44 protein-coding genes and 2 tRNA genes (2 of these 46 running past the window's edge) are annotated in these 57,671 nt (G+C 72.0%); 16 read left to right on the top strand and 30 right to left on the bottom strand.

Features of this window, described 5'->3' with window-relative positions; all coding sequences use genetic code 11:
• The 4 genes in view from WFH25_RS08740 to WFH25_RS08755 are tightly spaced (at most 7 nt apart) and all read left to right on the top strand, a layout consistent with a single transcriptional unit that may run on beyond the window.
• On the top strand, window positions 1-503 hold the final stretch of the coding sequence (locus WFH25_RS08740) for a carbohydrate ABC transporter permease (protein WP_217637349.1). Its footprint begins 544 nt before the window's first position; the window shows 503 of its 1,047 coding nt (coding positions 545-1,047); its start codon lies off the left edge, out of view; its stop codon occupies window positions 501-503.
• The gene (locus tag WFH25_RS08745) at window positions 503-1,396 is read left to right on the top strand and encodes a carbohydrate ABC transporter permease (RefSeq protein WP_071295012.1); all 894 of its coding nucleotides are present in this window, start codon (window positions 503-505) and stop codon (window positions 1,394-1,396) included. The genes WFH25_RS08740 and WFH25_RS08745 overlap by 1 nt, the downstream gene beginning before the upstream one ends.
• Window positions 1,397-1,403: 7 nt before the next feature.
• On the top strand, window positions 1,404-2,708 hold the full coding sequence (locus WFH25_RS08750) for a 6-phospho-beta-glucosidase (RefSeq protein ID WP_336697430.1): 1,305 nt from the start codon (window positions 1,404-1,406) through the stop codon (window positions 2,706-2,708).
• Window positions 2,696-3,796: an N-acetylglucosamine kinase gene (locus WFH25_RS08755; RefSeq protein ID WP_336697431.1), complete on the top strand. Its 1,101-nt coding sequence runs from the start codon at window positions 2,696-2,698 to the stop codon at window positions 3,794-3,796. The genes WFH25_RS08750 and WFH25_RS08755 overlap by 13 nt, the downstream gene beginning before the upstream one ends.
• 341 nt (window positions 3,797-4,137) lie before the next feature.
• Here the strand turns inward: WFH25_RS08755 and gap are convergent, their stop codons facing one another.
• From gap to mnmA, 11 genes are all read right to left on the bottom strand, one after another.
• The gene (gene gap / locus WFH25_RS08760) at window positions 4,138-5,142 is read right to left on the bottom strand and encodes a type I glyceraldehyde-3-phosphate dehydrogenase (RefSeq protein WP_092384144.1); all 1,005 of its coding nucleotides are present in this window, start codon (window positions 5,140-5,142) and stop codon (window positions 4,138-4,140) included.
• A gap of 108 nt (window positions 5,143-5,250) precedes the next feature.
• Window positions 5,251-6,201, bottom strand: a complete 951-nt coding sequence (locus WFH25_RS08765) for a GlxA family transcriptional regulator (RefSeq protein ID WP_336697432.1) — start codon at window positions 6,199-6,201, stop codon at window positions 5,251-5,253.
• A 28-nt stretch (window positions 6,202-6,229) separates the two neighbouring features.
• Window positions 6,230-6,952: a methyltransferase domain-containing protein gene (locus tag WFH25_RS08770; protein ID WP_336697433.1), complete on the bottom strand. Its 723-nt coding sequence runs from the start codon at window positions 6,950-6,952 to the stop codon at window positions 6,230-6,232.
• Window positions 6,949-8,139, bottom strand: a complete 1,191-nt coding sequence (locus WFH25_RS08775; RefSeq protein ID WP_336697434.1) for a type III polyketide synthase — start codon at window positions 8,137-8,139, stop codon at window positions 6,949-6,951. The genes WFH25_RS08770 and WFH25_RS08775 overlap by 4 nt, the downstream gene beginning before the upstream one ends.
• Before the next feature lie 97 nt (window positions 8,140-8,236).
• Complete coding sequence (gatB, locus tag WFH25_RS08780; protein ID WP_071295008.1) at window positions 8,237-9,742, bottom strand: Asp-tRNA(Asn)/Glu-tRNA(Gln) amidotransferase subunit GatB; 1,506 nt, start codon at window positions 9,740-9,742, stop codon at window positions 8,237-8,239.
• A complete protein-coding gene (gene gatA, locus WFH25_RS08785; protein ID WP_070416659.1) occupies window positions 9,742-11,286 on the bottom strand; it encodes an Asp-tRNA(Asn)/Glu-tRNA(Gln) amidotransferase subunit GatA in 1,545 nt (514 codons plus the stop codon). Before gatA ends, gatB begins: the two co-directional genes overlap by 1 nt.
• Entirely contained in the window at window positions 11,283-11,582 is a 300-nt protein-coding gene (gene gatC / locus WFH25_RS08790; RefSeq protein WP_070416660.1) for an Asp-tRNA(Asn)/Glu-tRNA(Gln) amidotransferase subunit GatC, read from the bottom strand. Before gatC ends, gatA begins: the two co-directional genes overlap by 4 nt.
• A 48-nt stretch (window positions 11,583-11,630) precedes the next feature.
• Window positions 11,631-13,922: a transglycosylase domain-containing protein gene (locus tag WFH25_RS08795; RefSeq protein WP_336697435.1), complete on the bottom strand. Its 2,292-nt coding sequence runs from the start codon at window positions 13,920-13,922 to the stop codon at window positions 11,631-11,633.
• Window positions 13,923-14,007: 85 nt separating this feature from the next.
• Entirely contained in the window at window positions 14,008-15,255 is a 1,248-nt protein-coding gene (locus WFH25_RS08800; protein ID WP_181015137.1) for an alpha/beta hydrolase, read from the bottom strand.
• Window positions 15,256-15,584: 329 nt separating this feature from the next.
• The gene (gene ligA, locus WFH25_RS08805; RefSeq protein ID WP_336697436.1) at window positions 15,585-17,924 is read right to left on the bottom strand and encodes an NAD-dependent DNA ligase LigA; all 2,340 of its coding nucleotides are present in this window, start codon (window positions 17,922-17,924) and stop codon (window positions 15,585-15,587) included.
• A 68-nt stretch (window positions 17,925-17,992) separates the two neighbouring features.
• Window positions 17,993-19,099, bottom strand: coding sequence for a tRNA 2-thiouridine(34) synthase MnmA (gene mnmA / locus WFH25_RS08810; RefSeq protein ID WP_336697437.1), 1,107 nt, complete (start codon window positions 19,097-19,099; stop codon window positions 17,993-17,995).
• A gap of 56 nt (window positions 19,100-19,155) precedes the next feature.
• Between mnmA and WFH25_RS08815 the strand changes: the two genes are divergently transcribed.
• From WFH25_RS08815 to WFH25_RS08825, 3 genes are all read left to right on the top strand, one after another.
• Window positions 19,156-20,463: an MFS transporter gene (locus tag WFH25_RS08815; protein WP_336697438.1), complete on the top strand. Its 1,308-nt coding sequence runs from the start codon at window positions 19,156-19,158 to the stop codon at window positions 20,461-20,463.
• 87 nt (window positions 20,464-20,550) lie between these two features.
• Window positions 20,551-20,634: transfer RNA gene (locus WFH25_RS08820), tRNA-Leu, on the top strand.
• 115 nt (window positions 20,635-20,749) lie between these two features.
• Window positions 20,750-21,448 (top strand): DedA family protein, encoded by a 699-nt coding sequence (locus tag WFH25_RS08825; RefSeq protein WP_070416665.1) that lies wholly within the window; start codon window positions 20,750-20,752, stop codon window positions 21,446-21,448.
• Between the two features lie 426 nt (window positions 21,449-21,874).
• Here the strand turns inward: WFH25_RS08825 and rdgB are convergent, their stop codons facing one another.
• From rdgB to murI, 3 genes are read right to left on the bottom strand one after another with little or no spacing between them, the layout of a single operon-like run.
• Window positions 21,875-22,468, bottom strand: a complete 594-nt coding sequence (gene rdgB / locus WFH25_RS08830; RefSeq protein WP_070416666.1) for an RdgB/HAM1 family non-canonical purine NTP pyrophosphatase — start codon at window positions 22,466-22,468, stop codon at window positions 21,875-21,877.
• Window positions 22,465-23,202: a ribonuclease PH gene (gene rph / locus WFH25_RS08835; RefSeq protein ID WP_070416667.1), complete on the bottom strand. Its 738-nt coding sequence runs from the start codon at window positions 23,200-23,202 to the stop codon at window positions 22,465-22,467. The genes rdgB and rph overlap by 4 nt, the downstream gene beginning before the upstream one ends.
• Complete coding sequence (murI, locus tag WFH25_RS08840) at window positions 23,199-24,044, bottom strand: glutamate racemase (protein ID WP_070419170.1); 846 nt, start codon at window positions 24,042-24,044, stop codon at window positions 23,199-23,201. Before murI ends, rph begins: the two co-directional genes overlap by 4 nt.
• Window positions 24,045-24,461: 417 nt before the next feature.
• Here murI and WFH25_RS08845 point away from each other — a divergent pair, with 417 nt between their 5' ends.
• The gene (locus WFH25_RS08845) at window positions 24,462-25,796 is read left to right on the top strand and encodes a nicotinate phosphoribosyltransferase (RefSeq protein WP_336697439.1); all 1,335 of its coding nucleotides are present in this window, start codon (window positions 24,462-24,464) and stop codon (window positions 25,794-25,796) included.
• Window positions 25,797-25,805: 9 nt separating this feature from the next.
• On the opposite strand, the gene WFH25_RS08850 is transcribed toward WFH25_RS08845, so the two are convergent.
• The 3 genes from WFH25_RS08850 to WFH25_RS08860 all read right to left on the bottom strand — a co-directional run bounded on the left by WFH25_RS08850 (window position 25,806) and on the right by WFH25_RS08860 (window position 29,159).
• On the bottom strand, window positions 25,806-26,066 hold the full coding sequence (locus WFH25_RS08850; protein ID WP_092384164.1) for a DUF3039 domain-containing protein: 261 nt from the start codon (window positions 26,064-26,066) through the stop codon (window positions 25,806-25,808).
• Window positions 26,067-26,211: 145 nt separating this feature from the next.
• Window positions 26,212-27,783 carry an ABC transporter permease gene (locus WFH25_RS08855; RefSeq protein ID WP_336697440.1) on the bottom strand — a complete coding sequence of 524 codons (1,572 nt, stop codon included), beginning with the start codon at window positions 27,781-27,783 and terminating at the stop codon, window positions 26,212-26,214.
• On the bottom strand, window positions 27,759-29,159 hold the full coding sequence (locus WFH25_RS08860; RefSeq protein WP_336697441.1) for an ABC transporter ATP-binding protein: 1,401 nt from the start codon (window positions 29,157-29,159) through the stop codon (window positions 27,759-27,761). The genes WFH25_RS08855 and WFH25_RS08860 overlap by 25 nt, the downstream gene beginning before the upstream one ends.
• A 321-nt stretch (window positions 29,160-29,480) precedes the next feature.
• On the opposite strand from WFH25_RS08860, the gene WFH25_RS08865 reads away from it, so the two are divergent.
• The 4 genes from WFH25_RS08865 (at window position 29,481) to WFH25_RS08880 (ending at window position 32,227) form a co-directional block, all read left to right on the top strand.
• On the top strand, window positions 29,481-30,176 hold the full coding sequence (locus tag WFH25_RS08865; protein ID WP_070416669.1) for a phosphocholine cytidylyltransferase family protein: 696 nt from the start codon (window positions 29,481-29,483) through the stop codon (window positions 30,174-30,176).
• A gap of 44 nt (window positions 30,177-30,220) precedes the next feature.
• Window positions 30,221-31,045: an ABC transporter permease gene (locus WFH25_RS08870; protein WP_070416670.1), complete on the top strand. Its 825-nt coding sequence runs from the start codon at window positions 30,221-30,223 to the stop codon at window positions 31,043-31,045.
• Window positions 31,045-31,815, top strand: a complete 771-nt coding sequence (locus WFH25_RS08875; protein WP_070416671.1) for an ABC transporter ATP-binding protein — start codon at window positions 31,045-31,047, stop codon at window positions 31,813-31,815. The genes WFH25_RS08870 and WFH25_RS08875 overlap by 1 nt, the downstream gene beginning before the upstream one ends.
• 109 nt (window positions 31,816-31,924) lie before the next feature.
• The gene (locus WFH25_RS08880) at window positions 31,925-32,227 is read left to right on the top strand and encodes a hypothetical protein (protein WP_071302029.1); all 303 of its coding nucleotides are present in this window, start codon (window positions 31,925-31,927) and stop codon (window positions 32,225-32,227) included.
• 46 nt (window positions 32,228-32,273) lie between these two features.
• Here the strand turns inward: WFH25_RS08880 and WFH25_RS08885 are convergent, their stop codons facing one another.
• The 5 genes from WFH25_RS08885 to WFH25_RS08905 form a co-directional block, all read right to left on the bottom strand.
• A complete protein-coding gene (locus WFH25_RS08885; protein WP_336697442.1) occupies window positions 32,274-33,506 on the bottom strand; it encodes a CDP-glycerol glycerophosphotransferase family protein in 1,233 nt (410 codons plus the stop codon).
• Between the two features lie 42 nt (window positions 33,507-33,548).
• Window positions 33,549-34,457 (bottom strand): glycosyltransferase family 2 protein, encoded by a 909-nt coding sequence (locus tag WFH25_RS08890; protein ID WP_336697443.1) that lies wholly within the window; start codon window positions 34,455-34,457, stop codon window positions 33,549-33,551.
• Window positions 34,454-35,272 (bottom strand): CDP-alcohol phosphatidyltransferase family protein, encoded by an 819-nt coding sequence (locus WFH25_RS08895; protein ID WP_071294999.1) that lies wholly within the window; start codon window positions 35,270-35,272, stop codon window positions 34,454-34,456. The genes WFH25_RS08890 and WFH25_RS08895 overlap by 4 nt, the downstream gene beginning before the upstream one ends.
• A gap of 9 nt (window positions 35,273-35,281) precedes the next feature.
• Window positions 35,282-36,325 (bottom strand): glycosyltransferase family 2 protein, encoded by a 1,044-nt coding sequence (locus tag WFH25_RS08900; RefSeq protein WP_092384174.1) that lies wholly within the window; start codon window positions 36,323-36,325, stop codon window positions 35,282-35,284.
• A 169-nt stretch (window positions 36,326-36,494) separates the two neighbouring features.
• Entirely contained in the window at window positions 36,495-38,579 is a 2,085-nt protein-coding gene (locus tag WFH25_RS08905; RefSeq protein WP_336697444.1) for a S1C family serine protease, read from the bottom strand.
• A 192-nt stretch (window positions 38,580-38,771) separates the two neighbouring features.
• Here WFH25_RS08905 and WFH25_RS08910 point away from each other — a divergent pair, with 192 nt between their 5' ends.
• Window positions 38,772-39,974 (top strand): aminotransferase class I/II-fold pyridoxal phosphate-dependent enzyme, encoded by a 1,203-nt coding sequence (locus WFH25_RS08910; protein ID WP_336697445.1) that lies wholly within the window; start codon window positions 38,772-38,774, stop codon window positions 39,972-39,974.
• Window positions 39,975-40,534: 560 nt separating this feature from the next.
• On the opposite strand, the gene WFH25_RS08915 is transcribed toward WFH25_RS08910, so the two are convergent.
• The 4 genes from WFH25_RS08915 to WFH25_RS08930 form a co-directional block, all read right to left on the bottom strand.
• Window positions 40,535-41,350 carry a carbon-nitrogen hydrolase family protein gene (locus tag WFH25_RS08915; protein WP_336697446.1) on the bottom strand — a complete coding sequence of 272 codons (816 nt, stop codon included), beginning with the start codon at window positions 41,348-41,350 and terminating at the stop codon, window positions 40,535-40,537.
• Window positions 41,351-41,536: 186 nt separating this feature from the next.
• A tRNA-Met gene (locus WFH25_RS08920) sits at window positions 41,537-41,613 on the bottom strand.
• Between the two features lie 64 nt (window positions 41,614-41,677).
• Window positions 41,678-44,665: a UPF0182 family membrane protein gene (locus WFH25_RS08925; RefSeq protein ID WP_175473631.1), complete on the bottom strand. Its 2,988-nt coding sequence runs from the start codon at window positions 44,663-44,665 to the stop codon at window positions 41,678-41,680.
• A 240-nt stretch (window positions 44,666-44,905) separates the two neighbouring features.
• The gene (locus WFH25_RS08930; RefSeq protein WP_336697447.1) at window positions 44,906-46,015 is read right to left on the bottom strand and encodes a YlbL family protein; all 1,110 of its coding nucleotides are present in this window, start codon (window positions 46,013-46,015) and stop codon (window positions 44,906-44,908) included.
• 106 nt (window positions 46,016-46,121) lie between these two features.
• On the opposite strand from WFH25_RS08930, the gene WFH25_RS08935 reads away from it, so the two are divergent.
• Both WFH25_RS08935 and WFH25_RS08940 read left to right on the top strand, forming a co-directional pair.
• The gene (locus WFH25_RS08935; protein ID WP_070416680.1) at window positions 46,122-47,498 is read left to right on the top strand and encodes a zinc-dependent metalloprotease; all 1,377 of its coding nucleotides are present in this window, start codon (window positions 46,122-46,124) and stop codon (window positions 47,496-47,498) included.
• 59 nt (window positions 47,499-47,557) lie between these two features.
• Complete coding sequence (locus WFH25_RS08940) at window positions 47,558-48,415, top strand: hypothetical protein (RefSeq protein WP_336697448.1); 858 nt, start codon at window positions 47,558-47,560, stop codon at window positions 48,413-48,415.
• Here the strand turns inward: WFH25_RS08940 and WFH25_RS08945 are convergent.
• Together WFH25_RS08945 and nudC are read right to left on the bottom strand one after the other, a co-directional pair.
• Window positions 48,306-50,069 carry an ATP-dependent helicase gene (locus WFH25_RS08945; RefSeq protein WP_336697449.1) on the bottom strand — a complete coding sequence of 588 codons (1,764 nt, stop codon included), beginning with the start codon at window positions 50,067-50,069 and terminating at the stop codon, window positions 48,306-48,308. The two genes, WFH25_RS08940 and WFH25_RS08945, sit on opposite strands and share 110 nt — an antisense overlap.
• Complete coding sequence (nudC, locus tag WFH25_RS08950) at window positions 50,066-51,001, bottom strand: NAD(+) diphosphatase (protein WP_336697450.1); 936 nt, start codon at window positions 50,999-51,001, stop codon at window positions 50,066-50,068. The genes WFH25_RS08945 and nudC overlap by 4 nt, the downstream gene beginning before the upstream one ends.
• Window positions 51,002-51,109: 108 nt before the next feature.
• Between nudC and WFH25_RS08955 the strand changes: the two genes are divergently transcribed.
• On the top strand, window positions 51,110-52,108 hold the full coding sequence (locus WFH25_RS08955) for a phosphotransferase (RefSeq protein WP_070416684.1): 999 nt from the start codon (window positions 51,110-51,112) through the stop codon (window positions 52,106-52,108).
• 284 nt (window positions 52,109-52,392) lie between these two features.
• Here the strand turns inward: WFH25_RS08955 and WFH25_RS08960 are convergent, their stop codons facing one another.
• On the bottom strand, window positions 52,393-55,665 hold the full coding sequence (locus WFH25_RS08960) for an ATP-dependent DNA helicase (RefSeq protein ID WP_336697451.1): 3,273 nt from the start codon (window positions 55,663-55,665) through the stop codon (window positions 52,393-52,395).
• Window positions 55,662-57,671, bottom strand: partial view of a PD-(D/E)XK nuclease family protein gene (locus tag WFH25_RS08965; protein WP_336697452.1) — the 3' portion only. Its footprint extends 1,146 nt past the window's final position; the window shows 2,010 of its 3,156 coding nt (coding positions 1,147-3,156); the start codon falls outside the window, past its right edge; it ends in the stop codon at window positions 55,662-55,664. The genes WFH25_RS08960 and WFH25_RS08965 overlap by 4 nt, the downstream gene beginning before the upstream one ends.

Genomic DNA, 57,671 nt, shown 5'->3' on the forward strand with positions numbered 1-57,671 from the left:
GCATCGACGGCCCGCTGTGGTTCAACGACCCCGCGTGGTCGAAGCCCTCGCTCGTGATCATGGGCGTCTGGGTGATGGGCGACATCATGATCATCTTCCTGGCGTCGCTCCTCGACGTACCGCGCGACCTGTACGAGGCCGCGTCGCTCGACGGGGCGAACGGCGTCCAGCAGGTACGGCACATCACGCTGCCGACGATCGCGCCGGTCATCGGGTTCGCCGCCGTCACGGGGGTGATCGCGGCCCTGCAGTACTTCACCGAGGCCGCCGTCGCGTCGGGCGTCGCCAGCGGCAAGGCCACGATCGGCGGAGGCACCGCGGCGCAGCTCGGCTACCCGGGCACCTCGCTGCTCACCTACACCGAGCTGCTCTACCAGCACGGGTTCGCGAACTTCCAGTTCGGCTACGCGTCCGCGATGGCCGTGGTGCTGTTCGTGGTCACCGCCGTGGTGCTCGTCCTCACGATGCGCCGCATCTCCGTCTTCAGACCAGAGGAGTCCTGATGACCGCCGTGTCCCAGTCCCCGCTCGCCCGGGCTCCCCGCGGTGCGGCGTCCGGCTCCGCCCGCGGTCCGCGCCGCAGCCTGCTGGTCTGGATCGCCGAGCACGCCGCACTCGTCGCGCTCGGCGTCCTGACCATCGCGCCGATCGTGTTCGTCATCCTGACGTCGCTGATGTCGAGCAACCAGGCACTCACCGCGTCGATCGTGCCGCGCCCGTTCGACTTCTCGAACTACGGCCGGGTGTTCACCGAACTGCCGCTCGTGCAGTGGTTCGGCAACTCGTCGATGTACGCCGTGCTCGCCACCGCGTTCATGCTCGTCAGCTCGGTCCCGGCGGCGTACGCGCTCGCCCAGATCAAGTTCCGTGGCGCGAACCTGATCTTCACCGTGATCATCGTCGCGATGCTCCTGCCCCCGCAGGTCACCGCGGTGCCGGTCTACGTGATGTGGTCCGAGCTGCACCTCACCGGCACGCTCTGGCCGCTCATCCTGCCGAACCTGCTCGGCGACGCGTTCAGCATCTTCCTGCTCCGCCAGTTCTTCATGACGATCCCGAAGGAGTACGGGGACGCCGCTCGCATGGACGGATGCAGCGAGTGGGGCGTGCTCTGGCGCGTGGTCGTCCCGATGGCCCGCCCGGGCATCGCGTCGGCGGCGATCTTCATGTTCTTCCACTCGTGGAACGACTACTACGGCCCGCTCCTGTACGCCTCCGAGAACCAGGCCGCCTGGCCGGTGGCGTACGGGCTGGCCACGTTCCGCGGCCAACACGGCACCGACTGGTCGATGACGATGGCGATGACCGTCGTCGTCATGGTGCCCGTCGTCATCATCTTCTTCTTCGCACAGAAGGCATTCGTCGAGGGCATCGCGCTCACCGGCGTGAAGGGATAGCACCACAGTGAAACTCGCAGTCATCGGTGGCGGATCCACCTACACCCCCGAACTCGTGGACGGCTTCGCCCGGCTCCGCGACCAGCTGCCCATCGACGAGCTGTGGCTCGTCGACCTCGACCCCGTCCGGCGCGAACTCGTCGGCGGTGTCGCGAAGCGGATGTTCGCCCACGCCGGGCACCCGGGCACGATCCACGTCACGGACGACGTCGTCGCCGGGGTCTCGGACGCCGACGCCGTCATGTTCCAGCTCCGCATCGGCGGGCAGGCCGCCCGGCACCAGGACGAGACCTGGCCGCACGAGGCCTGCTGCATCGGGCAGGAGACCACCGGGCCCGGCGGGTTCGCGAAGGCGCTCCGCACCGTGCCGGTCGTGCTCGAGTACGCGTCGCTCGTCAAGCGGTACGCCAAGCCGGACGCGTGGATCGTCGACTTCACGAACCCGGTGGGCATCGTCACCCGTGCGTTGCTCGAAGCGGGGCACCGGGCCGTCGGGCTCTGCAACGTGGCGATCGGGTTCCAGCGGCGCTTCGCGAAGGAGTTCGACGTCGCTCCGTCGGCCGTCCGGCTCGACCACGTCGGTCTGAACCACCTGACGTGGGAGCGCGGCGTCCACGTGACGGACGGCTCCGGTGAGCGCGACGTCCTGTCCGACCTGCTCCGTGCCGACACCGGTGCCCTCGACCGGATGGCGGAGAGCGTGCACATGCCGGCCGACCTCATCCGGCTGCAGCACGCCGTGCCCTCGTACTACCTGCGCTACTTCTACAGCCACGACGTCGTGCTCGAGGAACAGCTGCACGCGCCCACCCGTGCCGAGGCCGTCATGGAGACCGAGCGGGCCCTGCTCGCGAAGTACGCGGACGAGTCCGTCGTGACGAAGCCCGCCGAGCTCGAGCAGCGGGGCGGCGCCTACTACTCCGAGGCGGCGATCGACGTGCTCTCCTCGATCCTCGGCGACCGCGGTGACGTGCAGGTCCTCAACGTGCGCAACGACGGCACGTTCCCGTTCCTCCCCGACGACCACGTGATCGAGGTCCCGGCCCGGGTCACCCGCGCGGCGATAACGCCGTTGCCCGTCGCGCCGCTCGACGCCGACATGGTCGGACTCGTGTCGCACGTCGCCGGGTACGAACGCCTCGCCCTCGACGCCGCCGTGCACGGAGGCCGCGACCGCGTGCTCCGCGCGATGTGGGCGCACCCGCTCGTCGGGCAGGTCGACAAGGCCGAACGGCTCACCGACCTGCTCCTGGCCGCGAACGCGGAGCACCTGCCGTGGACGCGATCGGAGCAGCTGACGTGGGCGGGCTGAACGGAGCCGGAGCGTCCGGGGGCGGCGTCGGCACCGCCCGAGCGACCCGTCCGCCCGCTCCCGTCCCGCCGGCGCCGAGCGACGTCGTCCTGGCCGTCGACGGTGGCGGCAGCAAGACGGACGTCGTCGCGATCGCACTCGACGGTTCGATCGTCGGGCACGCACGGGGCCCCGGCTCGAACCCGCAGACCCGCGGGTGGGACGTCGCCGGGCCGATCCTCGACGACGTCCGGGCGCGGGTCGTCGGCGACCTCGGCGACCGTCGGATCCGGACGACGCACGTGTACCTGGCCGGGCTCGACCTGCACGACGAACTCGTCGCGGCGACCGAGGCGCTCGCGCACTGGGAGGCCGACGGCGGCGCGCCGCACGTCCTCGACAACGACCTGTTCGCACTGCTGCGCGCGGGGACCCTGTCGCCGGACGCCGCCGCGGTCGTCTGCGGCACGGGCATCAACGCGCTCGCGGTCCGGGCCGACGGCACCACCGCACGGTTCCCCGCCATCGGGGACGTCTCCGGCGACTGGGGCGGCGGCGCGTACCTCGGCAACCGTGCGCTGTGGCACGCAGCCCGCGCCGACGACGGTCGCGGACCGGCGACGGCCCTGGTCACGGCCGTCCCGGCGGCACTGGGTCTCCGCAGCGTCCGCGAGGTGACCGAGGCCATCCACTTCGGCCGCCTCGACCAGCGGGTGTTCAACCGGCTGTGCCCGGTGCTGTTCGAGGTCGCCGGCGCGGGCGACGCCGTGGCCACTGGTGTCGTCGCGCGGCAGGCCGAGGAGATCGTCCTGCTCGCCGCGGTCGCGCTCGAGCGTCTCGGTCTCGGTGGCTCGGCCGCGAGCCCGGTGCCCGTGGTCCTCGGCGGCGGGGTGCTCGCGGCACGGGATCCCCTGCTCGTCGAGGGCGTCGTCGACGGCCTCGCTGCCCGGGTGCCCGGAGCGGTGCCGACCTGGGTGACCGATCCTCCCGTGCTCGGGGCGGGGTTGGCGGCGCTGGAGTCCGTCGGGGCCGACGACGCCGCGCTCGGCCGCTACCGGCAGGCCGTGCGCTCCCGCGCCTTCGCGAGCACCACGGCGCTGATCCGCTGACGCGCCGCGCGCGCACGCGCCCGCGAAAGCGACAGTGTGTCGCACGACGATCGCGGCACACTGTCGCTTCAGCGGCAGCATCATCGCGCGCACCCTGTGCGCTGTCGCTTCCGCGGCACGACCCACACCGCGCCCGGAACGCACCCACGTAGGGACGGGAGGCGCGGTGCCAGCCCGCACCGCGCCTCCCGTCCGACCGTGCTCGCGCCCATCCCGTGGTCGCGCGCGCCGAGACTCGGCCGGGCGGACGAGATGCGGGCCGCCGCGCCGCGAAACTGTCCGAAGAGCCGAGACTCGGCGAGACCGCCACGCCGTGCCGCGCGCGCGCCGCGCGCGCCGCGCTACGCGCGCGCCAGCAGCCCCAGCATGTCGACCACCCGGTTCGAGAACCCCCACTCGTTGTCGTACCAGGCGACCACCTTCACGTGCCGCCCCTCGTCGACACGGGTGAGCAGCGAGTCGAACACGCTCGACTCCGGCCGCCCCGTGATGTCCGTCGACACGAGCGGGTCCGCCGTGAACGCCAGCACCCCCGCGAGCGGCCCCGCGGCGGCAGCACGGTAGGCCTCGTTGACCTCCTCGACGGTGACGTCCCTCGACACCACGGTGTTCAGCTCGACGATCGACCCCACCGGCACCGGCACCCGGATCGCGTCACCCGACAGCTTGCCGTCGAGCCGCGGCAGCACGAGCCCGATGGCCTTGGCCGCTCCGGTCGAGGTCGGCACGATGTTCACCCCCGCGGCACGCGCCCGACGCAGGTCGCGGTGCGGACCGTCCTGTAGGTTCTGCTCCTGCGTGTAGGCGTGCACGGTCGTCATGAACCCGTGCTCGATACCCGCGAGGTCGTCGAGCACCGACGCCAGCGGCGCGAGCGCGTTCGTCGTGCACGAGGCGTTCGAGACGACGGTGTGCACCGCCGGGTCGTACACGTCGGAGTTCACGCCGTACGCGATGGTGGCGTCCGCGCCGGTGGCGGGCGCGCTGATGAGGACGCGGCGGGCTCCCGCGGTGAGGTGTCCCGCCGCTGCGTCGCGCGCGGTGAACCGGCCGGTCGACTCGAGCACGACCTCGACGCCGAGGTCGCCCCACGGGAGCTCCGACGGCTCGCGCGACGCGAGGACGCGGATGCGCCGTCCGTCGATGACGAGGGTGTCCCCGTCGACCTCGACGGTCCCGGCGAACGGGCCGAGCGCGGAGTCGTACCGGAACAGGTGGGCGAGCGTCTCGGGTGCGGTGAGGTCGTTGACGGCGACGACCTCGAGGTCGTCGCCTCCCCGGGCGAGGAGCGCGCGGAGGGTGTTGCGGCCGATGCGGCCGAAGCCGTTGATCGCGATGCGGGTCATGTGGACTTCCTTTCGTTCCGCGGTCCATGCTCACGGCCCGGGAGGCGCGGCTCCAGTGGCTGGGAAGCCAGCGTTCGAAAGGATGTCGCCACCACTGAGGCGACGCGGTCAGTCCTGGAAGGTCCGCCGGTACTCGGTCGGCGAGGTCCCGAGGATCCGACGGAAGTGCGTCCGCAGGTTGGCGTCCGACCCGAGCCCCGCCCGCTCGGCGACCTGGTCGACGGCGAGGTCCGAGCGCTCGAGCAGCTCCCGTGCGAGGTCGACCCGAGCCCGGAGCACCCACTGCATCGGCGTGTACCCGGTGTCCTCGACGAAGCGCCGCGAGAACGTCCGAGGCGAGACCGTCGCGTTCCGGGCGAGGACCTCGAGCGTCAGCGGGTCGGCGAGGTGCCGGAGCGCCCACTCCCGCGTCTCGGCGAAGACGTCCCCGAGGGGCTCGGGCATGCTCCGCGGGACGTACTGCGCCTGCCCGCCGCTCCGGTACGGGGCACTCACGAGCCGCCGTGCGACGTGGTTCGACAGCGCGACCCCGTGGTCCTGCCGGACGATGTGCAGGCACAGGTCGATCCCGCTCGCCGCTCCCGCACTCGTCAGGACCGACCCGGCGTCGACGAACAGCACGTCCTCGTCCACGTCGACCTCGGGGTACCGGTCGCGGAGCACCCGCGTGTAGTGCCAGTGTGTGGTCGCACGGCGGCCGTCGAGCAGTCCCGCGGCGGCCAGTGCGAACGCCCCGGTGGAGATCGCCGCGATCCGGACGCCCCGCTCGTGCGCCTGCCCGAGCGCCGCCACCACGTCGGCCGGGGGTGGCGTGTCCGCGGGGAACCGGTACCCGGGCACGAAGACCGTCTCGGCCCACTCGAGGGCGTCCAGCCCGTGGTCGACCGCGTACGCGAGGCCGTCTCCCCCGGTGATGCGTCCCACGCGGGGGCCGCACACCCGGACCTCGTACGGCATGCTCGGGCGGTTCGAGAACACCTGCGCCGGGATCCCGACGTCGAGCGGCTTCGCCCCGTCGAGCACGAGGACCGCGACGCGGTGCAGGTGGGGCGTGGCCATGCAGCGACGCTAGCGCCCTCCGGGGACGTCAGGCGTCGCGGATCGCGAGGACCCGGTGCGGTGCCGCCCGCTCCGCCCGCCACCCGGTGGGCAGGACGTCCTGGAGTTCCGGCAGCGTGAAGCTCCGCCGGATCGAGCGCAACCCGTCGACCCGCACGAAGGTGCCGGCCGCGACCAGCGTCGAACCGACCGCGTACGCCCGGTAGGCCGAGCGCGACCGCCGGATGTCCGAGTGCAGGCTGCGGCTCGTCGCCAGCTGTTCGGAGTCCGCGAGGAACCCGCGCCGCTCCTCGTCGCCGAGGTGGTGCAGCACGTGGTTCGACACGACGACGTCGAACCGCTCCCCCGCGGCGATGAGCTCGGCGCTCGACTGCTGCCGGAAGGTGACGCCGCGCGGGGTGGAGCGGGTCGCCGCGTCGATCGCCCGCGCGTCCGGGTCGGCCCCGACGACCTCGACGTCGAACCCGTCGGCGGCAGCCCACCGGACGAGCGCCCGCGCGAGGTCGCCGCCGCCGCACCCGAGGTCGAGCACGCGTCCCCGCCCGTTCGCGGGGAGCGCCGGCGCGACGTGCGTCCGCCACGCCGAGCGCCAGCCGCTCACGAGTGCGTTCACCACGGCGAAGCGCCGGAACGTCCGCGCGAGCGCGCGCGGGTCGCAGTCCGGGTCGTCCATGAGTTCGTGGAGGTCCAGTGCGCGCGTGGTCAGGTCGACGGCCGGGAGGCGCGGGTCGATCCCCTCGGTGCGGCTCACGAGACGCTCGTGGTCGCAGTCTCGACCGCGTGGTGGCGGGCTGCTGCCGTCGCCGCCGTGGCCGGTTCGTCCTGCTCGCGGGTCGGGATCGACGGTCGCGTGCTGCCGACGGCGGTCAGTCGGGCGGCCTCGACCGTCAGGCCCGGCCCGAACGCGAGCGCGATGACGGGGGCACCGTCGTCGATGCCGTCGTCGAGCACCTGGCGGAGCACGAAGAGCACGGTGGCACTCGAGACGTTCCCGTGGTCGCGGAGGACGGCACGGCTCGCCGCGAGTGCCGTGTCGGGCAGCCCGAGGGCGACCTGCGTCCGGTCGAGGATCGCGCGACCGCCCGGGTGCACGGCCCAGGTCGGGACGTCGACGGCAGCGGAGCCCACGGCGGACAGCAGCGGTGCGACGGCCTCGGCGACCGTGGCACCGACGAGCTTCGGGACGGCCGTGCTGAGCACCATCTCGAAGCCCTCGTCGCCGATGTTCCACGCCATCTCGGACGCACCCTCGGGCACGACCGTCGTCGCGAAGTCGTCGAGGCGGAGTCCGTCGCCGTCGGCGGTGACCACTGCGGCCGCCGCACCGTCACCGAAGACGCTGTTGGCGACGATCTGGTCCGGGTCGTCGCTCGCCCGGACGTGCAGCGTGCAGAGCTCGGCGCAGACGACGAGCACCACGGCGGACGGCACCGACTCGGCGAACGCCGCAGCGATGCGGAGCGCCGGGAACGCCGCGCAGCACCCCATGAACCCGATGTGCTGGCGGAAGACCGTGCGCGGGATGCCGAGTTCGGTGACGACGTCGAGGTCGGGGCCGGGCTGGGTGAACCCGGTGCACGAGACGGTCACCACGTGGGTGATCGACTCGGGTGTCACACCCGCGCGGTCCACGGCGTCGCGGGCGGCCGCCACGAACAGGGCCGGGGCGAGCTCGCGGTACCGGTCGTTCCGGGTGCCGGTCGACGGGGACCGCAGCACGCCGTGGTCGTCGCGGAAGGCGCCGGACGGCCGCGTGCTGTCGAGTTCCGCGAGCACCGTGTGCCGGTGCTCGACGGCGGAGGCGTCGAACGCGGCGGGGACGAGCCGCCTGCCGAGCCGGCCCAGGTCGGGCTGCGACGCGAAGAGGTCGCGCACCGCAGCCTGCTCGAGTGTCGTCTCGGGGACGGCGGTACCGATGGCGCGGATCGTTGCGGACACGACTCATCCTGTCACCGGGTCGCTGACGCGTCCCCAGGATCGACGGGAGGCGCGGTGCCAGCTGGCCCCGCGCCTCCCGTCGATCGTTCGGTCCGGACTACGACTGCTGCGCGCGCTCCAGCACCAGCTCGCGGACGCGGGCGGCGTCCGCCTGGCCCTGCATGGCCTTCATGACGGCGCCGATGATGGCGCCGGCGGCCTGGACCTTGCCGTCCTTGATCTTGGCGAGGACGTCGGGCTGTGCGGCGAGCGCCTGGTCGACCGCGGCGGTGAGCGCCGAGTCGTCCGACACGACCTTGAGCCCACGAGACTCGACGACCTGCGACGGCGACCCTTCGCCGGCGATGACGCCTTCGAGGACCTGGCGCGCCAGGCGGTCGGTCAGGTCACCGGACTCGACGAGGGCGATGAGCTCTGCGACGTGCTGCGGCGAGACGAGGTCACCGGGGGCGGCGTCCCGCGTGTTCGCGACACGGCTGATCTCACCCGTCCACCACTTGCGGGCGGCCTGCGGTGCGGCACCGGCGGCGACGGTCCCCTCGAGCTCGTCGAGCAGCCCGCCGTTCACGACGTCCTGGAACTCGAGGTCGGTGAAGCCCCAGTCGCCCTTGAGCCGACGGCGGCGTGCCACCGGAGCCTCGGGCAGGGAGGCGCGGAGTTCCTCGATCACGGCCGGGTCCGGCACGACCGGGAGCAGGTCGGGCTCCGGGAAGTAGCGGTAGTCGTCGGCGTCGGACTTCGGACGGCCGGCCGAGGTGCGACCGGTGTCCTCGTGCCAGTGCCGGGTCTCCTGCGTGATCGAGCCACCGGCGGCGAGGATCGCGGCCTGACGCTGGATCTCGTAGCGGATGGCCCGCTCGACGGCCCGGAACGAGTTGACGTTCTTCGTCTCCGTGCGCGTGCCGAGCTTCTCCTGCCCGCGGGGACGCAGCGAGATGTTCGCGTCGCAACGGAGGTTGCCGCGTTCCATGCGCGCCTCGGAGACGCCGAGCGCCCGGACGAGGTCACGGATGACCTGCACGTACGCCGCACCGAGCTCGGGTGCGCGCTCTTCGGCACCGAAGATCGGCTTCGTGACGATCTCGACGAGCGGGACCCCGGCGCGGTTGTAGTCGACGAGCGAGTACTCGGCACCCTGGATGCGGCCCGTGGCACCGCCGACGTGCGTCAGCTTGCCGGCGTCCTCTTCCATGTGGGCGCGCTCGATCGGCACGGTGAAGATGGTGCCGTCGGCGAGCTCGACCTCGACCTCGCCCTCGTACGCGATCGGCTCGTCGTACTGCGAGATCTGGTAGTTCTTCGGGTTGTCCGGGTAGTAGTAGTTCTTCCGGGCGAACCGCGAGGACTCGGCGATCGAGCAGCCGAGCGCGAGCCCGAGCTGGATCGAGTACCGCACGGCCTGCGCGTTGACGACCGGCAGCGACCCGGGGAGCCCGAGGTCGACCGGCGTCACGTTCGTGTTCGGCTCGCCGCCGAAGAAGTTCGGCGCGTCCGAGAACATCTTGGTCTTCGTCGCGAGCTCGACGTGGACCTCGAACCCGAGGACCGGCTCGTACAGCCGGAGTGCCTCGTCGAAGTCCATCAGCGCGTCCTTCTGCGCCATCAGATCACACCTTCCTGCGCAGCGGACTGCTGACTCTGGTCGAGGTCCGGGATGCTGTCGATGAGCGGGCGGCCCCACTGCTGCTCGAGCAGGCGTTCGAGGGCGGCGCCGTACCGGTAGAGCCGGGCGTCCTCGCGCTGCGGTGCCATGAGCTGCACGCCCGTGGGGAGCGAGTCCTCGGGAGCGAGGCCGTTCGGGATGCTCATGCCCGGGACGCCGGCGAGGTTCGCCGGGATCGTCGTCAGGTCGTTGAGGTACATCGCCAGCGGGTCGTCGATGCGCTCACCGATCGGGAACGCGGTCGTCGGGGCCGACGGGCTGACCAGCAGGTCGACCTGCTCGAACGCGGCCTGGAAGTCGCGCTGCACGAGGGTGCGGACCTTCTGCGCCGACCCGTAGTAGGCGTCGTAGTAGCCGGCGCTCAGCGCGTACGTGCCGAGGATGATGCGGCGCTTCACCTCGGGACCGAAACCGGCCTCGCGCGTGGCGGCCATGACGTCCTCGACGGTGGCACCGTTCTCGGGCGTCACGCGGAGCCCGAAGCGCACGGAGTCGAACTTCGCGAGGTTCGACGACGCCTCGGCCGGGAGGATCAGGTAGTACGCGCTGATCGCGTAGGCGAACGACGGGGCGTCGATCTCGACGACGACGGCACCGGCCGACTCGAGCAGGGCGACCGTCTCGTGGAAGCGCTGGGTGACGCCCGCCTGGAAGCCCTCGCCACCGGCGAGCTCCTTCACCACGCCGACGCGCAGGCCGCGCAGCGTGTCCGCCTGCAGGCCCTCGCGCGCAGCGGCCGCCATCGACGGCCAGGCGTCGGGGATGCTCGTGGAGTCACGCGGGTCGTGCCCGCCGATGACGTCGTGCAGCAGCGCGGCGTCGAGGACGGTGCGCGACACCGGGCCGACCTGGTCGAGGCTGGAGGCCAGGGCGATCGCGCCGTAGCGGCTCACCCCGCCGTAGGTCGGCTTCACGCCGACGGTTCCGGTGACGGCGCCCGGCTGACGGATCGAGCCGCCGGTGTCCGAGCCGAGGGCGAGCGGTGCCTCGTGCGCGGCGACCGCGGCGGCCGAACCGCCACCGGAGCCACCGGGGATGCGGTCGAGGTCCCACGGGTTGTGCGTCGGGCCGTACGCCGAGAACTCGGTCGTCGACCCCATGGCGAACTCGTCCATGTTCGTCTTGCCGAGCGGCACGAGGCCGGCGGCACGGAGCTTCGCGACCGGGGTGGCGTCGTACGGCGGCACCCAACCTTCGAGGATCTTCGAGCCGGACGTCGTGGGCATGTCCTGCGTGCACAGGACGTCCTTGATCGCGATCGGCACGCCGGCGAGCGGACCGAGGTCGTCACCGGCGGCACGGCGGGAGTCGATCGACTTCGCCGCGGCGATCGCGTTCTGGTTGACGTGCAGGAAGGCGTGGACGTCGCCGTCCACCGCCTGGATGCGGTCGAGGTGCGCCTGGGTGGCCTCGACGCTCGAGACGTCGCGCGCCACGAGGGCGTCGGCGAGCGCCGCGGCGCTCAGCTTCGTGATGTCGGTCACTGCTCTTCTCCCAGGATGGCCGTCACGCGGAACCGTTCGCCGTCGGAGTCGGGTGCGCCCGAGAGCGCCTGCTCCTGCGTGAGGGTCGGACCGACCACGTCGGGTCGGGTGACGTTGCCGAGCGGCACGGGGTGGCTGGTCGCCGGGACGTCCGGGGTGGCGACCTCGGTGACCTTGGCGACGCTGTCGACGATGTGCGACAGCTCCCCCGTGAGCTTCTCGATCTCTTCGGGCGTGAGTGCGATACGTGCGAGGTTCGCCAGGTGGGCGACCTGCTCGCTCGTGATGTCAGGCATGGTGCTCCGTCGATCGGTTCGTGGATTGCGCACCAGTCTATTGGTGCCTCAGTGGCCCTTCTGCTTCCCCTGCGGGTCCTGTGGAGACTGCTGCGCGGGCTGGTCCCCCTGTGGAGACTGCTGTGCCGGCTGCTGCTGACCCTGCTGCTGCGTCGCCGCCGCGTCGCCCTGCGACGCGCCCGACGATCCGTTCGACGACGTGTGGCTGGCCTGACCGATCATCGCCGGGTCCGCAGCCGGCAGCGTGCCACCGCCGACGGTCTGGTCGAGGTACGACATCATCGACTTGCCGACGCCGAACTTCGCGCTGTACCCGGTGGTCCCCTGCAGGAACGGCCAGTTCGCCAGGCTCACGTTGCCCTGGACGTTGCCGATCCAGGTCGCGTTCGTGTACTTCGTGCTCGACGCGACGAGCCAGTTCTGCACGTCACCGTCGGTGGTGCCGGTCTTCGCGAACTTCGGGGTGCTGTCGCCGGGGTTGGCGCTCGCGGCCGTGCCGGACCCGGTGAGGACGCCCTGCAACGCGTAGTCGACCGTCCCCGCCACGTCGGCCGCCACGCCCTGCGTGCAGGACGACGGCGTCGGGGTGATCTTCGTGCCGTCCGACTCGGTGACGGAGTCGATGGCGGTCGGCGTGCAGACGACGCCGCCGTTCGCGAAGCCCGCGTAGGCCTCGGCGAGGTCGATCGGGGACAGGTTGTTCACGCCGAGGATCGACGACGGGGTCTGTCCGAGCGCGCCGCCGGCCGCCGGGTGGATGCCCATCGACTGGGCGAGCTGCGCGATCTTGCACAGGTCGAGCTGCTTGCCCATCGCGGCGTAGGCGGTGTTGATCGACTCCGACGTCGCGGCCTGCACGGTCATCGACGACGGCACGTTCTCGGCGTTCGACACCGGCCAGGTCCCGCCGCTGACGTTCTGGCAGGTGTTCGTGAACTCCGAGTTCTGGAACGTGTGCTCGGTCGTCGACACGGACTGCGAGAGCGTGTGCCCGGTGGCGAGCCACTCTGCGAGCGTGAACACCTTGTACGTCGAGCCGGTCTGGAACCCGCCCGAGTTGCCGTACCCGCTGTCGGCGCTGTAGTTCACCGCGGTCGACCCGGCCGTCGAGGTGTCGCCCTGCGTGTACTGCGTGTTCTGCACCATCGAGAGGATCCGGCCGGTTCCCGGCTCCACGGTGACGTTCGAGCCGCCGACGTCGACGCCGGCCATCGTCGACGGGACGTAGGTCGACAGCGCGGTCTGCGCCTGGGACTGCAGGTCGAGGTCGAGCGAGGTGTGGATCTCGAGGCCCTTGGTGTCGAGCGTCGCGATGCGCTCGGCGGCCGTCTTGCCGAACGCCGGGTCCTGCAGCACCTGGTCGCGCACGTAGTCGCAGAAGTACCCGGCGTCGTACCCGGTCGCGGCCGAGGAGCAGCCGTTCGCCGTGGCGGTGATCTTCGGCGTGACCGGTGTCGCCTTCGCCTGCTCGAGCTCGGACTTCGTGATGTCGTGGTGGACGTACATGCGCTGCAGCACGTAGTCGCGGCGTTCCTTGGTGGCGGCGTAGCCGTTCTTCGCGCCGTTGTCGGCGTTCGACGGCTGGTCGATGCGCAGGTTCGACGGGTTGTTGAGGATCGCGACGAGGGTGGCCGACTGGACGAGCGAGAGGTCCTTCGCGTGCACGCCGAAGTAGTACTCGGCACCGGCCTCGGCGCCGTACACGCGGCCGCCGAGCCCGACGAGGTTCAGGTACCCGGTGAGGATCTGGTCCTTCGAGTACTTCTTGTTCACGGCGATCGCGTACCGCATCTCCTGGAGCTTGCGCTGCGGGGTCACCCCGGCGGCGTCCTCGTAGCACGCGGCGACCTTCTTCTCGGTGTCCGCGGCGTCCTTGCCCGTGAGCTCCTCGCACTGCTGCACGAGGACGTTCTTCACGTACTGCTGGGTGATGCTCGACCCGCCCTGCACGTCACCGCCGACGACCGTCGCCGCCGCACCGCGGAGCGTGCCGACGACGTCGATGCCGCCCTCGTCGTAGAAGCGGGGGTCCTCGGTGTCGATCGCCGCCTGCTTGAGCGTCTTCGCCATCGCCCCGGACGCCACGGTCGTGCGGTTCTCGGCGTAGAACGAGGCGATCTTGACCTGCTGTCCGCCCTTCTCCGCGTAGACGGAGGAGACCTGCTGCGGCGTCTGGATGTCGAGGTAGCTCGGCAGGTCCTCGAAGAAGGACACCGCCCCGGACGTGCTCTCGCCCGCGACGGCGACCCCCGGCGTGACCGCCACGGCGACGAGCATGCCGGCCAGCGCCGACATCGCGACGAACGTCAGGAGAGCACCAGGCCATCGCACCACACGCATGCAGGGCACCGTACGGTCACGATCTGGACTGGTTCTGCCGTGGAACGAGTCCAGGCTGCACCGCCCCTCAGGTTCCCACCCAGGATCAGTCGCGGGGCTGGAGGTCCTGCGGTCGGACGAGGTACATGTCCGGCGACGCCTGCGGCAGCCCGTCGCCACCGCGCTCACCGCGCCGGACCTGCTCGCGCACGAGGTCCCCGCGGCCGACGGCGATGAGCGCCACGTCGTGCAGCGACGCCGTCCCCGGCTTGAGGTAGTCGTTGTGCCCGACCGGTCGGCGGAACACCTCGCCGGCCTCCTGCACGTCGACGCCCCCGGTCAGGTCGAGCACCGTCGAGCCGAACCCCGCGGAGCCGGGATCGGTGCCGAAGTACCCGGAGCCGGCGATCGGGTCGCTGTGCGCGTCGCCGACGAACACCTGCCCGGCACTGACGGCCAGGTCGGCCGAGGTGCGCACGTCGCTCCCCGGCGAGCCCAGGACCGTCAGGGTGTCCGCGCTCATCTCCCCCGAGGCCAGCGCCATGAGCGCCGCGGTCGACCCGTACGAGTGGGCGACGATGTTCACCCGCGGTTCGTCGCCGTCGCGGATCTCCCGGAGCCCGCCGACCGTCCGGGCGAGGCGCTCCCCACCCGTCTTGGCCATGCCGAGCGACATGATGTTCGACAGGTCCGGCGTGCGGTAGCCCATCCACGCCACGACGGCGACACCGTTCCCCGAGCCGGGCGCCGCCAGACCGGCCACGGTCGCCTGCTCGGTGTAGAGGTCGTTCGCGGTGTTCGTGAAGTCCGCCATCTGGCCGGTCACGGTGAAGAACATGCCGGGGACGACGACCGTGACGTCGGCGGCGGTGTCCAGGTCCCCGACAGCGATGGCCGCGCGCCCGGCACCTCGCGTGTCGAGCGTGATGAGGTACCGGTCCGGTGCACCGACCTCGTGCACGAGCGCGTCGCGGACCTGGCCGAGCATCGCGGTCACGGCGGCCGCGGCCGAGTGGTCGGCGAGACCCGTGGCGAGGACCGCCCGGTTCGCACGGTCACGGACCGCGTAGGGCACGCCCTCGAGGTTCCCGACGACGGACGGCGCGAGGGTCGTCAGCGTGTCGCGCTCGTCGTCGGTGAGTCCGGACCACCAGGCGGTGACCTCGGCGGCGGTCGGCGGGTCGTCCTCGGCGGTCGCGAGCACGTGACGGTCCTGCCCGGCACGGAGGAGGTCCGCGCCGCTGAGCGACGACAGGTCGGTGAGGAACGCCTGCCCGCGCTCGACGGTGACCCCACCCGACGCGGACGACGGCCCGGACACGGACACCGACGCGGTCAGGTGTACCCCGGTCATGACCGGTCGGGGTACTGAGGCACCCTCAGGGACCCGCGCGATCGCGTGCACGACGGCCACGGAGTGGGTGGCGGGCGCGACTGGGGCCTCGACCACTCCGAGCGAGTGCATCGAGGCGGTGAGCAGAGCCGCGGCGATGAGCAGCAATCGGGTCTCCCCCGGGAAGGCCGTCCCGTCGACTCCCTGCAGACGACGGGTGATGCTCTATCGAGTGTAAGGAGAATAGCCTTCCCGAGGACGTGCGCGTTGCAACTTGTCCCCCGAACTGGGTGGACACACAGGCGCGCCGTACCGCACCGGCCGACGCCGGACGTGCTCCTGAGTCGGACTCAGTCCTCGGGGTCGTCCCCGGCCGCGTCGCCGAGCGCCGCCGGTCCCTCGGTCACCAGCAGGCGGAACTGCTCGGCGTCGATGATCCGGACCCCGAGTTGTTCGGCCTTGGTGAGCTTCGAACCGGCACCGGGACCGGCCGCGACGAAGTCCGTCTTCTTGCTCACGCTCGAGGCCGCCTTGCCGCCCGCGGCGATGATCGCCTCCTGCGCGCCCTCGCGGCTGTACCCCTCGAGGGAGCCGGTCGCCACGACGGTCAGCCCGCTGAGCACGCCGCCTTCCTCGTCCGCGGCGCCCGGTCCGGGGTGCCCGGGCGTGGTGAACTGCACGCCCGCCGCCGTCCAGCGGTCGATGATGTCGCGGTGCCAGTCGACCTCGAACCAGTCGAGCAGGGCGTCGGCGATGATCCCGCCGACGCCGTCCACCGCGGCGAGTTCCTCGCGCGAGGCGGCCCGGATGGCGTCGAGGGACCCGAAGTGGTTCGCGAGCGCGCGGGCTGCCACCGGCCCGACGTGCCGGATGCTCAGGCCGACCATGATCCGCCAGAGCGGCTTCGTCTTCGCGGCGTCGATGTTCGCGAGCATCTCGAACGCGTTCTTCGACGGGTACCGGCTCGGTTCGCCCGTGTAGTCCGCTCCTCGCGCGTCGGGGTCGAACGGCGGATCGGTCTTCTTGCGCGCCCGGCTGAACGGCGTCACCCGCTTCGGCGCACCGTCGTCGGTGGTCTTCTCCATGCCGGTCTCGGCGTCACGGACGATGACCTCGATCGGGACGATGTCCTCCATCGTCAGGTCGAACAGGCCGGCCTCGGTCTCGAGCGGGGGCTGCTCGGGGTGGAGCGGCTGCGTCAGGGCCGCCGCAGCGACCTCGCCCAGCCCCTCGATGTCGAGCGAGCCCCGGGAGGCGATGTGCTCGACCCGGCCGCGCACCTGCGCCGGGCAGCTCTTCGCGTTCGGGCATCGGAGGTCGATGTCGCCTTCCTTCGCGGGGGCGAGGGGCGTGCCGCACTCGGGGCAGTTCGTCGGCATGACGAACTCGCGCTCGCTGCCGTCGCGGAGTTCGACGACCGGACCGAGCACCTCGGGGATGACGTCGCCGGCCTTCCGGAGCACCACGGTGTCCCCGATGAGGACGCCCTTCGCCTTGACGACCTGCTGGTTGTGCAGGGTCGCCTGGCGCACGACCGACCCGGCGACCTCGGCCGGGGCCATCACCGCGAAGGGCGTGGCGCGACCGGTCCGACCGACGCTGACGACCACGTCGAGGAGCGTCGTGTGGACCTCTTCCGGCGGGTACTTGTACGCGATCGCCCATCGCGGGGCGCGGGACGTCGACCCGAGTTCCTCGTGCAGGGCGAGGTCGTCGACCTTGATCACGATGCCGTCGATCTGGTGCTCGACCGAGGCCCGTCGCTCGCCGTAGTCCTTGACGAAGGCCAGCACCTCGTCGATGGAGTCGAAGACCCGGTAGTGCGAACTCGTCGGCAGGCCCCACGTCTGCAGGAGCTCGTACACCTCGGACTGCGCGCGGACGTCGGTGTCCCGTTCGAGTTCGCGGACGGGCCACGCGCCGATGCCGTGCACGAGCATGCGCAGCCGACGGAGCCGGTCCACCATGAGCTCGCGCTTCGCCTCGGACTTGCCCTCTTCCTTCTGGCGGAGGGATCCGGCTGCCGCGTTGCGCGGGTTCGCGAAGACCCGCTCCCCCGCGTCGCGCTGCTTGGCGTTCAGTTCGTCGAACTGCTCGACCGGGAAGAAGATCTCGCCACGGACCTCGACGAGGGGCGGGTGCCCGGAACCGGACAGGCGGTCCGGGATCGTGCCCATCGTGCGGACGTTGCCGGTGACGTCCTCGCCGACGACGCCGTCACCGCGCGTCGCGGCCGACACGAGCCGACCGTTCTCGTACCGGAGGTTGATCGCGAGCCCGTCGATCTTCAGCTCGGTGAGGAACCGGACGCGCTCGGCACCGGCGTCGCGCTGCACCTTGACCGCCCAGTCGACGAGTTCGTCCGGGCTGAAGACGTTGTCGAGGCTGAGCATCCGCTCGGCGTGCTCGACCGGCGCGAACTGCACGGTCTGCGCCTGGCCGCCCACGGTCTGGGTCGGGCTGTCCTCGGTGAGGAGTTCCGGGAATCGCTGCTCGATCGCGTCGAGGCGGTGGACGAGCCCGTCGTACTCGCCGTCCGCGACCGTCGACCCGTTCTCGTCGTAGTACGCGTGCCGCAGCTCGTTGATGCTGGACCGGAGCCGGTCGACCTCACGCTGCGCCTGCGCCGCGTCGAGTGCGGCGGGGTCGATCGTCTCGAACGTCGAGTCCGCGGGCGTCGTGTCGCTCATGCCCTCAGTTCTACCGGCAACCACCGACCGGACGCGCAGCCGACGGGCAACCCGGGAGCGCCGCGCGGTCAGACGGCGGCGGGTACCGCCGACACCGTCGCGTCGATCGTGCACTGCCCGAGCACCCGGGTGCCGACGTACACGACCGCGGTCTGCCCCGGCGCGACGCCCGAGAGCGGCTCGTCGACGTCGATGACCAGCTGGCCGTCGGTGACCCGTGCGGTCGCGGGCACCGGGTCGGCGTGCGCCCGGATCTGCACGTCGCACGCGAACGGCGTGGACGGGTCGGCCGGTGCCGTCCCGGCCCAGGTGAAGCGCGACCCGGACATCGAGGTCACGTCGAGGGCCTCCTTCGGGCCGACCACGACGGTGTTCTCCTTCGGGCGGATCTCGAGCACGAACCGCGGCTTGCCGTCCGGTGCCGGTCGACCGAGGTGCAGTCCGCGCCGCTGTCCGACCGTGTACCCGGTCGCCCCGTCGTGCGCACCGACGACCGTGCCGTCCCGCTCGACGACGTCGCCGGGGGCGGTGCCGACGCGGTCCGCCAGCCAGCCCCGGGTGTCGCCGTCCGGGATGAAGCAGATGTCGTAGGAGTCGGGCTTCTGCGCCACGGTGAGGCCCCGCGCTGCCGCCTCGGCCCGGACCTCGTCCTTCGAGGGCGTCGCTCCGAGCGGGAACATCGCGTGCTGGAGCTGCTCGGCGGTCAGGACGCCGAGGACGTACGACTGGTCCTTCGCCCACGCCGCCGAGCGGTGCAGCTCGCGCGCCCCGTCCGGACCGGTGACGATCGAGGCGTAGTGCCCGGTGCAGACGGCGTCGAACCCGAGGGCGAGCGCCTTCTCGAGCAGCGCGGCGAACTTGATCCGCTCGTTGCAGCGCATGCAGGGGTTCGGCGTGCGGCCGGCCTGGTACTCGGCCACGAAGTCGTCGACGACGTCCTCCTTGAACCGGGCCGAGAAGTCCCACACGTAGTACGGGATGCCGAGCGCGGACGCGGCGCGCTGGGCGTCCATCGAGTCCTCGATCGTGCAGCAGCCGCGGCTGCCGGTGCGCAGGGTCCCGGGCATGCGGCTCAGCGCCAGGTGCACACCGACCACGTCGTGCCCGGCGTCGACCGCCCGGGCTGCGGCCACCGCCGAGTCGACCCCACCGCTCATCGCCGCCAGAACTCGCATGGCTCCAGGGTAACCCGCCGACGAAGCGGTACCGCGGGCGTACCGTTGTCCGAGCGATGACCTCCGAGACCCCTGCCTTCGACTTCCGGTCGGTCCTGCTGTCCGGGTTCCTGCCCGCAGCGCTCTTCGCGATCGGCGAGGGCGCGATCATCCCGATCATCCCGATCGCGGCGAGCTCCCTCGGCGCGAGCCTGGCGTTCGCGGGCTTCGTCGCGGCGCTCATCCTCGTGGGCGAGCTCATCGGGGACGTACCGTCCGGGGTGGTGGTCGCCCGCATCGGGGAGCGCAACGCGATGATCGGCGCGGCGGTCGTCTCCGTCGTCGGGCTCCTGGTGTGCACGGCCGCCCCGAACGCCTGGGTCCTCGCGCTCGGGGTGTTCCTCGTCGGTGTCTCCACCGCCGTCTTCGCGCTCGCCCGGCACGCGTACATGACGACCGCGATCCCCCTCCACATCCGGGCACGGGCGCTGTCGAGCCTCGGTGGTGTGTTCCGCTTCGGCTACTTCGTCGGTCCGTTCATCGCCGCCGGTGTCGTGCACCTGACGGGCACCACGCAGAGCGCGTTCTGGATCCACATCGTCTGCTGCCTCCTGGCGGCGGTGACGCTCCTCGTCCTGCGCGACCCCGCGACGGGCGCACGCGGCTTCCGCAGGCCGAGCCGCGCCTCCCGGCCCACGACGGACGACGCGACCGTCACGACCGACGCGACCACCACGGAGCCGCCCACCGACACCGGCGCGCAGTTCGTCCAAGAGGAAGCGCACGGCCTCTTCCGCACCATCCGCGCGAACCGGGCCGTGCTCCTCCGGCTCGGCAGCGGTGCCGGCCTGATCGGCGCGCTCCGCGCCGGCCGCCAGGTCATCCTGCCGCTCTGGGCGGTCAGCGTCGGGCTCGACGACTCGACCGCAGCGCTCGTCATCGGCATCGCCGGTGCGGTCGACTTCGCGCTCTTCTACACGAGCGGGCAGATCATGGACCGGTGGGGCCGCCTGGCGAGCGCACTCCCCTGCATGGTCGGGCTCAGCATCAGCTACTTCCTGCTCGCGTGGTCCGGACACCTCGACGCCCGGGTGGGCTGGTTCGTCGCGATCGCGATGGGGATGTCGCTCGCGAACGGGGTCGGGTCGGGCATCCTCATGACGCTCGGCGCGGACCTCGCGCCGCGGGACCACCCGGCGCCGTTCCTGGGCGCCTGGAGGTTCACCGGCGACTTCGGGCAAGCCGCCGCACCGCTCCTCATCTCCGGCGTGACCGCCGTCGCGTCGATCGCCGTCGCGAGCGGCGTGATGGGGGTGCTCGGCCTGGTCGGCGCGGGCATCCTGTTGCGGTACGTGCCGCGGTACCTCCCGCGGAAGCTGCGCTGACCGTCCGCCGAACGGCCGGTCGGGGCGGCCCAGGAGGCGCGGATCACGTCCGGCGCGCGGGCGGCGCTCGGTAGACTGCCGCTGCTCGCGGGAGTGGTGGAATCGGTAGACACGCAGGATTTAGGTTCCTGTGCCCCTGGCGTGAGGGTTCGAGTCCCTCCTTCCGCACCAGAAGTTGCGTCCTCACGCATCTCATACCACCGAGGGACGTTGCCGTCATCGGCGGACGGTACCCTCGTCCTGCGGGACGCCTCCCCGTGTCCCCGCCTCCACGACCGGAAGAACCATGCACTCCGTCGCACTCGCCCTGATCCCCTGGCTGGATCCGCAGTACATCCTCGACAACTTCGGGGCCATCGCCGTGTTCGTGGTGTGCGCCATCATCTTCGCCGAGACCGGGCTGCTCGTCGGCTTCATCTTCCCGGGCGACAGCTTGCTCGTCATCACCGGCCTCTTCGCGTTCGACCGCGGTGGCGAGATCGGCGGCATCCCCGTCTGGATCGCCGCGCTGATGATCGCCGCGTCCGCGTTCCTCGGCGGCGAGCTCGGCTACTACATCGGCAAGAAGGCCGGCCCGCCCATCTTCGAGCGCAAGGAGAGCGGGCTGTTCTCCAAGGCGAACGTCGACCGCACGAACGCGTTCTTCCACCGGTTCGGGCCCCTCGCGGTGATCCTCGCCCGGTTCGTCCCCGTCGTGCGGACGTTCCTGCCGATCGCCGCCGGTGTGGGCCGGATGAACTACAAGAAGTACTCGCTGTACAACGCGATCGGTGCCGTCGTGTGGGGCGTCGGGGTGACGTTCCTCGGGTACTTCATCGGGCACATCCCGTTCGTCGCGCACATCGTCCGCGAGTACATCGACATCATCCTGCTCGCGGCCGTCGTCGTGACGGTCGTGCCCATGGCGCTGACGTACTTCCGGAACGCGCGCAAGGCGAAGCGCGACGAGGCCGCGGCCGAGGCGGGGACCGAGCCGCAGCGCTGACGGTCCGTCCTGACGGACAGGAGGCGCGGTGCCGGCTGGCACCGCGCCTCCTGTCCGTCGCGGGCCGTGCCGGCCGGGCCGCCCGTGCCGCCCCGCTCGGTCCGCTCGGTCCGCTCGCGTCGCCGAGCGGGCGAAATACGTCCCCCTCGGCGCCTCCCGACGGCCCGTTTCGCCCGCTCGCCGCACGCCCGCCGCGCCGAGCCGCCGCCCGCTCCGCCGAGCGGGCGAAGTACGTCCCCCGCGGCGCCTCCCGACGGCCCTTTTCGCCCGCTCGCCGCACGCCCGCCGCGCCGAGCCGCCGCCCGCTCCGCCGAGCGGGCGAAGTACGCCCCGCTCGGCGCCTCCCGGCGGCACATTCCGCCCGCTCGCCGCGGGCCCGCGGCGGCGCCGGGCCCTCGCGCGGACGCGCGCCCGCGCAGCCGCGCGTCAGACGCCGAAGTACTCCCGCACCACCGGCGCGATCCCGCGGAACGCCTTGCTCCGGTGCGACAGCGCGTTCTTCTCCTCGCGCGTCAGCTCCGCCGACGTCCGGTCGGCGTCGTCCGGCCGGAAGACCGGGTCGTACCCGTGCCCGCCGTCGCCGATGGGCTCGGTCGTGACCTCGCCGTTCCAGACCGCCTCGACCACGTGCTCGGTGCCGTCCGGCGTGACGAACGCCGCGGCGCACACGAACGCCGCCGTGCGCTCGACGACCCCGTCGAGGTTCCGCAGCAGCAGCGCGATGTTGTCCGCGTCGACCCGCGTGCCGGCGTACCGCGCCGAGTGGATGCCGGGAGCACCGTCCAACGCGTCCACAGCGATGCCCGAGTCGTCGGCGAGCGCCGGGAGCCCCGTGTGCGCGACCGCCGCCCGGGCCTTGATGAGGGCGTTCGCGGCGTAGGTGTCCCCGTCCTCGACGGGCTCCGGGCCGTCGTACCCGACGAGCTCGACGCCGTCGCCCAGCGCCGACCCGAGGATCTCGCGCAGCTCGACGACCTTGCCCTGGTTGTGCGTCGCCAGGACCACCGTGCGGGAGGTCACGCGAGCCCCAGCACGGACTTCTGGATCGCCGCGAGGGACTGGTTGCCCGCGAGCCCGAGGTCCAGCAGCACGTTGAGCTCGTCGCGGTCGAAGGGTGCGTGCTCGGCGGTCCCCTGCACCTCGATGAACTTGCCCGACCCGGTCGTGACGATGTTCATGTCGGTGTCGGCGGCGGAGTCCTCGGTGTACGCGAGGTCGAGCATCGGCTCGCCCTTGACGATCCCGACGGAGATGGCCTGCACGCTGTCGAGCAGCGGGGTCGCCTTCTTCGCCACGAACCCGCGGTCGCGCCCCCACTCGATCGCGTCCACCATCGCGACGTACGCGCCCGTGATCGACGCCGTGCGGGTGCCGCCGTCGGCCTGGAGCACGTCGCAGTCGATGACGAGCGTGTTCTCGCCGAGACCCTTCGTGTCGACGACCGCGCGGAGCGATCGGCCGATCAGGCGGGAGATCTCGTGCGTGCGCCCGCCGACCTTGCCCTTGATCGACTCACGCTGCATGCGCTCGTTCGTCGAGCGGGGCAGCATCGAGTACTCGGCGGTGACCCAGCCGGTGCCCTTGCCGGCGAGCCACCGCGGGACGCCGTTCGTGAAGGACGCGGTGCAGAGCACCCTGGTGTTGCCGAACGAGATGAGCGCGCTGCCCTCGGCCTGCGTGCTCCACCCCCGCTCGATCGTGACGGGACGGTGGTCGGTTGCGGTGCGGCCGTCGATGCGGAGCGTGTCGCTCATGGGGTCCTTTCGATGCGGGGCAGCGTGATGGCCCCGGTCTGGAGGTGGCCGACGCTGGAGACCTCGGGGCCGAGGAAGCGTCGGGCGAGTCGGATGAAGCCGTTCTTGTCGTCGCCGGTCGCCTCGAACGAGTAGGTCGGCGGCTCGGTGGCAGTGCGTTCGAGCCCGTGCTCGACGAGTCGTCGGTACACGTCGTTGGCGGTCTCCTCGGCGCTGGAGACGAGCGTCACGTCCGGACCCATCACGTACTGGATCGCGGCGGACATGAGCGGGTAGTGGGTGCACCCGAGGACGAGCGTGTCGACGTCGGCTGCGCGGATCGGTGCGAGGTAGCCCGCAGCGACCTCGCGGAGCGCTGGGGAGGAGGTGTCCCCCGCCTCGACGAACTCGACGAAGCGCGGGCATGCCGCGAGGCTCAGACTGATGTCCGACGCGACCGCGAAGGCGTCCTCGTACGAGCGCGACGCGATGGTGCCGACCGTGCCGATCACGCCGATGCGTCCGGTGCGGGTCTGCTTGACGGCGGCGCGTGCAGCGGGCTGGATGACCTCGACGACGGGGATGCCGTAGGCCTGCTCGTACCGTTCGCGGGCGTCCCGGAGCACCGCGGACGAAGCGGTGTTGCACGCGATCACGAGGGCCTTCACACCCTGTTCGACGAGGTCGTCCATCACCTCGAGCGCGTAGCGACGGACGTCCGCGATGGGCTTCGGGCCGTACGGCGAGTGCACGGTGTCGCCCACGTACCGGATGCTCTCGCGTGGCAGCTGGTCGATGATGGCGCGGGCCACCGTGAGTCCGCCGACCCCGCTGTCGAAGACTCCGATCGGTGCATCCGTCACGACACCAGCGTACCGAGCGCGCGGGCCCGCCCGCCCCGCGAGCGGGCGGAACACGCACCGCTCGCCGCGCCGACCCAACGGAATCCGCCCGCTCGCGTCAACGTCCCGTCCAGGAGGCGCGACCCGCCCCCGCCAGGCCGCCCTGCGCCTCCAGGCGGCCGCCCCACCCCGCGAGCGGGCGAAACACGCACCGCCCGCCGCGCCGACCCGGCACACACCGCCCGCTCGCGTCCACGTCCCGCCCAGGAGGCGCGAGCCGACCCCGCCAGACCGCCCCGCGCCTCCAGGCGCCACCCCCACCCGCGAGCGGGCGGAACACGCACCGCCCGCCGCGCCGACCCGGCACGTACCGCCCGCTCGCGCACGCCGGCCGGCGGATCCGTACCTCCGGGCCCGGGCGACACTAGTGTCGGAGAGGTGACCAGCGCGCTCCTCACGGACCAGTACGAACTCACCATGGTCGACGCGGCCCTCAAGGACGGCACGGCCGACCGCCGGTGCGTGTTCGAGGTCTTCGCCCGCCGCCTGCCGGACGGGCGCCGCTACGGTGTCGCCGCGGGCCTCGGCCGGTTCCTGACCGCGCTGACGGACTTCCGGTTCGGCGACGAGGAGATCGCGTTCCTGCGCGACCGCGGCGTCATCGATGCCGGGACGGCGTCGTACCTCGCCGACTACCGGTTCACCGGGGACATCCGCGCCTACCGCGAGGGCGAGGTCTTCTTCCCGAACTCCCCCGTCCTCCAGATCGAGGGCACCTTCGCCGAGGCCGTCGTGCTCGAGACCCTCGCGCTGAGCATCTTCAACGCCGACAGTGCGATCGCGAGCGCCGCCGCACGCATGGTCTCCGCTGCCGACGGTCGTCCGCTCGCCGAGATGGGCTCCCGGCGCACCGGCGAGTGGAACGCCGTCGCCGCCGCCCGGGCCGCGTACATCGCGGGCTTCGGGGCGACGAGCAACCTCGAGGCCGGGCGCACCTGGGGCATCCCGACGATGGGCACCGCGGCGCACGCGTTCACGCTCCTCCACGACTCGGAGGAGGACGCCTTCCGGTCGCAGATCGAGGCCCTCGGGACCGGCACGACGCTGCTCGTCGACACCTACGACATCGAGGCCGCGGTCGACACCGCGGTCCGGCTCACCGACGGCAAGCTCGGCGCGGTCCGCATCGACAGCGGCGACCTGCCGTCCGTCGTGGCGTCGGTCCGCGCACAGCTCGACCGGCTCGGGGCGACCGACACGAAGATCACGGTCACGAACGACCTCGACGAGTACACGATCGCGGCACTCCGCGCGGCGCCGGTCGACTCCTACGGCGTCGGGACCTCGGTGGTCTCCGGATCGGGCCACCCGGCCGCGGGCATGGTCTTCAAGCTCGTCGCACACCGCGACGCGAGCCACCGCGACGCGGGCCAGCGCGACGCAGCCGACGGCGGTGCGAACGACGACGGCTGGGTCCCGGTCGCGAAGAAGTCGGCCGAGAAGGCCACCGTCGGCGGACGCAAGCAGGCCGGCCGCCGCCTCCGCAACGGCATCGCCACCGCCGAGGTCGTGCTGACCACGGGTCAGGTCGGGCCGGACGAGCGCCCGCTGCTCGTCCCCGTGGTGACGAACGGCGAGGTGGACCCGGCGTTCCTCGGCGTGCAGGGCGTCGAAGCGGCCCGCGCGCACCACAAGATGGCGAAGGCCGAGCTGCCCGCCGACGCGTCACGCATCGGTCGGGGCGACCCGGCCATCCCCACGCTCGTCATCTGAGCGTCGGCGTCACTCCGCCTTCATCTTCTCGTAGATCGCCTTGCAGTCGGGGCAGACCGGGAACTTCTCTGGGTCGCGCCCGGGGATCCACTTCTTCCCGCACAGCGCCTTGACGGGCTTGCCGGTCAGGGCCGACTGCAGGATCTTGTCCTTCTTGACGTAGTGCGAGAAGCGCTCGTGGTCGCCGGGCTCGATCGCCTCTTCCTCGAGGAGCTTCTCGAGCTCGCGGTCCATCACGTCGAGGCCGCCACCGGGTTCCGTCATGCTCATGCGTCCAGGGTACGACGACCGGGCGCGCGCCGCGACGGTCCGCAACGCGCGGGGGCGTGGCCGACCCGTGACGGCCTGGAGGCGCGGGGCGGGGTCGACCCGCGCCTCCAGGCCGTCAGGTGGTCACCCCGGGAGGCGACCCGGCTCAGTTGCGCTGCGCTGCGGCCAGCAGGTCCGGCCCGTGGCGGTCGAAGAGGCGACCGCCGATCGCGACGCCCGCCGCCAGTACGACCACGCCGACCAGGATCCCGACGACGAGGGTCAGGACCCCCCACGGCTCCGGGCCGTCGACGAAGGCGAGCACCGCGAGCCAGGCCGCGGGGACGGAGCAGACCAGGATCCCGACCACCATCGACGACTGCGCGACCGAGGCGAGGACGCCGGCGGCCTGCGGCTGCTGGAAGGGGTGGTCGCCCGGTCGGACCGTCGGGTAGGGCAGCAGGACGGACACGACGCTCGACAGCCCGAGGCCGGACAGGAGCGCGCTCGTGCTCACGCCGACCAGCAGCGGGAAGGCCGTCCAGTCGCCGAACAGCCACGCGGAGACCCACGAGCCGGCGACGAGTGCGGGGATGCCCACGGTGAGCACCGGCACGAGGCGACCGAGTCGGTCGCTCCAGCCCGGGGCTCCCGAGGCGACGTGCAGCCACACCGCGGTGTTGTCGTACGAGACGTCGTTGTGCGGCAGGAAGCCCGCGATGAGCGCCATCAGCGGCAGCGGCACCAGGGCGGTCCAGTGCCACGGCACGCCGGCCACCCCGAGCGGGATGACGACGAGCGGGACGAAGACGATGATCAGGTAGGACGCGCGGTACCGCGGGTCGCGTCCCCAGTAGGTGAGGGCCCGTGCCGCCACCGCGCCGACGGGCGTGGACCCGAGCGTGTCGAACCAGCCGAGGCCCCGGTACCGACGGGTCCGCGTACGGCCGTCGACGGTCTCGAGCGCCCGGCCGACCACGGCCCACCATGCGAGGCCGAGCAGGGCCACGACGACCACCGCGATGACGAGCTTGACGATGCCCTCGCCCACACGGCCGCTCGCGACGTCGGCCGGGACGGCCCAGGCGGCGCCCCACGGCGTCCATCCGGCGATGTCGGCGACGCGCTGCATCTCGGCGCCGGCCGGGTCGAGCCAGTCGACGCGGAGCAGGAGCGAGACGGCCGGGATCGCCAGCACGACGATCACCAGCGCGACCAACCAGCCGGCGTCCCGCGACCGGTGCGGACCGATCAGGGACGCACCGACGGCGCTGCCGACGCGGATGAGCAGGGCGCACGTGGCGATGGCGAGGAGGGCGGCGACGACGCCGAGGACGCCGACACCCGCACCGCGCATCCACGCGACCGACTGCGCGACGGCCACGACGGCGACCGCGACGACCGGGACCCCGATGAGTCCGGCGACCCCGAGCCCGACCGCCAGATCACGTCGGCCGATGCCGAACACGGTGAAGCGCCGCGGATCGAACTGGTCGCCGCGCCCGACGACGAGCGGGACGACCGTGAACGCGAAGGCGATGAGCGTGCCGACCGGGACGACGACCGAACGTGCGACCTCGGGTGCGGCGTCACGGAGCCCGACGACCTCGATCGCGACGAGCACCGCGGCGACGAGTCCCGCGAGGCTGCCGAGCACGACGAGGACCGACCGACGGGCGCTCCCGCGGACCTCGCCCGCGAGCAGGTCCGCCCTCAGCCGGAGAAGCTGTGCAACCATTCCATGCTCTCTGCCACGACGCGGCCGCCCGCGAGTTCGACGAACTTGTCCTCGAGGCTCTTGCGCCCGCGGACCTGCGCCATCGTGCCGGAGGCGAGGACCTTGCCGCCGACGATGATGGCGACGGAGTCACACGTGCGCTGCACGAGCTCCATGGAGTGGCTGGAGAGCACCACCGTGCCGCCCCCGCGCGTGTAGCGACGGAGGATCTCGGTGATGGTCGCTGCGCTCACCGGGTCGACGGACTCGAACGGTTCGTCGAGCACGAGCACCCGGGGCGAGTGGATGAGCGTCGCCGCGAGGGCGATCTTCTTCGCCATGCCCACGGAGTAGTCGGCGACCTGACGGCCGAGCGCCTCGCCGAGACCGAACGCCTCGGCCAGGTCGCTGCTGCGCTTGCGCGCAGTGGCGCCGTCGAGCCCGCGGAGGGTCGCCGAGTAGTACAGCAGCTGCGCGCCGGTCAGCCGGTCGAACAGCCGGAGCCGGTCCGGGAGCACGCCGAGGTCCCGCTTGGCGGCGGTCGGGTCGGCCCACACGTCGTGGTCGAGCACGGTCACGCTGCCGGCGTCGGGGCGCAGGAGTCCGGTGACCATCGACAGGGTGGTCGTCTTGCCGGCGCCGTTCGGGCCGACGACGCCGAAGATCGAGCCCTGGCGGATCTCGAGGTCGACCTCGTCGACGGCGAGGGTCTGGCCGTAGCGCTTCACGAGGCCGTCGGCACGGAGGACGACGGGCTGCTGGGGCTGCTTGGCCGTGGGCGCGGGGCGCTTCGTGCCGCTCGGGCGCTTCTTCGCGGGCTTGGTGTCGGGCGCCGGGGTGTCCGCTGCGGTGTCGGCTGCTGCCGTGTCGGCTGCGGGGTCCGTGGCGGTTGCGGTGTCCGTCGGGGTCGCGCGGTCGGTCGGGGTCGCACGGTCGGTCGGGGTCGCGTCCGTCTCATCGGTCGCGTCCGTGCCGGCGGTCGCGTCCGTCTCGTCCGCCCCGTCGCGCGGGCCAGGAGGCACAGTGCCGGTCGTCCCCGCCGTCTGCGTCGGGCGGGTGGCACGTCCCTTGCCGCCGCGCGCCTTGGCAGGGCGGCGACCGGTGGTCGTCGGCGCCACCGCCTGCGCGGCGACGCGGTCCGCCCCCGTCTCCGTCGTCTCGGTGGCCGTCGTGTCGTCGGTCATCGTGTCCTCAGCGGAGGCGTCGTGTGCATCCCCGTCCCCCATGTCGTCGTCAGCGGCGTCTCCCGCCGCGGTGGCGTCGTCGTCGTCGATGGCCGCGTCGTCGTCGCCGTCGGCGACCGCTTCGGCCTCGGTGTCGGCGTCCGCTTCCTCGGTCAGCCAGGCAGCGTCCGACGTGGCGTACACGTCGTCGTCGTCCCCTGCTGCTGCGGCCACCGCCCCACCGTACCAACGCTCACCGGACAGCGGGGGACGCCTCGGGCGCGGTGTCCCGAATCCCCGGTGCTGTGTCACGAAATGAGCACGAAGCGGCCGAGACCGTACCCCGGTGGAGGGTCGTTCCGTATCATTCACCGAGGCACGACGAAGTGTTCACCACTTGGAAACCTGCCCCGGCCGGTGTCCCCGTGACGATCCCTCCCTGCGAATGCGCGCAGAGACGGCGGTCTTCCCGGGCAGATCGGATCTTCCGGGAGCACACTCGACGAGGCCCGCCCGTGCCCCAGGGCGCGCGGGCGGACACCAGAAGGGACCAGCATGACCACGCAGATCGTCATCCTCGCAGCGGGGATGGGCAGCCGCCTCGGGCGCAGCCTGCCGAAGCCGCTGACCGAACTGAGCGACGGCCGCACCATCATGCAGCAGCAGTTCGACAACATCCGTGCGGCGTTCGGTTCGAGCGCACGCGTCACGATCGTCGTCGGCTACAAGTCGGAGTACATCGTCGAGGCCTTCCCCGAGGCGAACTTCGTCTACAACGAGTCCTACGACTCCACGAACACCTCGAAGAGCCTGCTCCGTGCCCTCAAGGCGACGGGCAAGGGCGGCGTGCTCTGGATGAACGGCGACGTCGTCTTCGACCCGCGTGCCCTGGTGCGTGCGGCCGACATGATCGACGAGGACCGCTCGTTCGTCAGCGTCAACACCGACAAGGTCTCCGACGAAGAGGTCAAGTACACGGTCGACGCCGAGGGCTTCATCCACAAGCTGTCGAAGCAGGTCGTCGGTGGTCTCGGCGAAGCCGTCGGCATCAACTACGTCTCCTCGAAGGACAAGCAGGCGCTCATCCGCCAGCTCGGTCGCGTCGACGACCAGGAGTACTTCGAGGGCGGCATCGAGGCTGCCATCGCCGAGGACGGGCTACTCTGGAGCCCGATCGACATCTCGGACCTCTACGCGGTCGAGATCGACTTCGCCGAGGACCTCGAGCGCGCGAACAACCTGTTCGCCTGAACCAGCGTCAAGACCCCCTCGGCGGTTCCGCCCGAAGGGAAACCGTGACCACAGCGAGTGCGCCGACCGCGCCCGCGGCTGCCGCACCAGCGGCGTCCCGGAGCGCCGGTCGGCGCTATCGTCATGCCCTCTGGCTGCTGACGATCCGAGACCTCCGCGTCCGCTACTCGACCTCGGCGCTCGGCTACTTCTGGTCGATCCTCGACCCGCTCGTGATGTCGGCGATCTACTGGTTCGTCTTCACGCAGGTGTTCCACCGCGGGTCGGTCGGCGAAGAGCCGTACATCGTGTTCCTGCTGTCGGCGCTGCTGCCGTGGATGTGGTTCACCGGTGCCGTCTCGGACTCCACGCGGGCGTTCATCAAGGAGACCAAGCTCATCCGGTCGACGACGATCCCGCGCAGCATCTGGGTCGCCCGGGTCACGGCGTCGAAGGGCATCGAGTTCCTCCTCAGCCTGCCGGTCCTCGCCGTGTTCGCGATCGCGACGGGGGCGCACTGGCACTGGGAGATCGCGCTCTACCCGCTCGCGATCGTGCTGCAGTGCGCGCTCGTGTACGGGCTCGGCCTGATCGTCGCGCCGCTCGTGGTCTTCTTCCGTGACCTCGAGCGTGCGGTGAAGCTCGTGCTCCGGTTCCTCTTCTACGCATCGCCGATCATCTACGGCACGTCGGCACTGCCCGACAAGCTGCACGACCTCGCGGCCTTCAACCCGCTCAGCGGCATCTTCGGCATCTACCGCGCCGCGTTCTTCCCGTCGCAGCTGAACTGGTTCGAGGTCGGGGTGTCCGTCGTCGTCACGGTCGTCGTCCTCGCGATCGGACTCGTCGTGTTCCGCCGCAGCGAGCACCGCGTCCTGAAGGAGCTGTGATGACCGCCACCGAGCAGACCAGCCGCAGCGCGACGGTCGCCCCCGTGATCTCCGTCCGCGACGCCGGCATCCGGTTCAAGCGCAACCGTCGGGCGAGCCGGAGCTTTAAGGACCTCTTCGCCGGCAGCAACCGCCGCAAGCGCGCGGACGAGTTCTGGGCGCTCCGCGGTGTGTCGTTCGACGTCCGCCCGGGTGAGGCGATCGGGGTCGTCGGCCGCAACGGTCAGGGCAAGTCGACGCTGCTGAAGCTCGTGGCCCAGGTCATGCTCCCCGACGAGGGACGCATCCACGTCGGTGCTGGCGTCGCACCCCTGATCGAGATCACCGGTGGCTTCGTCGGAGACCTCTCGGTCCGCGACAACGTCTACCTCACGGCGGGACTGCACGGCATGTCCCGGGCCGAGATCCGCGACGCCTTCGACGAGATCATCGAGTTCGCCGAGATCGGCGACTTCGTCGACACCCCGTACAAGCACCTGTCGAGCGGCATGAAGGTGCGCATCGCGTTCGCGGTCATCTCGCGCCTCGACGAACCGGTGATCCTGGTGGACGAGGTCCTGGCGGTCGGCGACAAGGGGTTCCGCGAGAAGTGCTACAAGCGGATCGAGGAGCTCCTCGCCGGCGGCCGCACGCTGTTCTTCGTCTCGCACAGCGACAAGGACCTCCGCCGCTTCTGCGAGCGTGGGCTGTACCTTGACAAGGGTCGTCTGCAGCTCGACGGCACGATCGAGGAAGCACTGCAGCGGTACTCGTCCGACTACGCCGTCTGACCACCGATCCCCGTCCACAACCAGGGTCCCCCGGGCCGCTCTCCACAGCCACCGCTCCCCCGAGCCGAACCGGCCCCCGGACGTCAGACCCTCACCCTACGGTGACGGCATGCACCACCCGACACCGGCCTACCCCGTCCCGTTCTCGATCGACCGTTCCCGTGCTCCGCGCCGCTACGACCTGCTGAACACCGGCGACGAACCCGTCGACGGCATCACGCTCACCCACCTCGGCACCGGCTACTGCCCGCCGCTCGCCGTGCACCGGCTCGAACCGGGTCGGTCGCTCTCGATCGCCGTGTTCGGCGCCACCACCGACGACACGGGCGTGGTGATCGTCCGCTGGCGTCGACCGGACCGCTCCGAGTACCTCTGGCGGATGTCCCTCGTGGGTGACGCCCGTGCTGCCTGACCGTCCTCGTCGTGCCACCGCCGACCGGTGGGTCCGGGTCGGTCCCTCAGTCCTCGCCGCGCGACGCCGCGACGGTCTGCCAGCGGGCGAGCAGCCGTTCGACCGCGTCGTGCAGCCGCTTCGTCGCCGCACCCGGCGTCGTGTCCCCGAAGTACCGCTCGACCCAGTGCTGCAGCTTCGCGAGCTCGGCGGCGTCGTTCGCCGCGGCGTCGACCCGCGCGACGACGTCCTGCGCATCAGACGCCGTCAACCAGTTGGCGTCACTCAGGTACCCTCGCTCGTCGACGTCCGCCTCGGGCGAGACCGGCCGGGTCACGATGAGCGGCTTGCCCACGGCGAGCCGGTCGTAGATCATCGCGCTGATGTCCGTGATCGCCACGTCCGCTCCGGCGAGCTGCCACCCCAGCTCGGCACCGTCGTCGTACACGTGGTGGGCGCCCGGGTCGGCGGCGTTGGCGCTCGCGATGGCAGCGACGATCCGCTCGTGCGCCGCCTTGTACGCGGCGTCGCGCACACCGCTGCGGGGGTGCGGCCGGTAGACGAGCCGGTGCGTCGGCGATGCGAGCACCCGTTCGGCGATCGTGGTGCCGTGGCTCGCGATCGACCCGTAGGCGGCCGCTGCGCGGTCCCCCTCCCACGTCGGCGCGTAGAGCACGACCGTGCGGTCGTCGGCCGGGTACGGCGCGGCGCCGGCGAAGTGGTCGGCCTGCGGGCGACCGACCGAGATCGTCCGGGCATCCAGGTCGTAGTCCCACAGGGCGTCCGACAGCCGTCCACGAGCGGCGTCACCGGCGATCAGGGCGTAGTCGTACGCCTTGAACTGGTTCGTCGTCATGTACATCTTGTCGCTCTCGCCGTGGTTCACGAAGACGTGCCACATGCGCCCGTACCGCATCATCTGGAAGTTGCGGGCGTTCTGGTTGACGTAGAAGACGATCTTCGGGGCCTGCTGCTCGACGAACTGCTCGAGGTCGACGACCTGGCGCGCGTAGACCACGGGCACCGGGGACTCGTCGAGCAAGGTGAGCATGGTGCCGGGGCTCCGCGCGATGATCGCGACCGGGTGGGTCGCCGCGAGTTCGGCGAGGGGGGCGTACCACTGCCGCACCTGGTACATGTTCACGGGGCCGTCGGCGAAGTAGACGGCGATCTCCACGGTGCCCGGAGCAGGGGCCGCCACCGACGGCAGTCGGCGTGCGAGTTCACGACGGCTGCGTCGCGACTTGAGCAGGCGGTCGGCGAGCCGCAGGGCCGTGCGCGCGTCACTGATGATCGGCATGGTCTCTCTTCCTGGGTCCGGGGACGGTTCGGTGCGGGCGGGTCAGACGACGGGCGGACGGCCGGCGAGCGTCATCCGGCCGATCGTGAGCCAGCCCATCACGTGCACGGGGCCGCAGTCGCTCCGCCAGCCTTCGCGGACGCCACCGAACCAGGTGGCGAGCCGCTGCGGGTGTCGCCACCAGCGCGCGACCTGGATCGCCGCCCACGACCCGACGTACAGCGGTCGGAGCACCGCCGGCAGGTTGCGCCGAGCCAGCCAGACCCGGTTCCGGGCGTTCAGCCGGTAGTACTCGGTGTGGCGTGCCGGGTCGATCGCGGGGTGGTGCGCGACGAGGTCCCCGGCGTACCAGGTCCGTCGGCCGGCGTCCCACACGCGCCACGCGAGCTCGATGCCCTCGTGCGCGTAGAAGTACTCCGCTCCCCAGCCGCCGGTCGCGCGGTACACGTCCATCGGCAGGACAACCGCCCCTTCCCACACCGAGAACACCGGCGACGAGTGGTCGGGCTCGCCCTTGCGGATCCGCGGGATCCAGCGCGTCGGGTTCGCAGCGCCGGTGGGGTCGACGACCCGGGGTTGCACGAGACCGAGCGACGGATCGCGCTCGAACAGGCCGATCGCGTCGCGCAGGAACGTCTGCGACGGCACCGAGGCGTCGTCGTCGAGGAAGAACACGTAGTCGCCGTCGACCACCTCGGCCCCGGCGTTCCGCCCGGCGGGGATGCCCACGTTCTCGGGCAGGCCCAGCGCGCGGACGCCCTCGGGCAGACCGGTCGGCTCCCAGCCGTTGCCGACGCACACCACGTCGAGGTCGACGTCCTGCTGCGCGAGCACGCTCTCGAGTCCACGACGCAGGTCGTCCGGGCGGGTCCCCTGCGACAGGCTCACCACGGCGACACGGGGCCGCTCGCGGTGCGGGACCGCGTGACGACGGAGCGTGCCCGGGGTCACCCGCGGACCCGCTTCGACGAGATGATCGCGACGAAGTGCCCGAACGTCGCCAGGACCGCCAACGGCAGGAGCGCCCCCACCAGGATCCGGTCGGCCAGGGGATGACCGATCACGAGCGCCAGCAGCGCGAAGACGAACGCGAGGATGCTCAGCTCGACCGAGTGGTACAGGCGGTGGAACGGCAGGAACCGCGCGGCGCGACGCAGCGTCGCGAGCCGTCGTCCGGACGGGGCGGTGCCGGCGTCGCGACGGTCGACGAGCTTGTCGAGCCCGGCGTTCGCCCGTGCGACGTGCACCATGTCGTTGAGCGCCTTGTTGAGGACGATCACGAGTCCCAGCGCGCAGCCGATCGTGGTCCACATCCAGTCCGCGCCGTGGATCGGCCACGTGGCCGCACGGACACCGAGTGCGATGGGGATGAGTCCCTCGGTCGTGTAGTGCCCGACCTTGTCGAGGAACACGCCGGCGGGCGACCGGGTCCCCCGCCACCGGGCGACCTCGCCGTCGCAGCAGTCGACGAGCATCTGCAGCTGCCCGAGCACGAGCGCGAGCGCCGCACCCCAGATGCCCGGGATGAGCAGGGCGGCCGCGACGCTCCACCCGACGAGGATCATCAGGCCGGTCACCTGGTTCGCCGTCACGCGGGTCTTCAGCAGCACCCACGTCAGGTACGGCGAGACGTCCCGCAGGTACAGCGACGCCGTCCAGTGCTCGGCGTTCGCCCGCGACCGGACCTCGTCCGGTTGGGCGACGGCACGGAGTTCGGCGATCGAGGTGGGGCGGGCGTTCCCGCGGCCCGTCGTGTCATCGGTCAAGAGGTCAGGTCACCGTCCCGTGTGCGTGGTCAGCTCGGACGTCCGGGTCAGGAAGCCGATGATGAAGCCGAGTCCCCACCCGACGTGGATGCACGGCAGCACCACGACGAGCCAGAGGAGCGTCGGCAGCCCCGACCGCCGGGCGACCGCGACGGCCCCCAGCACGACGAAGACGATGTAGACGGCGGGCACCACGAAGCCGAGCAGCGCCCACGCCGCCCCGGTCCCGAGTGCGGCGCCGATGATCCCGACGATGCCGGCGACGATGCCGAGCGCCATCGCGGCGACCATGGCCGGGGGCACGAAGTAGCGCAGGCCGTTGTTGGCGGGGAACCGGCGGGCGAGCTCGCCGCGCCAAAGCCCCGTGGCGACGAACTGCCGGACCAGACGCTTCAGGCTCGGCCTCGGGCGGTACGTGACGACGAGCTCCGGGGTGAACCACACCGTGCCACCGGTCTGCCGGAGGCGCCGGTTGAGCTCCCAGTCCTGGCCGCGCTTGATGCCCTCGTCGAACAGCCCGACCTCGAACAGTCGGTCACGCCGGAACACGCCGAGGTACGCCGTCTCGGCCGGACCGGCCTGGCCGCCGACGTGGTGCGGCGTGCCACCGAGCCCGACCCGGCTGCCGTACGCGAGCGCCACGGCGCGTTCGAACGGGGTCCGCCCCTCGGCGCGCATGATCCCGCCGACGTTGTCCGCGCCCGACTCCTGCAGCACGCGCACGGCGATCCGCGTGTAGTCCTGCGGCAGCACCGAGTGCGCGTCGACACGGACCACGACGGGGTGCACGGACGCGCGGATCGCCACGTTCAGCCCGGCGGGCGTGGAGCCGGCGGGGTTCTCGATCGCGCGGATCCGGGGGTCGGCCGCGCTCATCTCGGCGACGAGTTCGTTCGTGCCGTCGATCGACGGGCCGAGGGCGAGGATGACCTCGAACGGACCGGAGTAGTCCTGCTCGAGCAGACTCTGGACGGCTGCCCGGACCTCGGTGACCTCGTTGAGGACGGGCATCACGTACGAGACGCCCGGCAGGGGCTGTCCGTCTGTCTGCATCGGTACCTCGGGGTCCTCACCTGGGTGCACGGGACGCACCGCGGACGGTGCCGCCCCGCAAGAGCGACCCTGAGCCTATCAAGTCGCCGCGGGTCGTCGGGGCGACCGGCAGACGGACGGGAGGCGCGGTGCCAGCTGGCACCGTGCCTCCCGTCCGTCGCTGGTCGCGTCAGCCCTTGTACGTGCCGAGCGTGACGTCCGCCTCGCGCGTCTCACCGCCGCGGATGAAGGTGATCGTGGTCTTCGCGCCACCGGCGAAGTACCGCACCTGTGCCGTGAGGTCGGTCGCGTCGGACACCGTCGCCGAGCCGATCTTCGTGACGACGTCGCCCTTCTGCAGGCCGGCCTTGGCAGCCGCGCCACCGGACGACACCGACTTGATGAGGCCGCCCATCTGCGTGGCGTTCGCGTCCTCGGCGGCGTCGCCCACGGTCGCACCGAGCAGCCCGTGCGTGGCGGAGCCGTTGTCCTTGATCTCGTTCGCGACCCGCTTGACGAGGTTCGACGGGATCGAGAAGCCGACGCCGATGCTGCCGGACTGGCTCGACGACGAGTCGGACGAGCTGCCCGCGCTCGCGATGGCCACGTTGATGCCGATGAGCTTGCCCTTGGAGTCGAGCAGCGCACCACCCGAGTTGCCGGGGTTGATCGACGCGTCGGTCTGGATGACCGGCAGCGAGACGGTGCTGTTCGTCGACGAGTCGCTGCCGTTGCCGCCGTTGCCCCAGAAGTCGAAGGGACCGCCGCTCGAGCCGTTCCCGCCCTCGTTCGAGTCGCCGCCCTCGGTGGGAGCGCTCGAGGTGACCTGGATGCTGCGGCTCAGGGTCGAGACGATGCCGTCCGTCACCGTGTTCGACAGGCCGAGCGGCGCACCGATCGCCACCGCGGTGTCGCCGACGTTGAGGTCGGACGAGTCCGCGAAGCTGATCGGCTTCATGTCGGTCGCGTCGATCTTGATGACCGCGAGGTCGACCGTCGGGTCCGTGCCGACGAGCTTCGCCGGGTAGATCTTGCCGTCCGACGTCGTCACCGTGATCGTCCCGTTGGAGCTGTCTCCGTCGAGCGTCACCACGTGGGTGTTCGTGACGATGTAGCCGTCCTTGCTGAAGACGACGCCGGAGCCGGTGCCGGCCTCGCTGCTCGACGAGACGTTGATCGTGACCACCGAGGGGGTTGCCTGCGCGGCCACCGCGGTGACGACCGTGGCGTTGTTGTAGTCGTTGACGGTGAGGTTGCCGCCGCCCTGCGCGCTCGAGGACCCGACGACGTTGCTGCCGCCCTGCGTGTTGGACGCGGCGAGCCAGCCGGCGCCGCCGCCGACGAGGCCCGCGATGACGACGCCGGCGATGATCGGGAGGGCGAGGCGGCCGCGACCGGTGCCGGTGCGGCGGCCGGGGGCTGCTGCTCCGACGCCTGCTCCGGCTGCGCCTGCTGCTCCGGCGGCCCCGGCGGCTCCGGTGTCGAAGTAGTGGCCGTTGCGCTGGTTCGAGCCGTCGACGTCGCCGAATGCGCTCGTGGGGGCCTGGGCGGACGGGGCTCCGGCGTACTCGGAGGCCGATGCGGGCGCCGAGGTCGGCTGGGCGTACTCGCCGTAGCGGGGCTGCTGGCCGTACTGCGCCTGCTGTCCGTACTGCGACTGGCCGTACTGCGGCTGTCCGTACTGCTGCTGGCCGTTCTGAGACTGGCCGTATTGCTGCTGCTGGTCCTGGCCGTACTGCGACTGGCCGTACTGCGGCTGGCCGTACTGCTGCTGGCCGTACTGGGACTGCTGCGCGTGGTCGGTGCCGTACGGGGTGCCGTGCGCGCCGTACCCGGCCGGCGCCTGGCCGTACTGGCTCGTCTGGCCGTACTGGTTGGTCTGGCCGTTCTGGTCCGGCTGGCCGTACTGGCTCGTCTGGCCGTTCTGGTCCGGCTCGCCGTACTGGCTCGTCTGACCGTACTGGCTCGTCTGGCCGGCGTCGGAGTCGTGCTGGGACACCGTCGGGTACGGCGCCGTGTACCGGTCGGTCGGGTGGTCGGTCGAGGCCGCGATGACGTCGGTCTCGCTCGCGGGAGCGATCACGTCGGTGTGGTCCGCGGAGCCGTCGTTCGGCGAACGGTCGCTCGTCGGAGCATCGCTGCTCGGAGCGTCGTCGCGGAACGCGTGGTCGAAGTGCTCGGAGTCGTTCGGCGAAGCGTCCTCGGATGCGGCCTTCGCGGCCGCGTCGTCCGGACGGATGTCGTCGCCCTGCCCGTTGGGCGTGGTGTCGGTCATGCTGGACGTGCTCCTTTCAAGCTCGTGCAGTCTGTCGCACCCACCTGAGCGGTGCTCCTGGTGACGCTGCAAGCGACCTATGGCGATCTTATGCGTGGGCTGTGCGGCCGTTCCCGAGATGCGCTCGGCCCGGCCGCTAGGTTGGGGTCCGTTCAGCGCCGCGAGTGCGGTCGACACCTCGGAGGGAACCACATGCGTCACGCAGGACCCTGGTTGCGAGCAGCAGAGGGAGCGATGCTCCTCGGCCCGGACGGCGTCCCCGCGCCGACGGTGTTCGCCGAGATGAGTGCGCTCGCGGCGGCCACGGGCGCGGTCAACCTCGGGCAGGGCTTCCCGGACGAGGACGGTCCCGCCGAGGTCCTCGAGGCAGCGGTCGCAGCCATCCGCGACGGCGTCAACCAGTACCCGCCCGGACGCGGGACCCCGGACCTCCGGGCGGCCGTCAGCGAGCACCAGGCCCGGTGGTACGGCCTCGAGGTCGATCCCGACCGCCAGGTGCTCGTCACCGCCGGCGCGACCGAGGCCCTCGCCGCGACACTCCTCGCCCTGGTGGAGCCCGGCGACGAGGTCATCACCTTCGAACCGTTCTACGACGCGTACGGCGCGCTCATCGGTCTCGCCGGCGGGACCCACGTGACGGTGCCGTTGCGGGCGCCCGACTTCCTCCCGGACGAGGACGCCCTCCGCGCCGCGTTCTCCGACCGGACCCGTGCGGTGCTCGTGAACACCCCGCACAACCCGACCGGCCGTGTCCTCCCGACGGAGGTGCTCACCACCATCGTCGAACTGGCCACGAAGTACGACGCCGTGATCGTCACCGACGAGGTGTACGAGCACCTGACCTTCGACGTCCCGCACGTCCCGATCGCCACCCTGCCCGGTGCCGCCGATCGCACCGTGACCATCTCGAGCGCTGGGAAGACCTTCAGCACCACCGGCTGGAAGATCGGCTGGCTCACGGCGGTGCCGGCGCTCGTCGACGCGATCACCACCGTGAAGCAGTTCCTGACGTTCGTGAACGGCGCGCCCTTCCAGCCCGCGGTGGCGACCGGACTCCGGCTGCCGGACAGCGTGTTCGCCGGCATCGCCGCCGAGCTGTCCGCCAAGCACGACCTGCTCGCCGCGGGACTCCGAGCGGCCGGCTTCGAGGTGATGCGCCCGGACGGCGGGTACTTCGTCATCGCCGACACGGCCGCACTCGGGTACGAGGACGCCCGGGCGTTCTGCCTGCAGCTCCCCGAGCTCGCCGGGGTGGTCGGTGTCCCGGTCTCGGCGTTCGTCCGACCCGATCACGCCGACGGCTACCGGTCACTCGTGCGGTTCGCCTTCTGCAAGCGGCGCTCGGTGCTCGAGGACGCCGCCGCTCGGCTCGCCGGTCTCGCCCTGCGCGGCTGACTCCCCCGCGGGCGGGCGGGCGGACCGGACCCGCCCGCCCGCCACCGCGAGCGGGCGGTATCAACCCGACCCGCGCCTCCAGGCCCACGTATTACGCCCGCTCGGCACCGGCGCGACCGCGGCGCCACCGCGAGCGGGCGGAACAGTGCCCGCCCGCGCCTGCCGAGCGGCGCATTTCACCCGCCCGGCACGGGCGCCACCGCGCCCCACCGCGAGCGGGCGGAGTCGGCTCCGCCGGCTCCGCCAGGCCCACGCATTTCGCCCGCTCGGCACGAGCGCCACCGCGCCCCACCGCGAGCGGGCGGAATCGGCGCTGCTCGCGCTTCCGTGCCCACGCATTTCGCCCGCTCGGCACGAGCGCCACCGCGCCCCACCACGAGCGGGTGAAACAGTGCCCGCGCGCGCCTGCCGAGCGGCGCGTTTCGCCCGCTCGGCACGAGCGCCGCCGCGCCCCAACGCGAACGGGCGGAATCGGATCCGCTCGCGCCTCCAGAGGGGTGTCTTTCGCCCGCTCGCGGGGGCGCACACGCGCACTCCTCCCCCGCGCCCCGCCGGGCGGGTCAGGGGCGGGGCGTGACCTCGTAGCGGCGGAGCGCCAGCGACGGGTTCGTGCGGCGCACGGCGTCCGTCACGGCGGTGTCGATCCCCGCGACGAGCATCCCCGGGACCGCCCCGGCAGCGGCGACCGCGACGCCCGAGGGGTCGAGGACGACCGAGCCTCCGATGCCGATCGGCGGCGTCTGTCCCACCCCGACCACCCACACGGTGTTCTCGATGGCACGGGCGGTGAGCAGCGTCCTCCAGTGGTGCTCCTTGCCGGGGCCTCGGACCCACTCGGCGGGCAGGACCACGACGTCGGCGGAGCCGTGTTCGGGTGCGGTCAGGCGCCGGGTGACCTCGGGGAACCGCAGGTCATAGCAGGTCTCGAGGCCGACGCGCAGCCCGCCGAGCTCGAACACCGGCAGCTGTTCGGGGTCGCCGGACTCGATGTGGTCCGACTCCTTCGAGCCGAACGCGTCGTAGAGGTGCACCTTCCGGTAGGTCGCAGCGATCGACCCGTCGGGCAGGACCGCGACGAGGGTGTTCCGGAAGCGGTCCGGGACGTCAGCGGCTTCGGCGACGCCGACGACGAGGGCGATGCCGGCCTCGCGGGCGACGGCCTGCAGCCCGGTGACGAACGGACCGTCGAGCGGTTGGGCGGCGGCCACGAACCGGTCGTCGATCTCGGCAGTGAAGTACGAGGTGTACTCCGGCGTGACGAGGAGGTCGGCGTGTCGGGCGGCGGCGTCGACTGCCGCGGCGCGGACGGTCTCGAGGTTCGCGACGGGGTCGTCCGCGGGTGCGAACTGCGCCGCGGCGACGGTGAGGGTGCCCATCCGCCGAGCGTACCGGGCGGCCCGAGACTCGGCTCCGCGGACGTTCCTCGCGCAGTGCGGGCGCGAAACTGTCCGCCCGGCCGAGACTCGGCGCCGCCCACCTGCACGCACACGCGCCCACCCGCACACGCACCGCACACGAAGAAGGCCCCGGTCCGACTGGACCGGGGCCTTCTCTGTGACGCTTGGTTGCGGGGGCAGGATTTGAACCTACGACCTCTGGGTTATGAGCCCAGCGAGCTACCGAACTGCTCCACCCCGCGGCACGTTGAACAGCCTACACGGGGCCGTGGCGGGGCACAAATCGAGTGCCCCGCCACGGTGTGTCTAGTTCCCGCCCTCGGCCTCGGTGGCGGCCTGGATCGCGTCCTGCAGCCGCTGGTCGGCCTCGGCAGCGGCGACCAGGTCGTTGTCCGCGTAGGCGTCCTGGCGGTCCTGCAGCGCCTGCTTGGCGTCGTTCAGGGCCTTCTGCAGCGCCGCGTTGTCGACCGTGCCGGAGCCGGACGAGCCCGAGGACGCACCGGAGTCAGAACCCGACGAACCGGAGTCTGACGAACCCGAGTCGGAACCCGACGACGCACCCGAGTCACCCGAGCCACCCGACGCACCGGAGTCACCGGCCGACGCACCCGAGTCGCCACCGAAGAGGCTGTTGAGCGCCTCGTCGAGGGTGTCCTCGAACGCGATCTTGTCGCCGAACGCCACGAGCACCTTCTGCAGCAGCGGGTACGAGCCGCTCGACGTCGACTGCACGTACACGGGCTGCACGTAGAGGAAGCCGCCACCCACCGGGAGCGTGAGCAGGTTGCCCTGCTTCACGGTCGAGTTCCCGCGCTTCAGGATGTTCAGCTCCTGCGAGACGGTCGAGTCACCGTTGAAGAGGCTCTGCACCTGCCCGGGCCCGGGGATGTTGTCCGTCTTCGGCATCGTCAACAGCGTGAGCTTGCCGTAGCCGGACCCCTTCTTGCCCTTCCCCGCGCCTCCGGCATCGGAGTCCACGGCGAGGTACCCGGTCAGCACGTTCCGGTTGTTCGCCCCGGCCGACTGCTGCGGGATGTAGGTCGTGTACAGCGTGTACGCGGTCCCCTGCCCCGGCACCTTCATCGTGAGGTAGTACGGGTCCTGCAGGTTGCCCTTGGCCGTCGTCGTGGTGGTCGCCCCGAGCGCGTTCGTGCCCGAGTTGGTCGTGGTCGACGCGTCCGAGGTGTCGGTGTCGTTCGTCCCCGAGGTCGGTTCCTGCGGCACGTTCCAGGCGTCGTCACCCGAGTAGAACGAATTCGCGTTCGTGACGTGGTAGGTGCCGAGGATCGACCGCTGCACCTTGAACAGGTCGGTCGGGTACCGCACGTGGTCGAGCAGCTCCGCGCTCATGCTCGACACGGGCTTCGTCGCCGTCGGGAAGATCTTCTGCCACGTCTTGAGCACCGGGTCCTTGGTGTCCCAGGCGTAGAGCGTCACCTTGCCCGTGTACGCGTCGACCGTGGCCTTCACCGAGTTCCGGATGTAGTTGACCTGGTCGGTGCGGTACGCCGAGCTCTCGGCACCCGCGATCGTGTCGGAGAGGCTCTGGCTCTGCGAGTACGGGTACGCGTCGCTCGTCGTGTAGCCGTCGACGACCCACTGGATGCGGTGGTCGACGATCGCCGGGTACGCGTCGTTGTCGAGGGTCAGGTACGGCGCGACCTTCTGCACGCGCGTGATCGGGTCGCGGTCGTAGAGGATCTGCGAGTCCTGGTTCACGGCGTTCGACAGCAGGATCTGCTCGGACTGGAACTTCGCGGCGTAGACCAGCCGGTTGAAGAAGTTGCCGATGCTCGGACCGCCGTCGCCGGCGTACGTCGTCGTGGCGTTGCCGCCGCTGTCGTCGTTCTCGTCCGAGCCGGACGGGTAGTCGAGCTCGACGTTCTTCGAGCCCTTCGGCGCACCGACGATCGAGTACGCCGGCGAGGTCTCACCGAAGTACACACGCTGCTGGAAGTCGCCGAGGGCACCGTTGGACGGGATCCCCGACTCGAGGAACACCGGCTTGCCGTCGCTGGCGCGCTGGTTGCCGTACGCCGCCGTCACGCCGTAGCCGTGCGTGTAGACGAAGGCACGGTTGTACGGGGTGTTCGCCTGCGCGCTGAGGCCGTCGAGGTCGATGTCGCGGACCGCGATCACGGTGTCCTCGGTCTCGCCCTTGACGTCGTAGCGGTCGACGTCGAGCTCCTTCGGGAACTGGTAGTACTGCCGGTACTGCTGCAGCTGGCTGAAGGTGTCCGAGACGATCTTCGGGTCGATCAGGCGGATGTTCGCCGTCGTCTGGGCGTCCTGCGCGAGGGCGCCGGAGCTCGCCTCGGTCGTCGCGTCGTAGTTCTGCTCCTGGACGCCCGCGACACCGTAGGCGTCACGGGTCGCCTTGATGTTCCGCTCGATGTACGCGGACTCGAACGTCCGCTCCGAGGGCTTCACCTGCAGGCGCTGGACGATCCACGGGTAGATGCCGCCGATGACGATCGCCGCGACGAGCAGGAGCCCGGTACCGACGATCGAGATGCGCCAGCGGCCGATGACCGCGGTCACGATGAAGAGGATCGCCACGATCGCGGCGATGCCCGCCATGATCTCGCGACCCGGGATGACGGCGTTCACCTCGGTGTACTGCGCACCGGTGATGAGCGAGTTCGACTTCGTCAGCGCGGCGTACTGGTCCAGCCAGAGGCTCACGGCCTGCAGCGCGACGTAGACGGCGGCGGTGATCGCGAGCTGGATGCGCGCGGCCTTCGAGATCCGGACCTCGCGGCCGCCGAAGCGCATCGCGCCGTACAGGTAGCACGCGGCGAGCGCGGCCAGCCCGGCGATGAGCACCACGGCGGACGAGTACGCCACGATCGCGCGCCAGAACGGCAGTTCGAACACGTAGAAGCCGATGTCGAGCCCGAACTGCGGGTCGGTCTTGCCGAACGGCGTCCGGTTGAAGTACTCGAGCACCATGGTCCACCGGCCGGCGGTCGACAGCCCGGCGAAGATGCCGAGCACGACCGGGATCCCGATCATGACGGCACGGCGCAGCGGCTCGATGACCTGCTGGTAGCGGTCGAGCTGGGAGTTGAGCTTCGCGTAGACCGGTCGGAACCGGAACGCGATCGCGATGCTCGCGTAGACGGGCACCGCCATCCCGAGGAACCCGGCGAGGAACATCAGGGTCCCGGCGATCCACCGCGTGGTCAGGACCTGCTGGAAGCCGAGCTGCGCGAACCACGCGTAGTCGGTGTACAGGCTCGCGAAGATGAAGAAGGCGATCACCAGTGCGGCCAGCACGATGATCGTGACCACGATCGGGACCCGCGGCGAACGCCGCCCCGAGGTGGACGAGGTTGTCGTCACTTGATGTGCTCCAGACGTGTCGAACCGGCGGGCCCGGCGCGGCGGGCCGTCAGTGCATCGATCCTATGTGGCGCGAGCACCCCTGAAACTGTACGGAGACTCAGGATGGCGGGTCGCGCCTCCTGGAACACGGTTCGGGAGGCACGGATCGCGACGGCCGCGGACGTCGCCTGGAGCGCGTGGCCGGGTCTACGACGTGCAGCGCGCGAGCTTCGCGGTGCTCTTCCCGGAGGCGATCGTCTGCAGGTCGGTGACCGCCTGGTCGAGCGTGGCGACCTTGTAGACGTCGAGTCCGTCCGGGACGTGGCCGACGACCTCGCCGCAGTTGTCGGCCGGGGCGAGGAAGACGGTCGCGCCGGCGTCCTTCGCGCCGTACAGCTTCTGCCGGATGCCGCCGATCGCGCCGACCTCGCCGTCGGCGGTGATCGTGCCGGTGCCGGCGACGTGCTTGCCGCCGTTGAGCTTGCCCGGCGTGATCTCGTCGATGATCCCGAGGGCGAACATCATCCCGGCCGACGGGCCACCGACGTCCTGGAGCTCGATGGAGACGCGGAACGGGAAGTCGTACTGCTCGGTCATGCCCACGCCGATCAGGGCCGTGCCCTGCTCGCTCCGCGGCGTCAGCTCGACCGTCTTCTCAGCGCCGTCGCGTTCGACGACGACCGTCGCCGGGCCCGAGGTGCCGTGCTTCGCGACCAGCTCACGGAGCGAGGTCGCGTCGGCGTTCTCGGTGAGCGAGGTCCCGTCGAAGGAGCGGATGACGTCGCCCTTCTCGATGACGCCGTCGGCCGCGGAGCCCTTCTGGACCGTGCCGACCTCGAGGTCGGTGGGCAGTTCGTACCCCTGCTGGATGAGTGCCGCGGCCACGGCGGACTGCTGCGACTGTTGCATGTCGGCGGTGTCCTGCTGGTTGACCTGGTCGGTGGTCACGCCCTCGGGGTAGATCGCGGACGCCGGGATGACCGCCTCGGACTTCGTGAACAGCGCCCGGATGACGCTCGTCCACGAGGGGCGGTTCGTGGCGTCGCCCTGGATGCCGACGGTGAGCATGTCGAGCGCGCCGGCGGTGGGGTAGGTCGGGTGGCCGTCGACCTGGATGAGCTTGACCTGCTTCGCGTCCTTGCCCGTGCCCTGCTCCTGGGTCCCGATGGTGTTGTACACCGGGCCGGGGACCTCGATCAGGTAGGGGCTCGGCAGCAGGCTGGCGAGGAGCCCGAGGACGACGGCACCGATCACGAACGCCCAGCCGACGGTCCGGGAACGGGGACGACGACGGGGCTCGGCGGCGAAGAGGGTCACGAGAACGTCCTTCCACGGGGGCTGTTCGCCCTCGGCGCAGCGGTTCGGGCGTTCCCACGGGGGCGTCCCAGGCGCGGCCCCGTGAGCAGCGATTAGCGTAGTCGTCATGCCTGATGAACCGCAGCCGGGGCCGGACGACGACTTCCAGGAGATGCTCCGGAAGCTCCTCTCCGGCGAGGGCCAGATCGACCCGTCGCAGCTCGCCGGTGCCGCCGGACTGCCGAACGACCCGGCCTTCGTCGCGAACCTGATGAGCCAGCTGCAGCGTGCCGCGCAGTCGGGCGGTGACGGCATCGACTTCTCCGTCGCGTCCGAGCGCGCCACCGCGATCGCTCGTGAGGGCGGCCATCCGGTCGACCCCGCGACCTCGCAGGCGGCCGACCAGGCGTTCCAGGTCGCGGCGCTCTGGCTGGACGAGGCCACCTCGGTCGCCGAGCTCACCGCGACGCCGAGCCTCTACACGCGCGAGCAGTGGGCGAAGGCGACGACGCCGGTGTGGGCGCAGATCGCCGAACCCGTGGCGCTGAGCATCTCGAACGCCCTGACCGAGGCGATCGAGCAGCGTGCCCCCGAGCAGCTCAAGGCGATGCTCGGCGACGTCTCGAAGGCGATGCGCGGCGTCGGCGGCGCACTGTTCGCGATCCAGCTCGGCCAGGTCGTCGGGCAGCTCTCGAAGGAGGTCGTGTCCGGCGGCGACGTCGGCGTGCCGCTCCTCGACGAGCAGGTCGCCGCACTCCTGCCGCAGAACGTGGCCGAGTTCGCCGAGGGACTCGACGTCCCCGAAGACGAGGTCCGCATCTACCTGGCCGTCCGGGAACTCGCGCACGCACGGCTGTTCCGTTCGGCCCGCTGGCTCCGCCTGCACATCATCTCGTCGATCACCGACTACGCGCGGGGCATCCACATCCCGTTCGACCGCGTCGAGGAGCTCGCGTCCGAGATCGACCCGACGAACCAGGAACAGCTCCGGGACGCCCTCGCGTCCGGTGCCCTGATCCCGCCGCGCACCGAGGAGCAGGAGGCCGCCCTCGCCCGCCTCGAGACGATGCTCGCGCTCGTCGAGGGCTGGGTCGACACCGTGACCGCCGCCGCCACCGAGCGTCTGCCGAAGTCCGGCGCGATCGCGGAGATGGTCCGACGTCGTCGTGCCGCCGGTGGTCCGGCCGAATCGGCGTTCGCGACCCTCGTCGGCCTCGAACTCCGCCCCCGCCGCCTCCGCGAGGCAGCGGCGATGTGGCAGCGGGTCACCGACGAGCTCGGCACCGAGCAGCGCGACGCGCTCTGGTCGCACTTCGACGCGGTCCCGACCTCGGACGACATCGACGCGCCGGACGCCTTCGTGGCCCGGCTGCGCAACCCCGGCCGCTCCGCCGAGGACGACGAGTTCGACAAGGCGCTCGAGGACCTGCTCAACGACGCCACCGGTGACCGTCCGCGCGAGGACGAGTCCGGCAACGTCGACGAGGGCGACGCTCCGAAGTAGTTCTCCACAGATCCGCTGTCCCTGCCCCGCGCGGGCGCCTGGTCCGCCAGCGTGGGGGCATGGGCATCCGCATCGATCCGACGCTCGAGTTCGTCTGGCGCGACCCGACCACCGTCCAGCTCGGGGTCGATCCGCCGCGCGCCGTCGTACCGGTCCCGACCACGGCCGAGGAACGGTTCCTGTGCGCACTCCGCCGCGAGACCGGCCGTGACGCACTCTCCGGGGTCGCCGCGGCGATCGGGTGTCCGCCTGGTCTCGCCGCGCGTGTGCTCGGGGACGCCTCGCCCGCGGTCGTCGACGTCCTGCCCGAACCGCTGGCCCGGGTCGAGGTGCACGGCACCGGGACCCTGCCGGACGCGGTCGCCGAACTGCTCTCGGGCGAGGGCGTCACGGTCGCGCGCACGACCGCGCCACGTGGTGGACCGGTGACCGTCCCCGACCCGGATCCCCAGCTCGCCGTGGTGGTGGCCGACCACGTCGTCGACCCGGCGGTCCGCGCGGCCTGGACCCGGCGGGGCACCGCGCACCTGCCGGTCGTCGTCGGGGACGGACGCGTGCACCTCGGGCCGTTCGTCGTCCCGGGTGCCGGGCCGTGCCTCCAGTGCGTCGAGTACGCGCACGTCGACGACGACCCGTGCTGGCCGGCCATCGCGGCGCAGGTGTGGGGCCGCCCCGCGCCGCCGCTCTCGCCCTACCGGACCGCGGCGGTCGCGGCGGCGGCGACCCGGATGCTCCTCGAGCGGCTGCCGTCGCGCACCCAGCACCCCGGTCCGGACCAGCTCGTCTTCGAGCGCGACGACCTGTCGGTCAGTCGACTCCCGGTGACGTTCCATCCGCGCTGTTCGTGCCGAGCGCTGCCAGGAACCGACTCGCCACCCGGGCTCCCCCACGCGTGGAACCCTGTCGCGACCACGTGACCGTCACCGACCGGCGGGCACGGGTCAGCCCCACGTAGAAGAGCCGGCGTTCCTCGTCGATCTCGGCGTCGGTCGTGGCGTACGAGATCGGGAGCAGCCCCTCGGCCGCACCGATCACCACGACGTGCGGCCACTCCAGGCCCTTGGACGAGTGCAGCGTGGCGAGGGTCACGGCGTCCAGCTCCGGCTCGTGGTGCGTCGCGGCACGGTCCACCAGGTCCTGCGTGAACTGCTGCATCGTCGTGCCGGCGGGAGCGTCCTCGGCGAGGCCCATGATCGCCTGCAGCGCTTCCCACTGCTCGCGCACGGCGCCGGTGCCCTCCGGTGGCGTCGGCGTCCACCCGCTCACCTGCAGCACGAGGCCGACCCGCCGGGTGAGCTCGTCGTCGGTCTGCCGGACGGCCTCGCCCCGCATGTGGTGCACCGCGAGCTTCACCTCGGGGCGGTCGAAGAAGCGGGTGCCGCCCTGGACCCGGTACGGGATGCCCGCGCGTCCGAGCGCCGACTCGACCGCGGCGGCCTGGGCGCCGAGGCGGTAGAGCACCGCGACGTCCCCGTAGGACGCGCCCGAGGCCGGGTCGGCGACCAGCGACGCGATGGTCCGGGCGACCGTCTGCGCCTCGTCGCCGTCGTGCACGCACGCGAGCACCTCGGGCCGTGGTCCGGGCTCGGTGTGCTGCGCGACGAGGTCGAGGGCGCCCGGTTGCCCGCGCATGAGCGCGTTCGCGGCGTGCACCACCTCGCGAGTGGAGCGGTAGTTCCGCTCGAGCCGCAGCACGGACCCGCGGGGGAACTCCGAGCCGAAGCCGAGCAGGTAGCGACTCGACGCCCCCGCGAACGAGTAGATCGTCTGGCTGGCGTCGCCGACGACGCAGACGTCGTCCCGGCCGCCGAGCCACGCACGCAGGAGGTCGTGCTGCACGGGCGAGACGTCCTGGTACTCGTCCACGACGAAGAAGCGGTACTGCTGCCGGACGTATGACGCCACCCGCGGCTCGGACTCCACCATGCCGAGCGTCGCGAGCAGGACGTCCTCGAAGTCGAGCTGCCGTCGGTCGTCCTTGAGCTGCTCGTACGCGCGCATGAGGTCGAGGACCCGGCGCGGCGCGGTGTCGCGCGGCATGACCCGGTCGGCCGCCGCGGCCTCGTACTCGTCGTACGAGAGCATCTGGACCTTCCGCCACTCGACCTCGCCGGCCAGGTCACGGAGCGTCGGGGTGTCCACCCGCAGGCCGACCGTGTCCGCCGCGTGCGCGATCATCCGACCCTTGGACTCGACGATCTTCGGGGCGTGGCCGCCGACGGTGTCCGGCCAGAAGTAGCTGAGCTGCGCCATCGCCGCGGCGTGGAACGTGCGGGCCTGCACCGTGCCCGCGCCGAGGGAGCGCAGCCGCGACCGCAGTTCGCCGGCCGCCCGGGTGGTGAAGGTCAGGGCGAGGACGTGGTTCGGCGCGTAGGTGCCGGTCGCGACGCCGTACGCGATGCGGTGCGTGATGGCGCGGGTCTTGCCGGTGCCGGCGCCGGCGAGGACGGCCACGGGACCGAGCAGCGTCCGGGCGACGGTGCGCTGTTCGGCGTCGAGGGCGGCGAGGAGCTCGTCCGGCGACGGTGGTCGGAGCGGCTCGGCCCCGGCCCCGGCGGCGGCGCTGCTCACGGCAGATCCAGCGGCCCGCCGTACCACTCTTCGATGATGGCCCGGGCGATCGACGTCTTCCCCGGCAGCAGCAGGGTGTCGCCCGCACGCTCCCGGATCTCGTCGCGCGAGAACCACCGGACGTCGAGGATCTCCACGCCGTCCGGCCGGGCCGTCGTCGGGTCCCCGTCCACCGCACGGGCGCGGAAGCCGAGCATGAGCGACGCCGGGAACGGCCACGGCTGCGAGCCGAGGTACTCGGGTTCCTCGACGCGGACGCCGGACTCCTCCCAGACCTCGCGCCGGACGGCGTCCTCGAGCGACTCCCCCGGCTCGACGAAGCCCGCGAGCAGCGAGTACCGGTCGGCGTCCCACGCCGCGTTCGACCCGAGCAGGATCCGGTCGTCGGCGTCGGTGACCCCGACGATGATCGCCGCGTCGGTGCGCGGGAAGTGCTCGTGTCCCTCGGGATCGCGGCGCACCCAGCCGCCGGTGACCACGTCGGTCGCGGACCCGGTGCGGGGTGAGAAGCCGTGCACGGCGTGCCAGTTCGCCATCGCCACGGCCTCGACCGCGAGGCCCTGGTCGCGCGGCGACAGCTCGGTCCCGAACCTCCGCAGGCTCTCCCACGCGTCGTCGGCCGGTTCGATCCGGGCAGCGGTCTCGGCGTCGAGGAACGCGGCGACGAACCGGGTGCCGGCGGGCGTATCGGGGGCGTCGGACACGGCGCGACCGAGGTACAGCGTCACCGCGTCGACCGGCACGGCATCGGCGGAGACGAAGCGGAGGGTGCCGTCGGCGTTCCGCAGCATCTCGGAGCCGCGGACGGGCAGGTACCGGGTTGACGGGTCGTCCCGCAGCACCCGGTCGAGGTCGTCCGTCGTGCGGAACTCCGCGTCGCGGTCGAGGTCGTTGCGGGAGAGGGGCAGCCTCGCGGCGAACTCGACGGTCACGGCAGGGGGCTCCTCGGGTCGGATCGGGTCGGCGGTGCGGGAGCCCGGGCTGCCGCGGGCCAGCGTGGCGCACGCTCGACCACCGGCTGCGGACCTACCCTGAGGGGCATGGCGGGATCCCAGTTCACTCTAGCCGCGTTGGCGACCACGGCCGTCTCAGGCCTCGTCGTCACGGGCACGCGCACGCTCGGCTCGGCCGCGTCCGGGGACTACGAGTCGGCCGTCCTCCGCGACGCCGACGGCGCCTGGTCCGCGATCCGCCGCCCACGCAACCAGCGGGCCGAGGCCCGACAGTCCGCCGACCTCGTCGCGATCCGGGCGCTCAGCGCCGGGATCCGCACGCGCCTCCCGTTCGGCGTCGCCGAGTACCGCGGACAGGCGCCGATCGGCTCGACCCGCGCCATCGTCACCTCGTACCTGCCCGGGACGCACCCGAAGCTGCAGGCCCTCGTCGAACGACCGGAGCTCGCGACCAGCGTCGGCCGGGCGATCGCGGCGATCCACCAGCTGCCGACGAGCTTCGTCACCGACGCCGGCCTGCCGTCCCTCACCCCGTTCGAGGTCCTGCGCTCGGCCGTCTCCGTGATGGACCGCGCGGTCGCCACGAAGCTCGTCCCGGCGGCGCTCAAAGAGCGGTGGGAGGGCGCGGCACGAGACCAGCAGCTCTGGCAGTTCACGCCCACCGTCGTGCACGGGTCGCTCGGCACCGAGACGATCCTGGTCTCCGGTGACGACGTCTCCGGCGTCATCGACTGGGGCGAGCTGCGGCTCGGCGACCCGGCGAAGGACCTCGCGTGGGTGCTCGCCGGCCGCAAGGATGCGTTCGACACCGTCCTCAGCGCGTACGAGGCGAACGGCGGCGGCCGGGACCGGCAGCTCGCGCAGCGCGCGCGGGTGCACCACGAGCTCGAGACCGCGCAGTGGCTGCTGCACGGCGTGCAGGTGAAGAGCACCGAGGTCGTCGACGACGCGGTCGCGATGATGCACCGGCTGGTGGACGCGGTCCAGACGCCGAGCGCGGCACCGCTGCAGTCGGTCTCGCCGGAGACGATGGAGATCGGCGAGGTCGAGCAGCTGCTGTCGTCGACCGAGCGTCGGCACGGCTGACGCGCTTCGGCGCGGCTGACGCGCTTCGGCACGGCTGACGCGCTCCGGCGCGGCTGACGCGTCGGCACGGCTGACGCGCGGCGGCCCTGGAGGCGCGGCTCGCCCCCGCCCCGTCGCCGGCGGTCCCCCGCGCCACCGGTCCGGATCGAACCACGGTTCCGACATCGAACCAGCGTCCGTGCGTGGTTCGACGTCGGATTCGTGGTTCGACGTGCGGGCCGGCGTCAGCGCGGCCGGCCGGCGCCGAGCCGGCGTCAGCGCGGCCGGCCGGCGCCGGGCCGTCATCAGCCGATCGCGTCCCGCCAGGCGCGCTCGAGGCCGGCGCGGTCGAGGAGTTCGCGCGGCCGGACCTCGAGGTCGTCGGCCACGAAGTAGAACACCGCGTCGACCTCGTCGATCGAACGCCCGGTGAACTCCGCGTAGGCGACCCGGTACAACGCGAGCTGCAGCTGCCGCTTCGCCAGGTCGTCGTCGCCCGACGGGGTCTTGCCGGTCTTCCAGTCGACGACCTCGGCCCGGCCGTCGATCTCGTACACCGCATCGAGCTTGCAGACGACGCTGTGGCCGAGGAACGGGATGTGGATCTCCCGTTCGACTTCGATCGGTGTCAGCTCCGCCCACCGTGACCGGGCGAAGGTCGCCTGGAAGTCGGCCAGCCGCCGGGCGTCGTCGTCGGTGACCGCGACGTCCGCCGAGGCGTCGACCACGTCGTCCGGGTCGAGGTCGAGTTCGTCCGGCCAGGCGTCGAGCGTCTCGAGCGAACCGCCGCTGCGGGCACGCTGCTCGACCCACTGGTGGAAGAGCGTGCCGAGGCGAGTCGCGCGGTAGGGCCGCTCGGGCATCGGGCGCCGCAGCCGCTCGGCCACGGCGTCCGGTTCGGCCAGGTAGTCCTTGAACCCGGACGCCGGGACGCGGTGCGGGACGACCACCCGGTGCCGGGCCGACCGGTTCGCGGCGCGCTCGGCGAGCAGCAGGTCGATGTCGGCGCTGAACCGACCGGCCGCCCCGGGGTTGGCGTTCCGCACGCGGTCGGCGGCGGCGACCACCCGGGCGGCGCGCTGCCCGAACGGCACGTGCGGCCAGGACTGCGTGGCCCCGGCGTCACCGAGGGGGTTCTCCTCGTGCTCGGTCGTCTCGGGGACGGCGGCGGCGTCCACGACACCGGCAACGACGAGGTCCCGCAGGTACCGACTCGGCTCGGTGGGTCGGACCCCGCCCGCCCAGAACGAGCCGGAGACGAGCAGGTCGTGCTTCGCCCGGGTGAGCGCGACGTAGGTGAGGCGACGCTCCTCGTCCTCGTTGCGGGCCTTCACCTGTTCCTTGTAGGCGTCGATCGCGAGCGTGACGTCCTTCTGCGTGTCGTGCCCGCGCCAGTCCAGTCGCGGCAGCTCGTTGGCGTCTCCCCGGAACTCGTACGGCAGCCGGCCGAAGCCGATCCACCCGGACGAGCCCTCCAGCGGGCGGGCCGGGAGCGCACCCTCGACCAGTCGGGGAACCGCCACGGCGTCCCACTCGAGGCCCTTCGACCCGTGGATCGTCAGGATCTGCACGGTGCCGGCCTCGGGCTCCTCGGAGCGGGGACCCATGTCGTCGCGACGGGCAGCGGCGTCGATCCAGCCGAGGAACGCACCGAGGTCGGCCCGGTCGTCCGTCGTCACGAAGCCCGCGAGCTCGTCGATGAAGGCGTCGAGGAACGCCCCGCTCCCCTGCTCGTGCGCGGCGACCTCGATGTCGAGCCGCATCTCCTGCACGACGAGTGTGACGAAGTCGACGAGGTCGCCACTGGCCCGGGACCGGAGCGCCTGGAGCTGGCGGCCGAGGTCGCGCATCCGGAGGCGTCCGGTCTCGCTGATGTCGGCGAGCGCGCCGTGCTCGTCCGGGGCGGTGGCGACGAAGTCGAGGGCGTCGACGATCGAGCCGTGCTCCCCCGCGGCGACCGATGCCCGGAAGGCTGCGGTGACGTCGTCGTCGAGTCGCTGCTGGGTGTGGTCGCGGCCGAACAGCCAGCGGGCCAGGGCGTGCAGGGCGGCGATGTCCGCGGCGCCGATCCGCCACCGGGCGCCGGCGAGCAGCCGGATGAGGTCGTTGCCGGCGGCGGGGTCGTGCAGCACGCGGAGGCACGCGACGAGGTCGACGATCTCCGGCCGCTGCAGGAGTCCGCCGGTGCCGAGCACGTGGAACGGCACGCGACGGTCGCCGAGGGCTGCGGTGAACGCGGCGAGGTCCTTCCGCGAGCGCAGCAGGAGCGCCATCGACCCCGTCGGGTCGGCGGCGCGGCGCGCGGCGAACCACTCCGCCACGGCGGCGGCCTCGTCCGGGAGCGTCTCCGGGAACACGGCGTGGACCGTCCCGGCGTCCGCCCCGGGTCGGGGGACGAGGCGCTCGACGTCGACCTCGGACGCCTCGGACAGGGGCGCGACGACGGCGTTGGCACCGGCGAGGACGTCGACCGGGTTCCGCCAGCTGGTGGAGAGCGCGAACGTGACGGGGCGTGCGGCGTCGGCGCCGTCGTCGGACGTCCCGCCGAAGTCGCGCGGGAACCGGGCGAGGTTGGCGGCGCTCGCCCCACGGAACCCGTAGATGGACTGGTGGGGGTCGCCGACCGCCATCACCGGGTGCCCGCGGAAGAGCCGGGCGAGGAACCGCGTCTGCACGACCGAGGTGTCCTGGTACTCGTCGAGGAGCACGACGCCGTACCGCTGCCGGAGGTCGGTGACGACACGCGGTGCCGACTCGGCCGCGGCGAGGGCGAGCGCGATCTGGTCGGAGAACTCCACGAACCCGCGGTCCACCTTCTGCCGGCGGAACTCCTCCACCAGGTCGACGAGGGGTTCGAGGGCACCGACCGCGGCGACGGCGTCGGTGATCACCTTGTACGCGCCGCCGCGGGCGTTCCCCGGCAGCTGGAGCAGCTCGGCGAAATCGATCGCGAACCGACGCAACCGCTCCGGTTCGACGAGGTGCTCGGACACCGCGCCGGCGAGCGAGACGACCGCGGCGGTCACGGTGTCGACGTCGCGGTCGAGCCCGGCCAGCCGGTCGTCCCGCGCCGCGACGACGACCCGGCGCGCGAGCTGCCAGGCGGACGGTTCGGTGAGCACCTGGGACTCGCCGTCGCGGCCGACGAGCAGGGCGTTCTCGCGGAAGACCGAGTTGGCGAACGCGTTGTAGGTGGACACCGTCGGCGCCTCGAACGCGTCACCGGCCTCGAGCAGCCCGACGTCCTCGAGCGCGCGGATGCGGTCGTTGATGCGGACCGACAGTTCGCCGGCGGCCTTGCGGGTGAAGGTCAGGCCGAGGATGCCGTCGGGGCGGACCATCCCGTTCGCGAGCAGCCAGACGACCCGCGACGCCATCGTCTCGGTCTTCCCGCTGCCGGCTCCCGCGACGACGAGCGCCGGGGTGAGCGGGGACTCGATGACGGCGCGCTGCTGCGCCGTGGGGCGCGGGCGTCCGAGGGCGTCGGCGATCGCGTCGGCGCCGTGCCGCGGCGGCTCGACGCGGTCGGGGTCGGCGGTGCGGGCACCGTCGGGGCCGAGCAGCTGTTCCTCGTTCACCAGGTCACCTCGCCCACGACGTGGATCCGGCACTCGACGCCGGTCCGGGCCTTCTCGCAGTGGTCGTCGACGTTCGCCAGGAAGGTCCGTCCGGCCATGCCCGTCGCCACGGTGTGCAGCCGCTGGCGGAAGGCCTCACGCGCCTCGTCGTCGAACGCCTGCTGCGTCCGCTCGGAGTAGGCACGGCCGCTGCGGGCGTTCTGCACGAACACGAGCCGGGCATCGGCCATCGCCGAGCCGGCGGGGACCCCCTCGACCGCGCCGTCCTCGACCGCGAGCTGGTACGCGCCGAGCTGGGGGTGCTCGGGCATGTCGTTCTTCTCGCTCGGCATCGAGCGCCCGGTCTTGAGGTCGACGACGCTGACACGGCCGTCCGGGTCGACCTCGATCCGGTCGATGCTGCCGCGCATCCGTGCCGGCCCGGTGACGAGCGCGAACGAGGTCTCGGCGCCGAGCAGTCGGCGTCCGGCGCTCGCGAAGGTGCGGAGGTAGTCGCTCAGTCCCTCGATCATGCGACGGGTGCGGGCGCGTTCGCGATCGGCGATCCACGGCGACTCGAACGTCAGCTCGTCCCACCGGCCCTCGACGTGCTGCCACAGGGACTCCACGTCGACGGCGGTGGCGTGCTCCATGGTCTCGTGCACGATCGTCCCGATGCCCATCGCGGGGCTCGGGGCGCTGCCGCCGAAGGTCTGCACGAACCAGTGCACGGGACACTCCTCGAAGGTACCGATGCGGGAGGGCGAGACCGACACGGTCGGGGGCACGGGCTCGCCGCCCTCGTGCTCGGGTGCCGGCTCGGCGTCGAGGTCGACGAGCGGGTCGTCGGTCGAGGGCTCGGCGAGCCCGTACCAGTCGTCCGGAGCGGCGCCGGGGACCTCGGCCTCGGCCAGGCGCGCGAGGGCGGACGCGGCCTCGTGGTCGCCCGAGGCCACCACGCGCCGACGGAGCGATCCGGCGAGGCCGCGCAGGGACAGCGGGTGCACGGTCGGCTGCCGGTCGGGCGGCACGGGCACGAGGCGGACGAACGGCGAGGGCGACTCGTCGTCGTTCGCCACCGTCCCGATGATCACCTGGGTGGTGGCGCGGGACACCGCACGGGCGAACAGGCGGAGTTCGTCGGCGATCACGGCGGCGCGGTCGTCGATCGTCTCGTGGTCGATCCCCGCGGCGGCTCGGACCAGGCCGTCGGGGTCGAGCAGGCTGCCCCGCACCCGGGTGTTCGGCCAGACGCCGTCCTGCAGCCCGAGCACCACGACGACGTCGCACTCGAGCCCGATCGTGGCCGAGGGGGTGAGCACGCGGACCCGGCCGGCGGTGCGGTCGGGGCCGATCGAGTCCTCGGGCAGGTCGGCGCCGAGCAGGTCGTCGACGAACACCCGTGCGGGGGCGTCCGGCGTGCGCTCGACGAACCGCTTCGCCGCGGTGAACAGCCCGACCACGGCGTCGAGGTGCCGGTCGGCCTCGGCCGCACCGACCCCGCCGGCAGCCGACTGGCCGCCCCAGGCGCCGGCGAGCCCGCTCCGTTCCCAGAGGCCCCAGAGGATCTCCTCGATGCTCGCACCGGACTCGGCGTCCTGGTGCGCCTGCACCAGGCTCCGTGCGAGCCGCGTCGCGCGTCGGGCGAACCCGGCGTCGACGGTCGCCAGGCGCTCGGGCGCCCCGAGGGCGTCCACGAGGAGTTCGTCGGCCGTGCGGGTACCGCCACCGGCCAGTTCTTCCCGCCGCAGCGCGAGGCGGAGTCGCCGCATCGCCAGGGTGTCGAGCCCGCCGAGCGGCCCGGTCGCGAAGGACGTGGCGAGCACCGGGTCGAGCGGGAGGACCCCGAGCGCGACGGCCGAGGCGTCGAGCAGGGACCGCGCCGCGGTGTCGTCGCGAGGTCGGACGGGCGCGGCCCCGGCGGTCGCGGGGACCTCGGCCACGGAGAGCGCGCGGACGAGCTCGGGGATCGCGGCACCGCTGCGGGTGACGACGGCCATCCGGTGCCACGGGACGCCGTCGAGCAG

The sequence above is a fragment of the Curtobacterium sp. USHLN213 genome, assembly GCF_037144815.1.
GTDB lineage: Bacteria > Actinomycetota > Actinomycetes > Actinomycetales > Microbacteriaceae > Curtobacterium.

Excerpts from the sequence above, each read along its gene's own strand:
- WFH25_RS08940 (WP_336697448.1), top strand. The coding sequence starts at position 47,558 with ATGGGCATCCGCATCGATCCGACGCTCGAGTTCGTCTGGCGCGACCCG.
- WFH25_RS08955 (WP_070416684.1), top strand. The coding sequence starts at position 51,110 with ATGGCGGGATCCCAGTTCACTCTAGCCGCGTTGGCGACCACGGCCGTC.
- rph (WP_070416667.1), bottom strand. The coding sequence starts at position 23,202 with ATGAGCGACACGCTCCGCATCGACGGCCGCACCGCAACCGACCACCGT.
- gatC (WP_070416660.1), bottom strand. The coding sequence starts at position 11,582 with ATGCCTGACATCACGAGCGAGCAGGTCGCCCACCTGGCGAACCTCGCA.
- WFH25_RS08850 (WP_092384164.1), bottom strand. The coding sequence starts at position 26,066 with ATGAGCATGACGGAACCCGGTGGCGGCCTCGACGTGATGGACCGCGAG.
- WFH25_RS08905 (WP_336697444.1), bottom strand. The coding sequence starts at position 38,579 with ATGACCGACACCACGCCCAACGGGCAGGGCGACGACATCCGTCCGGAC.
- WFH25_RS08745 (WP_071295012.1), top strand. The coding sequence starts at position 503 with ATGACCGCCGTGTCCCAGTCCCCGCTCGCCCGGGCTCCCCGCGGTGCG.
- WFH25_RS08800 (WP_181015137.1), bottom strand. The coding sequence starts at position 15,255 with ATGACCGGGGTACACCTGACCGCGTCGGTGTCCGTGTCCGGGCCGTCG.
- ligA (WP_336697436.1), bottom strand. The coding sequence starts at position 17,924 with ATGAGCGACACGACGCCCGCGGACTCGACGTTCGAGACGATCGACCCC.
- WFH25_RS08880 (WP_071302029.1), top strand. The coding sequence starts at position 31,925 with ATGCACCACCCGACACCGGCCTACCCCGTCCCGTTCTCGATCGACCGT.
- WFH25_RS08825 (WP_070416665.1), top strand. The coding sequence starts at position 20,750 with ATGCACTCCGTCGCACTCGCCCTGATCCCCTGGCTGGATCCGCAGTAC.
- WFH25_RS08910 (WP_336697445.1), top strand. The coding sequence starts at position 38,772 with ATGCGTCACGCAGGACCCTGGTTGCGAGCAGCAGAGGGAGCGATGCTC.
- gatB (WP_071295008.1), bottom strand. The coding sequence starts at position 9,742 with ATGGCGCAGAAGGACGCGCTGATGGACTTCGACGAGGCACTCCGGCTG.
- WFH25_RS08875 (WP_070416671.1), top strand. The coding sequence starts at position 31,045 with ATGACCGCCACCGAGCAGACCAGCCGCAGCGCGACGGTCGCCCCCGTG.
- WFH25_RS08815 (WP_336697438.1), top strand. The coding sequence starts at position 19,156 with ATGACCTCCGAGACCCCTGCCTTCGACTTCCGGTCGGTCCTGCTGTCC.
- WFH25_RS08765 (WP_336697432.1), bottom strand. The coding sequence starts at position 6,201 with ATGGCCACGCCCCACCTGCACCGCGTCGCGGTCCTCGTGCTCGACGGG.
- gap (WP_092384144.1), bottom strand. The coding sequence starts at position 5,142 with ATGACCCGCATCGCGATCAACGGCTTCGGCCGCATCGGCCGCAACACC.
- WFH25_RS08915 (WP_336697446.1), bottom strand. The coding sequence starts at position 41,350 with ATGGGCACCCTCACCGTCGCCGCGGCGCAGTTCGCACCCGCGGACGAC.
- WFH25_RS08885 (WP_336697442.1), bottom strand. The coding sequence starts at position 33,506 with ATGCCGATCATCAGTGACGCGCGCACGGCCCTGCGGCTCGCCGACCGC.
- mnmA (WP_336697437.1), bottom strand. The coding sequence starts at position 19,099 with ATGCGAGTTCTGGCGGCGATGAGCGGTGGGGTCGACTCGGCGGTGGCC.
- WFH25_RS08855 (WP_336697440.1), bottom strand. The coding sequence starts at position 27,783 with ATGGTTGCACAGCTTCTCCGGCTGAGGGCGGACCTGCTCGCGGGCGAG.
- WFH25_RS08935 (WP_070416680.1), top strand. The coding sequence starts at position 46,122 with ATGCCTGATGAACCGCAGCCGGGGCCGGACGACGACTTCCAGGAGATG.
- WFH25_RS08795 (WP_336697435.1), bottom strand. The coding sequence starts at position 13,922 with ATGCGTGTGGTGCGATGGCCTGGTGCTCTCCTGACGTTCGTCGCGATG.
- WFH25_RS08900 (WP_092384174.1), bottom strand. The coding sequence starts at position 36,325 with ATGCAGACAGACGGACAGCCCCTGCCGGGCGTCTCGTACGTGATGCCC.
- WFH25_RS08865 (WP_070416669.1), top strand. The coding sequence starts at position 29,481 with ATGACCACGCAGATCGTCATCCTCGCAGCGGGGATGGGCAGCCGCCTC.